Origin of the sequence: Pseudanabaena sp. BC1403, assembly GCF_002914585.1 — a bacterium.
Taxonomy (GTDB): Bacteria; Cyanobacteriota; Cyanobacteriia; order Pseudanabaenales; family Pseudanabaenaceae; genus Pseudanabaena.
Map to the genome: position 1 here is coordinate 115,343 of NZ_PDDM01000008.1, position 56,920 is coordinate 172,262.

The window sequence follows — 56,920 nt, forward strand, 5'->3', positions numbered from 1 at the left end:
GTTTCTAAGAAGGGAAAGTTACAAAATCCCACCGTTAGCTTGGATATTCTGTCCTGTTACCCAATGAGCATCATCACTGACCAAGAAAGCCACGACATTTGCCACATCATCGGGTTCTCCCAATCGTCCAAGGGGGGTTTGCTGAATCAGTTGATTTATTGCTTCTTGGGGCATAATCAATCCGTCTGTGTTTGTGACACCTGGGGAAACCACATTCACCGTTACCTGACGATGTCCAATTTCCTTAGATAAGGCAAAGGCGAAACGTTCGCCTGCTGCTTTACTCGCCGCATAAATGCCACCAGCAGGGATGGACATCATTGTACCGCCAGTAGAAAATTGCACGATACGCCCGCCATCTTTGACGCGATTGGCAGCAGCTTGCAACACGTACATTGCACCTTTGGCATTGACTGAAAACACTTTGTCAAAGTCTTCTTCGGTTAATTCGCTATGAGGCTTAAATAACGATGCTCCTGCCACATTTACAACAATATTGATCGCCCCGAATTTCTGCTCGGTTTCTTCAAATAAACGCAAAACATCTGCTTTGTTCGCCACACTGCCTTGAATTGCGATCGCCCGTCCGCCGTTCGATAAAATCTCTTGCACAACAGCCTCAGCTTTGTCTGGGGAGGAAACATAGTTCACTACTACTGCCGCGCCATCTTGACTTAGCCGTTTAGCAACAGCCCGTCCAATACCGCGAGATGCAGCGGTTACGATTGCCACTTTTCCAGTTAATGTTGCCATAGTCTTAATCCTCAGTAATTTTTATTATTCATTTACTTTAGATTGTTGTTCCCAAAAGATTAAGATGGTTTTGAGGAACAGACTGTTCCATAAAAGCAACAATCCTAGTGATTGTCCTCGTCAGCTAAAAGTGTTATGGAAAATCTTAATGACATCATGATTTTCACAAAGATTGTGGAGCAGGGCAGTCTCACGGCTGCTGCGGAGAGACTTGCACTCCCGAAATCTTCAGTTAGCAGGGCTCTATCGCGTTTAGAAGAACGGCTTAGTACTCGACTTTTACAACGTTCCACTCGTCGTATCCATCTCACAGAAATTGGTCGCCGCTATTATGACCATTGTTGTCGGATTGTTCAGGAATTAGAAGTTGCGAATAGTATGGTGGGAAATTATCAGTCTCAACCATCAGGTCTATTAAGGATTACGGCTCCCTATATTTTGGGACAAGCTTTCTTAGGGGCAATCGTGATCGAGTTCTTAAACTCCTATCCCAATGTACAATGCAAAGTTGAGCTATCAAATCGTCATATAGACCTAATAGAAGAGGGATTTGACTTAGGAATTAGGGTAGGGAAGTTACCCGACAGCTCATTGATGATGCAACATTTGGGACAAGCTACTGCTGCATTATTTGCAAGTCCAATTTATCTTGAAAAGTATGGTAATCCTCAAATCCCTGCGGATCTTCAAAATCACATTCTGCTAGATAATACTAAAACTCTCAAAAAAAGCTGGAAACTCTGTCAAGGTTCATTACAGACTGAAATTCCTGTTTTGCCTCGATTAGTTTGTAATGATATGGCAATTTTATTAGAAGCTGCGATCGCTCACCAAGGAATAGCTGTTTTACCTATGTTTGCCACGATCGATGCAGTAAAGAATCTTCAACTAAAGCGAGTCTTGCAAGATTGGTATATTAAGAAAGTTGAGATTAACGCGCTTTATCCATCTTATAAAGACCTATCACCAGTCGTTAGCGCTTTTATCGATTTAGCAAGACAATCCTTAAAGAAGGTCTTGATCGATGCGTAAATAATGTTGTTAGGTGATTGCTAAATTTTTGCGGGGAGAGGGGATCACCTTTAGAAGATAGATTGTTTGTGCGATCGCCTAAAAACCACGATTCACAGTTATAGCGATCGGCTTTAGAAGATAGATGTTGATGCGATCGCCTAGAAATCACGACTCACAGTATTAGCGATCACCTTTAGAAGATAGATGTCGTTTTTTTTCGAGTTCTCTTACTTTATCCAAGATTTCAAGGAACAGTAATCCAAACTGCGTAAACTTGTACTCTACTCTTGGCGGTACTTCTGGGAATGCTATGCGCTCTAGAATGTCAAAATCCACCATTTTGTGCAAACAAGCATTCAATACCTTAGTGGTGAGTCCATCCAATGATCGTGTAATTGCTCCTGGGCGATCAATACCTTCTTGAATTAAGCCTAAAATTCGCATTGACCACTTACAGCCAACAATATATTCGAGCATTTCCGAAACTGTAGTTTGAGTGGTTGGCATATCAATCGTAGTTGTGGTTAAGAATAATATTTAGTGACGTTGCTACTCAACTTGTACCAAAAAGTGCGTACCTTTCCCAAAAGTGCTTGCTTTTCAAACTCCTTGAATTATCTCTATTATGCTCTCATCAACTCAATCAAATTCAGAAATAGGAGAATATATTATGTATTCGGAATTTAAGAATCAGCAAGCATTAGTAATCGGTGGAAATAGCGGCATCGGTCTAGAAGTTGCCAAAACTCTTCTCAAGCAAGGGGCGATCGTAACCATTGTGGGTCGCAATGTTTCTAAGCTTGAAGAAGCATCATCTTTTCTCAGTCAATTCGGGGATATTAAAACTTGGCAATCCGATCTTAGCGATCGCCAACAAGTTACTCAACTTACAGAACGCATTGCCACCGAGTTATCTGAAGTTCGCTATCTCATCAATTCGGCTGGGGTGTTTTTACCAAAATCATTCTTAGAACATGATGGTGAAGATTACGATCGCTATCTAGATCTAAATCGCGGTACTTTTTTTGCAACGCAACAAGTGGCTCGAAACATGACTAGATCGGGGAGTGGCGCTATTGTCAACATTGGATCAATGTGGGCGCATCAAGCGATCGCCGCTACTCCATCTTCGGCTTATTCGATGGCGAAGGCAGGATTACATTCTCTTACGCAACATTTAGCTATGGAATTAGCGCAGTATAACATCCGCGTAAATGCTGTTGCCCCTGCCGTGGTGGAAACGTCTATCTATGGCGCATTTATTAAGCCTGATGAGATTCATACAACCTTACAAGGCTTCAATAGTTTTCATCCCATTGGTCGAGTGGGTCTACCAATTGATGTTGCCGAAACTGTGGTATTTCTTCTCTCTAATCAAACGTCTTGGGTCACAGGAGCGGTATGGGATGTTGATGGTGGCGTGATGGCAGGACGCAATTCTTAATATAAAGTTAGAGCGATCGCCTAGAAATCACGACTCACAGTATTAGCGATCGCGAGGAAGTTGAGCAATTAGTAATGGTAAGAACCGACTGAATCTTTTCCTAAACTAGAGTCCTAAAATCTTTGGCAAGTTAGAGATCGCCCTTTTGAATGGTTCGTTATTACCCAAACATCTAGATAAAATCAACGTCCCCTCAATCTGGGCAATCGCATCTTCAGCGTTACTACGAGCGACTTTCATATCCTGTCCAGCCTCAACCAAAACATCTGCCAAAGCCGAGATCCATGCAGATAGAGTCTGCTGAATGGGAGCCTGAAATAAGGTTTGCGCCTCCCCAAATGATAGAAGATCTAAGAAGCAAGACGAACAGCCGTTATTGTAAAACAGATTGAGGGTTTTACCCATAGCGCGAATCCGATCTAAGGGTTTGCCCTTTCCTTGTAGTGGTTTCAATAAATTTGCATCTAAATCTGTATAAAGGCGATCGATTACAGTTGCCGCCATCTCCTCTTTTCCTTTAGGGAAGTAATGGTACAAACTAGCCCTACCCAACCCAGTCGCTTCCGAAATTTTAGAAAGGGATGCGCCTTCATAACCGTGCTGGCGGAACACGTCACTTAATTTAGCAACTACAGTATCTTTAGACATTTAATTACCTCTGTGTAAGTGTTGCAAGGCAAGTTCTTTCGTTATTCAAATTAAGAAACAGCCCCGCAGGATAGGTTTTTACCTGATTTTAGTTACAAACTCAGAAACACTTTTTAAATATTATACCAAATGTTCGGTGTAAATATATCGATTCAAGCCCAAACAAAAAACTTAAAAAATGTGTTGACAATAAACCGATCGTTCGATACGATAAATGCATCGAACGTTCAGTACACAAAAGCAAATCAAAGGATGATAGCCATGACTACTTACAACAACATTTCCATTGACGGTTTGAATATCTTTTATCGTGAAGCAGGGGCAAAAGACAAGCCTACAATCGTTTTACTACATGGATATCCTGCCTCTTCACATATGTATCGGGATTTGATGAACGAATTGTCTGACCAATTTCATTTGGTTGCTCCCGACTACCCTGGATTTGGCAATAGCGAAACGCCAGCGATCGACAAGTTTGAATACAGCTTCGATCGCCTCGCCGAAATTACTGAGCATTTTCTTCAAGCATTGGGATTGAATCGCTTTAGCCTGTACGTACAAGATTACGGTGCGCCCGTCGGCTTTAGAATTGCATCTCAGCATCCCGACTGGATTCAAGCCTTGATCGTCCAGAATGGCAATGCCTATGAAGAAGGCTTGACTCCCGCTTGGCAAGCATTTCGAGATTTGTGGAGCGATCGCAGCGAAGCAACTGAAGCGCCAGTGCGGGGATTCCTGACAAGAGATACAACCATTTTCTTCTATACTGCGGGTACTAAATCTGCTCAGAATATTAATCCTGACAACTGGAATCTCGTTCAGTCCTTTTTAGATCGTCCAGAAAATGCGGCTGCTCAAATGGAATTGTTTTACAACTATCGCGCCAACTTGGATCGCTATCCTCAATGGCATGAATATTTCCGCAGCCATCAACCACCAACGCTGATTGTTTGGGGTAAGAACGATCCATTTTTTGGTCCAGAGGGAGCCAATGCTTTTAAACGGGATCTAAAAAATGCAGAAGTACATCTTCTCGATACAGGACATTTTGCCCTGGATGAAGAAGGAGAAGCGATCGCATCCCATATCCGCCGATTCCTTCCAGCCAATATCCCATTTCAAGTAAATAATTAGTCCGACACCCAAGGATTAAGCTTGAATTCATTTGTGAAATATTCGATAAAACAACGCACCTTTGCAGGGATGAAACGTCCTCGGCGATAGACAGCATAAATTGGGAAGGATATCGGCTGATAATCCTTGAGGATTACTTGCAATTCTTCAGAATGGATGAGATCGCCCAGCACCCAAACAGGGCAAACTGCAATTCCCAAACCTGATAAGATCGCCTCCCGAACGCCATTAGAACTATCCACTTGTAGATTACCCTTCACAGCGACTTGGATCGTGCCACCCGATGAAAGCTGAAAGTGCCAATTGCTGCCCGTTGTCAGATTGGAATAGACGATGCAGTTGTGATTGACCAAATCCGCAGGTGTTTTCGGTACTTCGCGATCACGAAAATAATCAACAGAAGCAACGGTCACTCGCCGCGTGACACCTAGTCGATGCACGATTAAGTTCGGATCGCGTACCTCTCCGATGCGAATGGCAAGATCAATCCCTTCTTCGAGAAAATCGACAAAGCGATCGCTCATTGACAGATCTAGTTGCAGATCGGGATAGCGACTGAGAAATCCCTTTAGATAGGGAATGATTTGATACTGTCCAAAGGCTAAAGAACAATTTACCCGCAACTTTCCAGTGAGGTTTTGGCGCTTACCGACACTAGCGATCGCTTCCGAAGCAGCATCCAACAGCAATTGGCAATGTTCCAAAAAACGTTCTCCCTCTTGCGTTAGCTGAAGCTTGCGCGTCGAACGGGTTAGGAGTTGCACGTCCAAATATTCTTCTAGGGCAGCAATTTGTTTACTAATCACGGGTTGAGTGGTGTCGAGTTCCTTTGCCACCGCCGAAAAGCTCCCCGTTTCCACCACGCGCACAAAGCTTTTAATGCAGTCGAGGCGATCCATAGGTCGATTTATTCCAAATAAGGATAAATCATATTCCATTTTGCCGTCTTATCAAACGTATTTGAATAAGTCAATATTAGACACATAGAAAGCAGGTGAGTCAAACGCCAGCTAAGAATCCCCAAGAATCAAGTTTCTTAATCCAAACAAAGCAAGCCCAAATCAAACAAGTCTACATTACCCAAAGCTGGAGATTATTATGAACATTCAAGGATCGATCGCATTTGTAACAGGCGCAAATCGTGGCATTGGTAAAGCTGATGTGGAAGCACTAGTCACAGCAGGCGCAAGCCGTATTTATGCGACAGCGCGTTCGATTGAATCGCTCAAGGATATCGTGGCGATCGCCCCAGATCGAATTATTCCCATTGCCTTAGACATTACCAATCCCGAACAAGTGATTGAAGCGGCGCAAAAGGCTCAAGATGTCACCCTCTTAATTAACAATGCTGGTGTATTGGGTGCTGGTGGGTTGTTTGTCGAGAGTAGCATTGCAACAGCGCAGTGGGAGATGAATACTAATTACTTCGGTACTCTCTCGATGGTTCGTGCCTTCGCTCCAATTTTGAAGAATAATGGTGGTGGCGCGATCGTTAACATTCTATCGGTAGTATCTGTTGCAAATGCACCCGTATTTAGTTCCTACAGCGCATCTAAAGCTGCCCTCAATTCTTTGACCCAAGGTATTCGCGCTGAACTTGCTTCACAAGGAACGCAGGTGATTGGCGTATTCCCTGGCCCAGTGGATACAGATATGGCAGAAGCAGTGCCAATGGATAAAGTTGCGCCGATCGAAGTTGCGAATTTGATTTTGCTAGCTATTGAGAAAGGTATTGAAGATGTTTATCCCGATCCTGTATCTCAAGGGGTGTTTTCTGAGATTCAGGCTCCTCTTAAAGCGATTGAGAAGCAGTTTTCAGGTTGGCTGCCTCAATAAAGTTTGCGATCGCGTTCTAGATTTTGAATTTACCAAAAGACAAAATGGCATAGCCATTTTGTCTTTTTAATAGCCTTGTTGGGCAGGTTCGCGATCGCCTTGAGGAGATAGATTGTTAATGCGATCGCCTAAAACTCAAAACTCACAGTAATTGCGATCGCCTTCAGCAAACCTCTAGAAAATATATCGTTAAAGCGATCACCTAAAACTCAAAACTCACAGTAATTGCGATAGCATTATTTCAGAAATGGGGTTTGATATGAGTGTTCCATACTTCACGCAAGTTATCAGCATCTTCTTGAGATAGCTGCCCTAATTTGGTAATTAGTGAAGATTTTTCTAAGCAATCAAGTCGTGATAAACGCACAGTTGAGGCAACTCGTAAACCACTGGTTGACCAGTCTTTCAGTAACACATCGGTTTGCGTTCTCGGTTGCGCGGATGTCACTGCTGCTAATACAACATCGGCTCCATCTAGCCAAAGAATTAATACGGGTCTCTTTTTTGAAGATATTCCATTTGTAAAAGGAATTGTTGCAACCCAGATTTCTCCTGCCTTAATAGTCGTCATATAATCCTTCGTCTTCTGGCGAATAACTTTTTAGAAAGGCATCATGGGCGCGATCGCCTGTTTCTGATTTTGGTTGAATAGTAATAAGCCATTTACCTTTGCCGATTTCTTCTATTATGGAACTAGGCATTGTAAATTTTTCTCCGTCTTGAAGCTCTATTTCAAAAGCTAATTGTAATAACTGGCTTTTCATATTGTGTAGATAATTAAATATTTAAAATCCTAACACAGAGTTCGGTTTCGGGTTTAGAGCGATCGCACCCTCAAAATGCAAAACATCACGATCACCTAAAAATCACGACTCACAGTATTAGCGATCGCCTTCATCAAACCTTTAGAAAATATATCGTTAAAGCGATCGCCTTTAGGAGATAGATTGTTGAGACGATCGCCTAGAAATCACGACTTACAGTAATAGCGATCGCCTTTAGAAAATTGATTGTTGAGGCGATCGCACTTGACTTAAAGTGGAAATCTGCGGTATTTTGTCCTCAGTAGAGTAATTAAGCCACAATTGCGTTAGAACTTTATATTAGGCAGAGTTAAAGGCTGACACAAAATCAGTGTTATCCTCATCATGCAAGTACCTGAATAGGTTAAGGAGTAATAGTTTGGCAGAGCCGTTATTCATAAACGAGTTGATTCATAAAGTTACAGATGGCAGTATCAGAATTCCAAGTTTTCAACGTGGATTTATTTGGGATGCAGACCGTGTTGCACATTTAATGGACTCGATGTACAAAGGTTTTCCATTTGGCTCTGTTTTATTTTGGCGAACTAAACAACCTTTAAAGACAGAAAGAACTTTGGGGCCCTTTGTTTTGCCAGAGAAGGATCCAGATTACCCCGTAGATTATGTATTAGATGGACAACAGAGGGTAACTTCTATCTTTGGGGTTTTTCAAACGGCATTGGAGCCGAAAGTGGACGAAGATCCATCAATGTTCAAAATATACTTCGACCTCTCACAAAGTAACTCTCTTCAAGACTCTTTATTCATTTTTGTTCCTGATAACGAAGTTGACCCAGAAAAACATTTTCCACTAAATCTACTATTTGATCCGCCAAGCTATCGTCGTTATTTGCGCACTATGAGTGAAGAGATAGCTGAGAAGATAGACGTACTTTTTCAAAAGTTTAATACTGCAAGGATACCAGTTCAAACTTTTTCTACTGATGATCGAACAGCCGTTGCAATCGTTTTTGAGCGAATTAATCGTCTTGGGGTAGAGTTGGATACATTGCAATTACTGTCAGCTTGGACTTGGAGCGAGGATTTTGATCTACAGGAAGAGTTCCAAGACCTTGCTGAAGATTTAGCACCTTACGGCTTCAAGAACGTTGGAGAAGACTCTGACTTACTTCTAAGGTGTTGTGCTGCCATTCTTAAGGGAAACGCTTCACCAAATACAATTATCAGCCTTAACGGTGAAGAAGTACGGCAGCGTTTTCAAGAGATTCGCAAAGGCATTAATGGAGCCGTTGATTTTCTCCGAACTTCGTTAAAAGTATATTCTGCAAAAGTTCTACCTTTTCCAACACTCCTGATTCCTCTCTCGGTGTTTTTTGCTACGTCTAATGATCAAGATACACACCCTACTCACGAACAACATGAGAAGCTAGTTCATTGGGCATGGAGAGTTTTTTTTACTCGGCGCTACTCAAAACGATTGGAGCAGTTAAATGCAGATATTGTTCAGATAACGACGCTAAAGAATGGTTTGCAGTCTCATTTGGGCGAATTCAGTGTGGATATTAGTCCAAATTTTTTCACTGAAAACATATTCAGCTTAAGTACTGTCAACACTAAAACGTTCATCTTGATGTTAGCTAATGAAGGTCCAATAAACTTTATATCTGGAAGCCCAATTCAACTAGAATCCGTCCTCAGAGACTCAAACAAAAAGGAGTTTCACCATATCTATCCAAAGGCTTTTCTAAGTCAGCAAGGAATTCATAATACTAAAATTAACTCATTGGTAAATTTTACAATTTTATCGAGAGCTGACAACAATAAGCTGGGAGGAAGTTCTCCATCAGATTACAGAAGAAGAATTACGCAAAATGAAGAGGCTCTACGTATTATCATGAAAAGATCTTTGTGTCCTGAGAATATTTTTCATGATGACTTCAACCGCTTTGTAAAAGAGAGAACTGCCATGCTGGTCGACCGTGCCAAGCGTTTGATGGGTGTACACTAGCAACTGATTACTTTTGGTGTTAAGTCATGGAAGCAGACGGGCAAGAGTGCGATCACCGATCTTGTAGGGTGTTAATGAATGTAACGCGCAATGTTTCTATTTTAACGAAAGCAATCTATTCAGAGCGTTTTCTGGTCAGCTATAATGCCAAATTAGGCACCCCTCTTGCAACCCTAAAGCTTGAAGAGTTGAAATGTTTATATGAACCCAGCTTTGCGATCGCCTAAAATTCCAGTTCTTGGTCCTTATGAAGCACAATGCTTCTCAAAATATTTCAAAGGTATTGATTCGCTTATAGCAAAGAGATTTTTATTTGGATTTTTACCAAACGAAGAACATATCACTTCAATTTTATGTGAGTTGCTTGATGAACGTGGATCACAATTACATCCGTTGCCATACAGCTTGCTAGATCTAAATAACGATCTCAAGAAAAACGGTGGTCTTCTTCAAGCTGATGTTTCCATATCAACAACTGATTATGACAAGTATCAAGAGCGCCATTTAACCCAATCAGATCTTGGAATTGTTATTGAATACCAAGATAATATAGAGCCTAATAATAGCTTCAGTAATGGTGTTCTACTTCAAGCTAAAAAGCTATTTCCAGTCAAACATACTAAATACGATTTAAATTCAGCTTATGAATCCTTTGATGTAGAACAACATGAACGTCTTAAAAAATTGAATGAGTTATATGTAGAAAAAGAGTGTGGGAACGAGTGCATAAAGTATTTAATGTACAACCCTTCTTTGGAAGGTATTCCAAAGTATGAACAACAGAAAATATTGCATCAGCAAATGAAACTAGAGGCAAATTCAATATTTGATTTTACTGTTGGATTACAAAGATATAGAGAACTTCTTGAAGGAGAGCAATCTTCAATCTTGCAATTAGGATGTCTCTTTGCCTCAATCGAAACAATTCATGATTTAGCTACGAAGGCAGCAAGATCCAGTAGAACAAAGCAAACGTTATATCAGTTTACGTTAGGTTCGCTTGTCGAATCTATAAATGTGTACGAGAGTTCTTTGTCTTCATTTTTTGTTTTTGATCTCATGATGAAGGGAGTGGGTTGCTCATGCCAAGAGTTTATTGAGTTAGTTCGTTATGGCAAAAAAACAAATATGGCAAACGAGCTAAGAGTTTTGCCGCCAAAATATTCTATCAGACTAAGTATTACTGCTGGTACTGAGGGTTAATAGTAGCTTTCAAGTATTACGCGGTCTAACACGTCACGGCAGCGGACGGTCGAAAGCCGCTGGTGCACACAACATTAGCGATCCCCTTGAGGAGATGGATTGTTGATGCGATCGCCTAAAAATCACGACTCACAGTAATAGCGATAAATGAATTTTATTCTTGCTAAAGCTGACTCGCCACTGTCTTGATCGTATTGCGTAACCATTGATGTTCCTCATCGCGATCGCTCAACACACTCCACAGCATCGAAACTGTCCAAGATGGCGTTTCGATTGGTAGTTCAAAAATCGTAAGATTACAGGACTTAGCCATATTCAGGGCAATGCGTTGAGGAACAGCCGCAACTAGATCGCTAGAAGCGATCGCAAAAGGCAGAACCAACATGTGCGGAGTGATTAAAGCAATTCGGCGTTGTAAATTTTGTGCTTGCAAGGCTCGATCGATTGCGCCAGTGCGATCACGCCTTACGGTCATCAGCCCATGAGATAGTTGAGAAAATGCTTCCAAACTCATAGTTCCATTTCTTAATGCAGGATGCCCCTGACGCACAATGCCCACAAATCGCTCTTGAAAAATTGGTTCCAATTGAGTTTGTCTCGGCGGATTTGGGAAAACTCCCAAGGCGATATCAATCATCCCATGTTCTAACAAATCACCCACACTATCTTTCTCAAACCCAATTGTATTGAAGTTAATGAACGGCGCATTTTGCTGACAATATTGTAACAGTGGTGGCATGAGTACAAAGCTGCTGTAGTCAGCACTGCCGACATTAAAAGTGCGATCGCTATTAGTCGCATTAAAGGATTGACTAGAGGTAATCGTCTGGCGAATCTGCTGTAAAGCAGCCAAAATACTGGGTGCGATCGCTTGAGCTTTCACGGTTGGGTGCATTTGTCTCCCCAATCGCACAAATAAATCATCATCAAATAACCCGCGCAACCGATTGAGAGATGCACTCATCGCTGGTTGTCCAATTTGGAGTTTTTCGGCGGCTTTCGTGACGCTGCGTTGCTCGATCAATGCCTCAAAAGCAACCAATAAGTTGAGATCGATCGCCGCCAGATTTATCGATTTCATTAATAGTATCTATCTAAAATATTGTCTTGTTTAATAGTTTAGAGGTTGCTACGGTAATTTCATAGCAGATTTAACTAGAGGATTTCGATGGCTATGACTAAGAAAGTTGCTGTAATTACTGGAAGTCACAAGGGATTGGGCTATGCGATCGCCCGTCAGTTAGCCCAGAAAGAAGATATTCAGGTGGTAATCACCAGTCGCAATCCTCAAGACAGTATTGCCGCCCAAAAGCGCCTTTCTGATGAAGGGCATCAAGTAGATGCACATCCTCTTGATGTAACTAGCGATGATAGCGTTAAGGAGTTTGCAACTTGGTTGCAGCAAACCTATGGCAGAGTCGATATTCTCGTTAATAATGCAGGTGTAAATCCCACGATGCAGCAGGATGAAGCAAGTCTGCTCACTGTAGATATAGAAACGATGCTGACGACTTTCAACACTAATGTATTGGCAGTAGTAAGAATTACCAAAGCATTGATTCCATTGATGAGAGCCAATAATTATGGGCGGATCGTGAATGTATCTACAGAAATGGCTTCTCTCAATTCGATGAGCAGCGACTATTATCCCTTGGCTCCTTCCTATCGTTTATCCAAGGTTGGCTTAAATGGATTGACTGCCATCTTTGCCAAGGAACTACAGGGCAGTAATATTTTGATCAATGCCTATTCTCCTGGTTGGATGAAAACGGATATGGGCGGCTCTGATGCGCCATTTACCGCCGATGAAGGTGCGGAAACTGCGGCGTATTTGGCTACCTTGCCAGAGGGTGGCGCTCAAGGTGGTTTCTTTGCGGAAATGCGGAAGTTTGGCGGTGCGATCGCTTTACCTTGGTAGGAAATCTCCCGATCTTTTGTCTCAATTGCTACGGCTCGCAAACCCGAACAGTTACCAGATTTAGTCAGCCGCTATACTGACTTTGAAACTAGTTAGCCTATAAAATAGGACAGACAAATGAAATTTGGATACACAATCATTTATGTTTCAGATGTGGCTAAATCGATCGCCTTTTTTGAAACTGCCTTTGGATTTAGCAAAAAGTTTGTAGATGATTCTGGAACATACGGCGAACTCGATACTGGCGAAACAACTTTATCTTTTGCCGCCCATTCCTTGGGAGAATCTAATCTTCCTCATGGTTACGTTGCCGCAGATTCCTCAGACAAACCTTTGGGCATGGAAATCGCATTTGTAACCGATGAAATCGAATCCGCTCATCAAAAAGCGATCGCCGCAGGTGCGATCGAAATAGCAGCACCCAAAACCAAGCCTTGGGGACAGATTGTTTCCTATGTAAGATGTCCCGATGGAACGCTTGTCGAGCTATGTACTCCTATTTCTTAAAAGGTGAAAAATCATGATAGAAACATTAATTGACCTAGTTCCCGCCCATGCGATCGCAGAATTTCCTGTCAATACATTTCTAGAAAGCATTGTTGTCGAAGCGGATAATACTTTGTTTATCACCAGTCATTACGAAGGCAAGGTCTTTCGTATCGGTGCTGATGGAGTTGTCGCAACCCATGCAGCGATCGCAGGTAAAGCAACTGGCTTAGCATTGACACCAAATGGAGAACTGCTGCTGTCAGGTTGGGATGAAAAGGACACTTCTGTAGTATGGAGTATTGCTAGCGATGGAACGGTCGAACTTGTGACGGAATTGCCAGAAGCAATATTTTTGAATGGATTGACTCGATTAGATAGCGATAATTACTTAATTGCTGATTCCTATCGTGGTGCAATCTGGGAATTGAATGCGCCAACAAAAACCGTTAGCATTTGGCTAGAACATGCCGATCTTGCGCGTACTTCTCCCGAAGAAGGCACTCCTGCGGTCAATGGTTTAAAAATTTACGACAATTTTCTCTATGCTTCCAATACTCAAAAGCAGCAGATTGTGAAGATTCCCATTCTCGCTGATGGTTTGGCAGGAGAAACAGAGATCTTTCTCACTGGAGTTAATATCGACGACTTTGCCTTTGACATCGAAGGAAATCTCTACGGTACGACTCACGTTTTTAATAGTGTGGTGAAGATCGCTCAAGATGGCACTGTCACGACTATCGCCCAACTAGAGCAGGGCATGGCAGGTAGCACGGCTCTAGCTTTCGGTAAATCTGAAGGCGATCGCACTAGCGTCTATGTCACAACCAACGGCGGCATGTCTTTCCCTCCTGCTACAGGGATTGAATCGGGAAAGGTGGTAAGACTTGAGGTTGGCGTTGCTGGACTGCCATTGGTTTAAATCTTGCTAATCACTAATGATGAAACAAATGAATCAGAGCGATCGCATGGAATCAGATGATACTCCCGTAACTGTTGATGTTGCTCTCAATGTTAAGCCTTCTTGTGAGCAGGAATTTGAGGGAATCTTAACAGAAATGATTTCTGCCGCCGAAATGTTTGATGGTCATCTGGGAGTGAATGTCTTTCGCCCAGATGACACATCGAATCTTCAGTATCGGATTGTATTCAAATTCGATCACCTTAGTAATTATCGGCTTTGGGAAAGTTCAGAAATTCGCAAAGGTTATCTCGCCAAGCTCAATCGATTGCTCGTAGATGAAAGCAAACTTCAGGTTCTCACTGGTTTGGAAACTTGGTTTACTCTATCCACGAATAAAGCGATTTTACCGCCGCCGCGCTATAAGATGTTCCTTCTCACTTGGGGAATTATCTTTATCTTAATTAATTTCATGAATAGATTGGTAATCCCAAACCTTTCTTTTTTGCCACCACCTCTAGCGACTTTGCTGGTTTCAGGGCTGATGGTGTTTGCGATGACTTATATCATCATGCCACGAATTACTAAGATCTTCGCTAAGTGGCTCTATCCAAAAGCTTCTTAACAAACTCAATCTTTAATATGGGGTTAAGATCTGCTAAAAGCACTCTACGAGGTTGAATTTTGCTAGATAAAACTCCATTAGGGTATGTTATCCTACAAAAATCTTGTTATTACACTCATTGATTGTTTTATCTGACAAGTTGTGTGATATTAGCCTTGCAAAGGTATTTATCCTAATAATCTGCAAGATAATATATAGTTAGGTTCCTTGATTTATTTGTTGGGATAGTGCTTGACACTTATTTTTTACAGACGTAATTTCAAAATAGCCAGAGTCGTTTACCCGAAATAGAGTTAAATTTGTGTTTTTAGTTCAAGATTCCAGTGAATCTCGTGAGGATCGCATTCGGCAGTTTCTAGATGAAGATCCAGCTTTGTCGGCTTTACTTTCAGTAATTCATTTTGAGTGGACACTTAGGCGGGCAATTATTGCTCTTGGACATTCACCTAATGTGGTAGTGCGATCAAAGTTAAAAGATTGTCATGGTTTGAAAAAATATAAAGAGGTTTGGAAAGATGAAGTTACTCCCAAGGTTGAACAGCGTCTTCCTGAAGTAGTCAGAAACTGGCAAGGGCTTGATAGAGCATTTAGTTTACGTCACAAGTTGGTTCACGGCGTGGGTTCTTGTGGGAGAGACCATGCAACGGAGCGAGTTCACTGGGCAATTGATGCAGCTAAGGATATAAGGTTGGCTTGTAGCAGGTATGATGTGAATTTGGATGTACGGTTGCCTGTTCGTAGAAATACCAGTCCTTAAGAATTCTCTCACGTAGTTAACATCAATTCATTGTTACTTATCAGAACCTAACAATTCCTCTACTGCGGGCTGGCGAAGATTGATCTATAACATGCATAGCATGGCTCGCAGCCGCAGAGCGGAAACGTTATACCAAACCGATAAGCCCGTTAAAATTATCTGTTTCGAGCCAAGATTAAGCACTCAAAAATGATTTGCTTCGTTGATGAGTTTCGAGAAGTTATTGGCGATCGCGAAATTAAGAAATTGATAGGCGATCGGGACATAAAAAATCTACTTGGTTGTTGAGTTTCGAGAGGTTATTCGCGATCGCAAAGTTAGGGAATTGATCGACGGACTCGTAGTGGATAGACACGCCTCAAATAGTGCATTAGAGATTCATTTAAAACAGGCTAAACATAGTTTTCAGAAATCTAATAGCATCACTTTAGCTGTGCCTCTTCAGTAGGATGCACTAATAAAATCTAGTTCATCTTATTTTGGATTGATGTAATTATGTTATGCGGAAACTCCACATCGGTATGATTTTAGAGTAAGTGTGAGTTTGGTATAATGGCGTGGCTGTAGCGATATAATCACATGCCAAAAGTTCAAACATCTGTGTTCCAGAGATTGATTGATTATGCATTAATTGTAAGTGCAGGTTTGCTGTACGCTACCGCATTAAAGTACTTTGTCTTACCGTCAGAGGTTATCCTCACAGGAACAGAAGGTATTGCCGCAGCATTGTCATACTACTTTGAGAATTATGCTTTGTTTATCATTCTATATTTAGTATTTCAGTCGGCACTGCTATTTTTTGCCTTTAAACGAGTCAGTAGAACATTTGCTTTGCGATCGCTGATTGTCGTTGTCACAGTCACTATATGGTTAACGCTTCTGCCAGAATTGCGCTTTGCTCAACCAGAACCGCAGAACGAGCGCATAATTTTAGTCATTTTTGGTGGACTTTTGACTGGCGTTGCCAAAGCAATAGCATTCCAGAACCGTGGCTCAACAGGTGATGAAGATATTCTTGGAGCTTATTTTGCGATGAAATATCTCAAGCCTGTCGGTTCAATCTCTATATTTGCTGCTGTGATATCTACAGTATTTGGTCTTGCCATGAGCATTCTCAAGAATGGCAAATTTGAGCCAGTAGTTAACACACTTATGTATACCTGCGTTTATATTTTTGCTTCTACTGAAACTCTTAATAATTTTTATCACAAATTCAAGATCACGATGTTGGCAATCATAACCCGTCTGCCTCAATCTGTTGGAGATTGCATCAAAATGACATCACCTCATCGCACCTACATCGTGCAGAATGGTATCGGTGGACATAGTGGTGATACCTTCTCCATGGTCAAAACAATTATCACCCACGAAGAACTTCCCGAATTGATTAAAGCTATTGAAAATGCCGATCCAGATAACTTCCACTACTATCACGAAATTGATGGTATTTCTCGTCATTATTATATTCCACCTATTGCTTAGCAATAGTAAGTACTATCATCAAGATAGATAATTATTTAGCGATCGCTATTTGGGAGTTCAGTCTGGGCTGGTGATCAGTCATAGTTCCTTCTTCGTCAAATCCACAGAGGTTATACCAATTCACAAAATTGTGACAACACTTTTGTGAATTAAAAACCAAACCCTGTAAGGGTATTAAAAACACTAAATAGCTGCGCTATTTAGTGTTTTGGTATTATTGGCGATCGCAAAGACAAATAATTGATAAGCTATCTTTAACTAACAGTATTATTCATCGCCTAAATTAAAATCATTAGCTAAAATCATTAGCCAACTATTAGCTCATCTTGTACAAAAATCTTGCACTTGATTTGGGCGGCGATATCTGGCTCGTGGGTGACGATGGCAATTGTGATTTCTTGAATACTTAATAATTGCTCAAACTACAACAGGGAAATTAAAATGACAGAAACACCTAACATCAAATTTATTGATTCGGAAATTACCTTAACAAATTGCGATCGCGAGCCGATTCATATTCCTGGAACAATTCAACCTCATGGAATATTAATGGTTTTATCTCCATCAGACTTTTTGATTAAACAGGTTAGTGCCAATACCATTGATATCCTCGGCATCGAGCCTAAGGCAATATTAGATAGTCCTTTAGTAGATTTGATCGGGATTGATAGCATCGCCGCTATTCAAGCTAGCCTAATGCGTGAATTTGAGCAGACAAATCCCCTAAAACTTATCTTAACTATCAAAGATACATCTCCTCAGAGCTTTAATGGCATCGTCCACCTTGCAAAAAGTGGAGAGATCGTCCTAGAACTCGAACCAATGGAATCGCCTACCAGCGATCGCACTTTTTCTCATTTTTATTACAGTTTCCATAAGATTTTGGCAAAGATTCAATGGACACAAACCCTTGAAGAACTTTGTACATTAGTGGTGAAAGAAGTAAAGCAACTAACAGGGTGCGATCGTGTGATGATCTACCGCTTTAAAGAAAACGGCGATGGTTGGATTGTCGCTGAGGCAAAGCAACCAGAAATGGAAAGCTTTTTGGGATTGCAATATCCGCATACAGATATTCCCATACAAGCAAGATATCTTTATACAATCAATTGGTTACGCTTTCTTGTTGATATTAATGCTCAACCAGTTGGCTTAGTTACTAGTGATCCTCAAGATTCAGAGATGCCTGTAAAGCTTTTAGACATGAGTCATTGCGTGTTACGAAGCATCTCGCCTATTCATATCGAATATTTAAAAAATATGGGAGTTGGCGCATCAATGTCAGTCTCATTGATCCAGCAAAAACACCTATGGGGACTGATTGTCTGCCACCATAACAGCGCCAAATATATTCCCTATGAAATTCGTACTGTTTGTGAATTCTTGGGGCATTTACTGTCTAGTGAGCTAGCCGCTAAGGAAGCCAATGAAAATCTTGACTATAAGCTGCAACTCAAAACTATCCAGAGCAAGTTTGTTGAGAGACTGATTGAAACAATGGATTTCTTAGCTGCTTCACAAACAATGCCAGATGGACTATTGCAGTTTACTGGTGCTCAGGGAGCAGCTATCTGTGATGGCGTAAATATTACGCTCATCGGCACAACTCCCAATAAAAGTCAAATATTCGGTTTATTAGAATGGCTACCTTCCCGAATTAAGAATGATCTATTTGTGACCGATGGGCTATCTTTACAATATCCAGATGCTGGAGTTTACAAAGATAGTGCTAGCGGACTACTAGCGATGGTAATCTCTCAGATCAGAAATCTCCATATACTCTGGTTTCGACCTGAAATCTTGCAAACAGTAACTTGGGCTGGTGAACCGAATAAGCAAAAGAAGATAGAAACAGATGGTTCGGTGACACTCACACCTCGTCAGTCCTTTGCTGCATGGGAAGAGTCAGTTAGATTTAAATCTACGCCTTGGTTGCCCAGTGAAATCAATGGGGCGATCAAGCTTAGAGAGGTTCTCCAAGATATTACAGGGCGTAACCAAGCGGAAGAACAGCTAAAGCAAGCTAACGAAGAACTATTGCGGGCTACCCGTCTCAAAGATGAATTTCTTGCTAATATGAGTCATGAACTACGGACACCACTCAATTCTATTTTAGGAATGAATGAATCTCTACAAGAAGGAATATTTGGGAGCATTAATCAACAACAACTTAAAGCATTACAAACTATTGAGAATAGCAGTAATCATCTTTTAGCTTTGATCAATGACATTCTCGATGTGGCAAAGATCGAGTCTGGACAAGTTGAACTGAATCTAACTTCCGTCAATATCAAAAAATTATGTCAATCAAGTTTAGTATTCATCAAGCAGCAAGCTCTAACAAGGCGAATTCAATTAATCGAAAAAATCCCTAGTCGTCTGCCAGAAACAATGCTTGATGAGAGGCGTATCCGTCAGGTCTTGATCAATCTTCTAAATAATGCTGTTAAATTCACTCCCGAAGGAGGGACAATCACACTAGAAGTATCACTCGTTAAGCTTGCTGAATACTCAGAGTCTTCAGTTTTTCTCAGAATATCTGTAATTGACACAGGAATAGGAATATCCCCAGAGAATATTCAAAAACTCTTTAAACCTTTTGTTCAAATCGATAGTGCCCTAAACCGTCAATATCAGGGGACTGGCTTAGGGTTAACATTAGTAAAACGCCTGGTCGAAATCCACGGAGGGCATGTCAGCCTAACCAGTAAGTTGGATGAAGGCAGTTGCTTTACGATAAATCTTCCATTTTGTTCAGATTTATCTGTCACTGAAGTATTACCTGAGTTCGACTCACAAGGAGAGTCTATCTTGGAGCAGAGTCAATCACAGCAAGTAAAATCACCCTTAATCTTGCTTGCAGAGGATAACGAAGCCAACATCATGACAATTTCCAGCTATCTCGCAGCCAAAGAATGTCAGATTATAGTGGCTAAAAATGGTGTTGACGCGATCGCCATTACTAAAAGCGAGCGTCCAGATTTGATTTTGATGGATATCCAAATGCCTGTGATGGATGGACTCGAAGCAATCACTCAAATTCGCCTCGATCCTAGTTTGGTTGACATTCCGATTATCGCCTTAACAGCTCTAGCGATGGAAGGCGATCGCGATCGCTGTTTGGCGGCTGGCGCTAATGAATACATGAGCAAACCGATCAAACTAAAACAATTAGATATTTTAGTGCAACAATTGCTCTAAATCTGTGAAACTGAAGCTACTCAAACCTCTAGAGTGCTTTCCATTGATTGTTGATGCGATCTCCTTCAGCAAACCATTAGCCCACAATCAAACCATCTTGCACAAAAATTTTCCGCTTAGTTTGAGCAGCGATATCTGGCTCGTGGGTAACGATGACAATTGTGATGTCTTGAGAATTGAGATCGCTAAACAAATTCATCACCTCCTGCGAAGTTTGCGAATCTAGCGCACCCGTTGGCTCATCAGCTAGAAGTAGCGCAGGTTGATTGACCAACGAACGGGCGATCGCCACTCGTTGTTGTTGTCCGCCAGAGAGTTGATTGGGGCGATTGGATAAGCGATCGCCTAAACCCACTTTTACTAAAGCATCTTCGGCACGCGATCGGCGTTCTTCTTTGGGAACTCCTGCATAGACCATTGGCAACATCACATTTTCTAAAGCCGTTGCTCGTGATAAGAGATTGAACTGCTGAAACACAAACCCAATGCGCTGATTGCGGATATAGGCTAAATCAGCTTTTGCTAGACTGGTTAGGTTTAGCTCTTCTAAATAATATTCGCCACCCGTAGGGCGATCGAGACAGCCAATGATATTCATTAATGTGGATTTACCAGATCCCGATGCGCCCATAATCGAGACATATTCGCCCGAGTCGATATGCAGATTAATCCCTTTGAGAATCGGGATATCAACCTCTCCGAGTCGATAACTTTTGGTGATATTTTCCATTGTAATCATCGTAAGCTCTCCCTATTCACTTCGCAAAGCTGTAATTGGATCGAGTCTGGCAGCATTTCTGGCGGGAATCACTCCAGCGACCAACCCGACGGAAGTTGACAAACCAAACCCCAATAAGATCGAACTGGTAGAAATAATAAATGGGAACTTAAACGCAGTTGCCGCCGCAAAGGTAATCCCGATCCCGATCGCAATGCCAACGGAACCACCAACTACGGAAATAACCACCGATTCAGTCAGAAATTGAATCAAAATAGCATTGTCCGTTGCGCCTAAAGCTTTACGAACACCGATTTCACGAGTACGCTCGACTACAGAAACTAGCATGATATTGGCAATGCCGATGCCGCCGACAATCAGCGATATCCCTGCGATCGCCACCATCATCAGCGTAAACAGACTCAAAATTGTATTGAAAGTTTTGAGGATATCCGCTTGATTAGTAATCCGAAAATCATCATTTTCAGGAACATCAATGTTGTGACGCAACCGCAAAATATTGGCAACTTGAAACTTTACTATGTCTAATTTTGTTTCGTCCTGACCCTTGACATAGATTCCATTAACAGAAACTCCCGTTAGCGAATTATTGCCAATGATCCGAGCGGACATTGAGGTTAAAGGAATATAAACCGCATCATCGCGATCCTGAGGGCCTTGAGAACCCTTGGCTTCCATTACCCCAATCACATCATAAATCTCGCCTTGAATTCTGATTTTTTGACCAATGGGATTGACATTACTGGGAAATATATTTTTCCTGACTGTGGGAGCGATCACGGCGACTGATGCAGAGGACTCTAGCTCCTCATTGTTAAAATACCTACCTTCCACAGGAAAAGTATTGCGGGCATTGGGATAACTTAAATCAGTTCCATATACTGTCGTGGAAGTATTTTTGTCACCAAATACTACTTGTGTATTGCGTTGTAAATATGCCGAGACAATAGTTGCTGATGGGGCTTGAGTCGCGATCGCTTGAGCATCTTCCCATGTTAGCGTCGTGACCGATCCCATCCCCTGACTAACGCCGCCACTTTGGACGGCTCCAGCCATTACTTGCAAAACATCAGTGCCTAAGCCGCGAATGGATTCTTCGGTAGATTTCTGCACGCCTTGCCCGATTGAAGAAATACCAATTACCGAAGAAATCCCGATAATTACGCCCAACATAGTCAAGCCGCTACGCAGTTTGCTGCCCCAGAGAGAGGCGATCGCCATTTCCGCAATTTCCCAATAGGAAATTTTGTGAGGGCGTAAAGTCATAGGATTCATACCTCGCTAATTTTAAATAAGTTGATCTTTAAATTGCTCTTTAGCGTGGAGCAGGCGGCAGAATCCCCCCTGAGGAACTAGATTCTTTCTTAGAAGGAGGACTGACGAGGACTTGTTCATTACCTTGGAGTCCAGATTTAACTTCCGTAAAACTGCCTGCGGTATTTCCCGTTTGGATCGCTTGGAATATTGGTTGGCGATTGTTGCCCAAAATATAAACCCCCGTTCCATCAGCTTGCTTAACTACGGCTGCATTGGGAACCAATATCGCATTATTTAAACTGCCGACCTCAAACTGAGCCTCAACATTCATGCCAGCTTTCAACTTGGCGACTTCCGTAGAAGTAATCCCCACACGCACCTCAAAACTGGTCACATTTTGGGAAACCGTTGCCTGTGGGGCGATTTGTTCGACTTTCCCTGTAAATATTTCGTTAGGGAAGGCATCAACTTTCACCTTCACTGATTGTCCTAATTTGACTTTGGCAATTTGAGCTTCCGATATATTGACGACCACTTGAAGGCGATCGTTGGCAAGGGTCAAAATTGACGAAGACGATGCCGAGTCGCTACTTCCAGACATAGAAGGACTAACAAATGCTCCGATGTCTGCATATTTTTTGATGACGAGACCATCAAAGGGCGCGACTATTTTGGTGTCGTCAAGGGAAGTTCGAGTAGTTTGTAAGCTTCCTAAGGCTGATTCTAACTTTGCGCGAGCTTCGTCAATATCTTCACTGCGCGATCCTGCTTGAGATAATCCTAACGATTGTTGTGCTTGTAATACTGAAGCCTGAGCGGTATCGCGGGATGTAACTGCTTTTTGGTAGGTTTGTCGAGAAACTGCTCCTGATTGATAAAGAGATTGATTGCTAAGGAGATCTTCTTCCGCCTGACGCAGTTCGACTTGAGCGCTGTTTAGCTGAGCCTTCGCCTTTGCGATCTCTTCAGGACGGTTACCTGCGATCAACCGCTGCAAATTTGCTTCCTGTTGCGAGACTTGTGCTTCCATTTGGATGCTTTGCCCACGCAGTCCCGAATCGTCCATTTCGGCTATTAATTGACCCTGACGTACGCGATCGCCTTCTTTTACCAGCAAAGTTTTAATTGTCCCCGTTGATTTGGGGCTGAGATTGATCGAACGCTCAACCTTGATCGTGCCATTGGCGGTAATGGTAATCGGCAGAGTTTTGCGTTCTACAGGCTGAGTGATAAGATCGCTTGGAGAATTATTTACCGATGCCGAGTTTAAAAATTGCCAGCCTACTCCGCCAACTCCTAAAAATAGCAAAAGCGCAGGTAACCCAAGTTTAAGCCATTTCCCTCTCGGCAAAGGTTTCTTATCTGGCTTCTGACTTGAAGCATTCGCAGGAACTGGATCGGATAACATGATTTTCCTCCAAAAAACAAAAGGAATACGTAGATATTCTTCAAAGCATTAAAAATGTAAGTACTTACTTATTAATTGATGTTACGTGGAAGGAATTTCTGTGATAGCGAAAGTCTAGGGCTGGCAAGGGGGATTGCCCTGCTTCGCTACCAGCAAGATATTCATCATCTACGTTCCACGTAACATCAGTTAATAAGTAATACCAATTCACGAAAGTGTGAAAACACTTTTGCGAATTGAAACCAAAACCCAGTAAGGTTTTTTAAATCAAGAAATGGCTACGCCATTTCTTGATTTGGTATAAAAACAGTTGGATTAATTAGGTGAATTAGATCTTCTAGTTAGTCGAGATGCTGACCAGAGGTTATTTCCCAATTTCGGCAAATTAGTGGTTCCATTCATGACATTGCCATTAATGACACCTTCAAATTTGCCAGCCCAACCCTCTCTCTTAGTAGACTCAATCGTAAAATTCACAATGCGATCGCGAGAAATATTTCCTTTAAGAGATAAATGCTCGCTAGAATTAGCGAAGGTTCCACCGATCGTGTCACCATCTTGAACTATTAGCAGCGTTACCGATAGTTCGCCTAAGAAAAGCATCCAGTTACCATCAATAGTTGTTGTTTCATCCATAAGAATGCCAGAAGAAATTACCCTCTCTGAGACTTAAGGGATTTAGGTGATGACGACCTAGAGATGTTATTCCAAAAGCCAATCGAGAAAACTTAGACATAGATTTACTCCTTTTTAGTGAGTTAATTTTGAGTCGGTTTTGGGGCCAGCCCTTCCCATAGGGTCTCAATTAAGTTGTGAATAAAAATGGATGGCTCGACTAAGGTATGCTTCATCAATGGAAGTGCATCGGGCATTTTCTGATCCATATTACTAGACACGATATAATTGATGATTGGACCAACAATCATGTGAGCTACGATCAGGGCATCGCACGATCGCAGATGTTTTAAAGCGATCGCTTTATCCAAAAAGCTAGCTAGTAAATAGGTATCTCTTAGGTGCGGAGGTGGCATTGGCGGTGGATGAGGTAAATCACCTTGATTCATGAGCATAAATACTCTAGGCATCACCTCCAGATAGAATGCCAACATTTGCTCACATATCACGATCAACTCTTCCTTAATTGCCGCAGTAGGTGTTTGACTGGATAAAGTTTTGACCCACTTTGGATTTTCTGTAATGCCGATAGCAGCCAGAAACAATGCTTGCTTAGTTGCAAAGCGCTTAAAGATAGAAGCTTCAGATATTCCAGCCTTTTCCGCGATCGCCAATGTTGATGCACCAAAACCCTCTTTTAAAAAGATTTCTCGCGCAGCAATCAGAATTTCTTCATTAGTGATTTTAGGAGGACGAGCCATAAATAAGTAAGTACTTACTTTTTAATAATAGGTCTAACTCTAAGTGCTTGTCAAGTCACCTAAAGAATATAACAAATAAACCTAAAGCCTTTTGCTCACAGCTTTTGGTGTTTCGTTTCAATCACGAAGGAAGTTTTTCACCTAATTGGGTGAGGTCGATCGCATGTCCTCCTGTAACCAGATAAACTGAATCAGCGATCGCACCAATTTTACGACTCAGACCACCGAGGCGATCGCGAAATATTCTCCCTAACTTATATTCTGGTACAAGTCCCCAGCCCACCTCTTCCGCGACAAAAGTGATATCGACCTTACAGACTTGAATTGCTTGTAAGAGTTCTGTTTCTATTTTGCTCCAAGCCAGTTCATCCTCTTCCAAAAGATTTGCTAACCAAGTACCAAGAGAATCTACCAGAATATAATTGGAATCGCTTTTAATTCCTAAAATCGCTTTAGCGAGTTCCATGGGAACTTCCAAGGTTTGCCAATTCTCAGGACGGCGATCGCTATGTTTTTGTAGTCGAGATTCCCATTCCGCATCATCGGGATAACAAGTTGCAGTGGCGATATAAATTACATTCTTTTGCGATCGCATTGCTAATTGCTCTGCCCATTCACTTTTGCCTGAACGAGTTGCGCCCGTCACGAGAGTAATCATCCTTGTTACCATCAATTGCCCCTTGCTATACTATTACGATATCGCTCATTGGTAGTGCTAACGCCTCAACTCTAACAAGACCGAGCCTTACTTTAAACAAATTTCATCAGGACGCGATCGGCGTTAAACCATCATGGTTACTCAACTTGCCCAAAAGACCTACACCGTTGAAGAATACCTAGAACTAGAGCTAGCTTCGGAAACTCGCAGTGAATATCGTAATGGAGAAATTATTCCGATGACTGGTGGAACCCCAAACCATAATGATATTTCTGGGAATGCCTACATATTATTGAAGGCACTTTTAAAAACAAAAGAATATCGTGTGTTTCATGTTGATCAGCGTCTCTGGATTCCATCTTTAAAACAATACGCATATCCTGATGTGATGGTTGCGCCTAAGCCTCTGGAAATGCAAACTGGACGCAAAGATACGATTACTAATCCTTGCTTTATCGCGGAGGTGTTATCTAGATCCACCCAAAACTATGATCGCAGTGAAAAATTTGCCAATTATCGCACCATCGATACTTTTCAGGAATATCTCTTAATCGATCAATACCATATCCATGTTGAGCATCATGTTAAAACCGCCGTCAATCAATGGTTATTCTCAGAATACGTCGATCCAAACGTTACGATTTCTTTGCAATTCTTGGATTTGCCAATCCAAATAGCCGATCTTTACGACAATATTGAGTTTATTTAATTCAAAACCCCAAAGATAAGTGGCGGCGCTTCTCGCCGCCACTTATCTTTGGGGTTTTGTGTCCTAAAAAAATTTGTATTGCTATACGATCCTAAATAGTTAATTTTTATAGTCCAGCTTATCTCTAGCTATAAGGACTAGCTTTACAATGCTATGATCTCAACACGCTAGGAGTGTCTAGAAATAACTAGACTGAGAGCAGATCCTTAGAACCTGAACCGATTGACATCGGCGTAGGAAAGCACATTATTTGAGGAAATTTACATGACAGTTGGTTTGAAACTCCCCTCTGCACCTACAAGGCGTGGAGAATATCGCGGTACGCAAATGCATTGTGCTCGTCAAGGCATCATCACTGAAGAGATGCAGTATGTGGCATGGCGTGAAAATCTACCCGTCGAGCTGGTACGCGCTGAAGTCGCCAGAGGTCGGGCAATCATTCCCGCCAACAAGAATCACACAAATCTTGAACCAATGGGAATTGGCATTGCCTTCCGATGCAAGGTCAACGCCAACATCGGTGCATCCCCAAACTCTTCTAACATTGACGAAGAAGTTGAGAAGTTACATTTATCAGTCAAATATGGCGCTGATACTGTCATGGACTTGTCCACTGGTGGTGGCGATCTCGATGTGATTCGGACAGCGATTATCAAAGCTTCACCTGTTCCCATCGGCACAGTTCCCATTTACCAAGCACTCGAAAGCGTGCATGGTAGAATGGAAAACCTCACACCTGATGACTTCTTACACATCATTGAGAAGCACGCTGAGCAAGGCGTAGACTATCAAACCATCCATGCAGGAATCTTGATCGAGCATCTACCGCTTGTCAAAAACCGTCTCACAGGGATTGTTTCCCGTGGTGGTGGGATTTTGGCGCGTTGGATGTTGCATCACCACAAGCAAAATCCTCTCTATACCCATTTCAACGACATCATCGAAATCTTTAAGAAGCATGATGTGTCCTTCAGTCTTGGGGACTCGCTGCGACCAGGTTGCTTGCATGATGCCTCTGATGAAGCTCAACTTGCAGAACTAAAAACCCTCGGTCAGCTAACTCGCCGTGCTTGGGAACATGATATTCAAGTCATGGTCGAAGGCCCTGGACATGTACCAATGGATCAGATCGAGTTCAATGTTCGCAAGCAAATGGAAGAATGCTCTGAAGCTCCTTTCTATGTACTTGGTCCTTTGGTAACGGATATTGCCCCAGGATATGACCACATCACTTCTGCGATCGGTGCAGCGATGGCTGGTTGGTATGGTACTGCAATGCTCTGCTATGTCACACCTAAGGAACACCTTGGCTTGCCAAATGCTGAAGATGTGCGTAATGGCTTGATTGCCTACAAGATCGCAGCCCATGCTGCGGATATTGCCCGTCATCGTCCTAACGCACGCGATCGCGATGATGAGCTATCCACTGCGCGTTACAACTTCGATTGGAACAAGCAGTTTGAATTGTCTCTCGATCCTGAACGTGCTAAGGAATATCACGACGAGACTTTACCTGCGGATATTTATAAAACCGCAGAGTTCTGCTCGATGTGTGGACCTAAGTTCTGTCCTATGCAAGAGAAAGTTGATGCTGAAGCAATTAGTGAACTTGAGAAGTTTCTTGCAAAGGAGCCTGTGACCTCAGTCTAAATTAAATATAAAACCCAAAAACTGTAGCGCACGCTGCGCGTGCGCTACAGTTTTTGATTCTGGGTTTTAATTATGACCAGCTACTTATGAGTGAATATTATGAGTGAATATACCGATCGCCTGTTAGCAACTAAGAAACGCTATCCTTTTGCTCGATGGATTGCAAATACCATTGAGGATTATAACGAACTATCCTGTCAACCTTACATTGTGGCTTTTGACACCCTACTCGATCATCTTGTGGCTTTGGGCGAGCAAGCTTCTACTGAAGCAAAACTAGAGGCATTTCAGGAAACCGTGGAAACCCTCAATGATCTTAATGATAATGATGGATTGATCGAAACGGGAGAGCGGGAAGACCTATGCGAGATTTGCAATATTATCGCCATCGCCGCAGGAATCGATCCAACGAAATATGGTGGTGGCGAGGGGCCAGCGAGTGAATGGCGTGACTGGTAAGATCTTGCGATTGCCATAACTTCCTGTTTGTGGCGCATACTTGTGAAACAAAAGCAACTTGCTGCTAGTCTAGTTAGACATGTTTGCTAGATATCTTGTTGGTGTCTCAATATGAATAAGTTTCCCTGTCCTAGTCTTATTAATGTAGCTTTTCTCTTGTCCCTCACTGTGCCCTCTGCTGCTTGGGCGCAGGCTGCTCAACAAAAGATTGTTTATGTATCCCCACAAGGTAATGATGCACAGACCTATCGTACAATCACGGCTGCGATCGCAGCTAATCCCCAAGAAGGGACGATTTTCCAATTAAGTAATGGCACATATAGCCAAACTACTGGCGAAAGTTTTCCAATTCGTCTTCCTAAAGGTGCGATCTTACGCGGTAATCCTAGCGCTAATGGAAATGGGGTAGTGATTAGCGGTGGTGGTCGCTTTGTCAGTCCCACTTTTGCGAGCCAAAATATTGCGATCGCAGCAGCAACTAACTCTCGCATTGAAGGGATCACAGTCACTAATAGTAACCCACGCGGCTATGGACTATGGTTAGAATCCAGCCGTAATGTCATTATTGCTAACAATAGTTTTGTGAGTAGTACCCACGATGGCATCTTCCTCACAGGCAGTGCTAATGCTTACATTGGCAATAATCTATTCACGAATAATAAAGGCAGTGGTATTTCGGCGCTTGGCACAAGCACAGGGGAAATTCGCGATAATAAGTTTGAGAATACAGGCTTTGGATTGTCGATTGGACAACAATCTCAGGTTGTTTTAGCGAATAATAATATCTCTCGGAATGTGGATGGAATTATTATTTCTAATACAGCACAACCAACGTTGAGAGGAAATGCGATCGCTGATAACCAGCGCAATGGTTTAGTCGTTCTTAGTAGTTCCAATGGTTCTCCCCGCCCTGACCTTGGCACAACGATTTCACTGGGAAATAATACTTTCCGAAACAATCGTGAATTCGATATTAATAATGCTACGACTATTCCTTTAGTAGCTGTAGGCAATCAAATCAATCAATCACGGGTGAAGGGGTTACTGGATCTGAGAGCATCGAGTTCTCCAATTACCAATGCGATCGCTACTTCTGTCACTCCTGCACCACTGCCATCGATTCCAGCAGTTCCAAGCAATACTGCGCCTTCTACTCCAATTCAATCTAATCCCAATCCTAACCCGACTACAGTATTTGTACCAGCCAAGCCTCCTAGCTCTGGTCAAGTATTACCGAGTCCTGTAGTTTCCACTAATCCTAATGCTGCACCAACAACGATTATCATTGAGCGTGACTATAGCGCTCCTGCGACTCCTCCTAGAGTTGCGGCTTTACCACCAGCTACCCTTGATCCCACCACAGGCAAGCCTTTTCAATATCGAGTAGTTGTACCAGTCACTTCCACTGCCGTAACTCAGCGGGTAAAAACGGTTGTTCCCGATGCATTTCGGTTATCGCGTAGTGGTAGAACTGTGATGCAAGTGGGAGCCTACAGTGAGAATACTACTGCCAATCAACTAGTGCAGAAACTCGCCCAATCTGGTTTAAAAGCGGAAATCATTCCCTTTCGGTAGAAAAACAAGGGATTTAATTAAGTCCCTTGTTTTTCGTTTATTCAGTGCGATCGCTTAAGTTTGCAGCTTATTATTAGCGATCGCTTATCGCTGAGATGATAAAATTCCGCCATGATCGATAACATCTGTAAGTTTTTAGCAGAAAGTTTCTCCGCAGACTTCGCCAGTTGGCTACTTGGCGAAGCAATTACCCTAACTAAACTCGAACCTTCTGAACTCTCAGTCGAGCCAATTCGCGCCGACTCCGTGATATTTCTCGAATCAACCAAAATCATCCTTCATATTGAATTTCAGACCGAGCCAAATAAAAACATCCCCTTCCGCATGGCAGATTATCGGCTGCGGCTATATCGCAAATTTCCCGACAAACAAATCCATCAAGTCGTCATCTATCTCACCCCCAGCCAATCACCCTTAGTCCATGAAAACAAATTTAATATTGGCACGCTCAACCATGAATTTAACGTCATTAGACTATGGGAGCAACCAACAGAAGTATTTCAGCAATACCAAGGACTCTTCCCCTTTGCCACACTATCTCAAACTAATGATCCCGCAGAAATCTTAAGACAAGTTGCCAATCAAATTGAAAATATTGAAGATAAACAGATACAAAGTAACGTAGCTGCATCGACCGCTATAATATCAGGTATAGCCCTGAATAAAGAAATCATCCAAAGATTACTAAGGAGTGAAATCATGAAAGAATCAGTGATTTATCAAGAAATACTACTAGAAGGCAAAGCTGAAGGCAAAGCTGAAGGTATGGTCGAAGGTGAGGCTAAGGGTTTAGCGAAAGCATCTAATCAAATTGCCCTAAATATGCTGCGTTCCAACATTGCTATAGACTTAGTCGCCCAATTTACAGGACTAACCCTAAAACAAGTTCAAAGACTACAAAAGCTTTCCGCGAAACCATCCAAGTTGCCGAAGTCATCAAAAACCAAGCGATTAGAAAAACCTTGATTTATAAATTGCTCAATCCCGAAACAAGAAATCCCTAAAAGTGTTACTTTGCAATACTTTTAGGGATTTCTTTAGGAGCCAAGAGTGCGTGACCAAGCTCATAGGACAATAACGATAAGGTATCTTGAACTGACATCAATTGGCGACAGGTATCTCATAGGTCATGAAGTCGTAAGCAGGAATAGTATTCGCAAAAATCATTCTTGCTTCATTAACTAAATCTTCTAATAGAATAGGATTGCCAGGGGAATAGCGAGGACTAAAATGGGTCATAATTAATTGCTTCGCATTAGCCAATAGAGCCACCTGTGCCGCCATCGTACTAGTGGAATGCAACCGCTGAAATGCCATATCGGAATCTTGATGGGCAAAGGTAGACTCATGGATGAGTACATCAGCATTCTGGGCAAGCTCTACTGAGCTATCACAAAAAATTGTATCCGTGCAATAGGCAATCTTTCGTCCAATTTGAGGAGCGCCACAAAAATCTTTCCCATTGATTTTACGACCATCGGGAAGCGTAACCGTTTTACCCTGTTTCAATTCACCAAAAATAGGGCCTGGAGGGATATTCATGGAGATCGCTTTATCGACATCAAACTTACCAGCGCGATCGCGTTCTACCAAACGATAACCATGCGCCGTCACCTTATGTTTGAGCGGAGCTGCCATCATATAAAATTCTGAATCCTCACAAACTAGCCCCGCTTTGACCTTATGCACCTTGATCGAATAGGAGAGACGTGTCTCGCTGTAGCGCAAACAAGCATCGAGATAGTCTCCTAAACCTGATGGGCCATAAATATCAATGTGGCTAACATTCCCCGCCATGCCACAACTTGCCAACAATCCTGGCAAACCAAAAATATGATCGCCATGCATATGCGTAACAAAAATTTTCGTGATTTGGCTGATTTTTACATCACTTCGCAGCAACTGGTGCTGGGTTGCCTCGCCACAATCGAGCAACCAAACTTCGGCACGTTGAGGTAGCCGTACCGCCACACTGGAGACATTGCGCCCGCGTGTAGGCACGCCTGAACTAGTACCGAGAAAGGTGATTTGCATATCTAGTCATCAACAAAAATCTCGATGCGGCGGTTACCTTTACTATTACTGTCACCAGCACTGCTAGCCAAAGGACGACTAGCACCATAGCCAACTACCATCCAATAATAGGTTTGTTCGCCACGCAGTCTTGCCAAATATTCCCTAACTGCTGAGGCTCGTAAATAGGATAGAGTTAGCGCGTCCCCAGCATTGCTTACATCCATATGCCCATTAATCCTTACCCTCTTGCCTGTTGCCAATGGCAATTGGGCTGCAACTTCATCTAGTAAGCGAAAACTTTCTGGACGAATACTGGCTTTATTTGCCTCAAACAAAGCATCAGCAGAGAGGGTAAATTGCTGCTTCTTGTAATTTAAAAAGTTAAATGAAGGTTGCCATACTAAATCTGGACGAACGAATGAGATCGCTAAACCAATACTCAGTCCAGCGATCGCACTCACGCCCAAAACAGCGCTACGAATCAAAAAGGTGACCGCAGAGCGCCCCGTTTGCCTTAAATTGCCAGACGGCTTACCCGAAGATTTACCTATTGACTTATCTGGAGTCGGTAAATTTTCCACAGTTATTTCTTCTTTGCCTTAGAACTAACAGTCGTATCGATCAGTTCTAACTCCGTTGCTCGAAACGATACAATCTTTTCCCAGTTACCGCCACCAAAAATCACGGCAACACGTTCGTCGGTCACCCGTTGTACCTGTCCTTGAAAACCATAATAGGTGTCACCTTCATTGACTACCCGCACCGCAGAACCCGGAAAAATGATTGGCTGCATACTCTTTTCAAAACTCCTTACTATGCGTTTAACTAGGTTCACTCTAGCAAAATTACTTGAATTTTAAAAAGGTAATCTTCAAAGACATGAAAATTGCCCCTTAATTTATCCCAGCAAATCGGCTAAATCTTTAAAATAACAGTTTACTCGCTTTAGCGATCGCAGTCATGCTGATTAGTCTAATAGGTCTACCTGTTTCCTTCATATCATCAACGATTTTACTGATTGCTTTACCTATATCGTTTTTGGGTCTTGCTGCCCTTACCTTAATCCTAGCAACAAGCCATTGCCAAAGAGCAACCCGACAAACAGCAGAATCGCTAACAATAAGTTTTAGTAGTGAAAGCGACAGGTCAGAATTCTGATTTGATCGTCTAGAACTTCATAAGCTAGATGATGTTCTTGATCAATACAGCGTGACCAAAAGCTAGACAGATCGTGTTTTAGAGCTTCAGGCTATCCTATACATTCAAATGGATTACGTTGGACTTCACGAATCAGTTTGATGGTTATCAAAGCTTTTTTACAATCATTTTCAATCCACTAAGCTAAATCCTCAAAAGCATCTGCATCAAATTCCAAGTTTTTCACAGGCTGATTCCAAAGAGATTCCATCTTGTCGTTTTCTGGCTGCAAGCAGTCTTTCTTTCATGGATGGACTATTGAGTAAATAGGCAGTTTCTCTTTCTGCCATTAGTTCTTGCCAAAAAGCAACGGGGACAACTACAGAAACTGTTTGCCCTTCTGAATCGCAAACGTATTGTAATGCGTTAGTCATAACAGCCAATATTAAGTTACTGGATTAATCATAATTTATAACTGATCGCCCCTCATCACCCATAAAACCCGATCACCTATTTCTCCAATCATCCAGCGATCACACCCTCACCACTCAACACCCGATCGCATATTCCCCCAAATCAAACAGCGATCGCCCCTCACCACCCACAAACCCCGATCGCCAATTTCTCCACATCAAACAGCGATCGCATATCTCTTTATCATTCACATAGATATCGTTGACGTTTTCGGCAATTGAGATTAAATGCGATTCTGAGGATTAGGACTTAAGACAAATTTTTGACTGTGATTGCTGAGAATAATACTAATGGTGGTGGTAATCATGTCTAATTTCTGTTAAAAGTAACGTACAGTTTTCACAAGTAAATTTGCCATATGCAACGCCGAAAATTGCTTGAAAAACGAGTACGATAACTATTATTTAGACAACAACATCTCATGAAACTGATATTAGCTATCGTTTTATGGCTGAGCAATAAAATTATTGTCATTCTTTCTCTTTTTGCGGTATTGACAATCTTATTTACTGCAAATGATACTCTCAGACCATTAGGTCAGAATCTTTGGGAGCAATTTTCAGGGAAGGATGGGCAGGAAGTTGTTGATAAACTAAATGATGATATCAACAAACTAAATGATGATATTAAGGAGATTGAACGCACTACAACACCACAACTGAAAATAGATCTTGATCGTGAAAAGAACAATATCAAACTCCGCATTAAAGAAGAATGTGAGACGGAGGTTCCATGGTATGAATTTTATCGTTTGGATAAGCATTGGCTAAAAGAGCAACAGGAGCCAGCTTGTAAAGCCCTGAAAGACAGTCAGGTATTTTCTGAGCGCCTAGACAGAGAATATCTTGAACGCGAGAAAAAACTAAAGGATCTCATGAGGCAACTGGAGCCAAAACGTCTACAACTTAAAAATGCGGAACAAAAACTGGGTGGAGTATGGAAATTATTGGAAATAAATTTTCAAGAGAATTGGATACATATTTCTTACATCATTTTTCTGGTCTTATTTGCTTCTCCTTTATGGAAGATCTGGTGCTTTTATGGAATTGCTCCTTTCGCAGAAAAGTCGCCACCTATCCAATTAACTGATCCAATGACCAATGGAAATATGGTCTATAAAGAAGCAAAAAAGACAGTTAGTATTACAGTTGATCGACCTAATCCTTTATGTATGCGGATGGATTATATGAATCAATATGATCGTAATTTGGTTAAGCGAACACGATTGTTTTGGAAATGGTCTGCACCATTCATCAGTTATGCATCGGGATTGTTTGAGCTAACAGAATTTACTACTAAAAATATAGTTGAAGATGGAACTGTTGTTTTATCTCCTAAAACCGTAAGCAATTATATTACTGAAATAGAATTACAACAACATCATGGACTTGTTATTCATCCTTATTGTATTGTTGGAATCTCTGGGGATATTCAAGTAAAGACTCAATGGGTATGGAGCTTTCATAGTTGGCTAACAGGTCAACATCGGTACATTATTTTTTATGGGACAGGAAAGCTTTATTTAGAAGGAAGTGGAGGGATATATGTCATGGAAGCATCTCCAGCAAAGACGAGTGTTGAAAGTCATTTATTGATAGGTTTTGATAGCCGATTAGGATATTCAACGATCCGTACAGAGACATTTTGGCCGTATTTTCGTAACAAAGTTTCGTTAATTGATAATCAATTTTCTGGAAAAGGAGTATTTTTACGACAAGCAGTTGCTCCTGTAAAAGCACTTACTCCAATAGAAAAGAATTTTCAGTTTATTAGTAATCTTACTAGCATCGTCGGAAAATTTTTTGGTTTCTAGAATTAGGCTGTAAGCGATCAAACCCTCACCACCCAAACCCCGATCGTCTAAATCTCAACATCAAACGGCGATCATCAAACACTATTTCTGATTATAATGAATATAAAAATTGTGGGCAAAATGTATGATTTCTGCTACTTTATCGCCTAGCCTATCACCTACAGAATATCTAGAGTGGGAAGTAACACAAGAAGGTAGATATGAGTATGAGTATGGAGAGGTTATCGAGGTGACAGGTGGAAAGCTTGAAAATAATGAAATTGCTCTTAATTTAATTGTATTGCTCCGAAGTCATTTACGTGGTAAAGGTTGTCGTATCCTTGGTGGTGATGCGAAACTCATGACCATTCCGAGCAATGTTTATTACTTTCCTGATGTGGTTGTTAGTTGTGATTCTCGCGATCGCTATGCTAGGGAGTTCCTACAATATCCTTGTTTAATTGCGGAAGTCTTGTCCCCTGCTACAGAAAATCGTGATCGCGGGATTAAGTTACGCAACTATCTCAAGATCGACTCATTGCAAGAATATATGCTCATCAATTCAGATTTTCCGAGTATTGAGTTCTATCGTCGTAGAACTTGTACAGAGGTTTGGGAATATCTAACAATTAATAGTTCTGATTTAACCGTTAACGATCCCGAAGTTCAACTAACTAGCATAGATCTTAATCTTCCGCTATCACTCATTTATGAAAATGTTGATTTTAAGCAATCCTAAGCGCCTATTTCCTAAATAATGAATAGCCTATAATACTTGTTAAATCACATTAATTTTTATATTTGGAGATTGCCGATGGTGCAGGTTAGTACTCGTCTTTACTGGTTGTTCCAATCACTCATTGCTTTCACTCCCTATCTGCTGGCAGGTTTGCTAGCAGGCACACTCGTTTTAGCGCTAGGTGTTTTCATTGCTCGTTTCCTTCTCTGGGATTGGTTACTACCTTTTGAAGAGTTGTGCTTGTTGACTCTCAAAGAATGGACTAATCCAACCCTAGACCGATATATGCTGACTCTAACTTGGATGGCACAAGGCGAAATTACCATTCCTATACTCATAGCGATCGCAGGAATTCTTATTTATCGTGACGAGGCAGTTCCAGCTCTGATTTTAGCGATCGGGCTAAGCGGTTCATGGTTGCTTAATGGGATTTTCAAGTCTTTCTTTCGACGTAAAAGACCTGATCTATGGGCTTCTTCTAAACGTCCGATGGATTACAGTTATCCCAGCGGTCATTCCATGAGTGCAGTTTCCTTTTACGGTTTATTAGCGGCGATCTTAACGCAGTCTCTAAGTATTCCTTTAGGACTTACTGTTCCCTTAGCTGCGTTTTTAACCTTGGGGGTGGGCTTTAGTCGAGTGTATTTTGGGGTGCATTGGCCAACAGATGTCCTGAGTGGATGGGTTGCAGGCGGCATATGGCTTGCATCCTGCTTATACGGACTAGTTCAAATTAGTGGAATTTAAACTGAGATTGATGGGCGATCAGTGGAAATGCTGCCAGCTTGCTCTGTCAAACCATAGCTATTGTTTTCGTCAGCGAACTTTAATAGCAACTCAGGCGTAGGAACACAAATCAAAAGAGCATCTGGAACCACTTCCACAGTGATGGGAGTAACGCCTAGATACTGTCCATCGGCATGAACTTCTAAGGGTGGATAACTCTTAATCTCAATTTTAGCAGCGCGATGAGTCTTGAGCCGCTCATGGGGAAGACGTTCACCCTGCATAGCTTTAAAGAAATGACGCATATGATCCCATTTGGAGGGGTTATCAATATACACTACGTCCAGCTTGCCATCATTCATTTTTGCGTCAGGCGCTAAGGCAAACTGCACCCCATAGCGAGGACTGTTGCAAATATTGACTTGCAAGATGCGTAAACGACGCATCCGTCTGCCATCGAGGCGCAAGACCAAGCGGTGTTGTTTAAACTGCAAAAAAGTTTGGATGCCTGAAAAGACACTTTTAAAAGCAGCCCAATAATTTTTCTTGATTCCTTCTTTGACTTCATCTCCACAAGGAAAGAGGGTCGCTTCTAGCCCCACGCCTACCACTTCCACAAAGTATTGATTGTTTGCCTTGCCCATATCAAACCGACCACGCACTCCCTCTACCAGAGTCTGGATAGCTTGAGATAAATCGTTGGGAATGTTTAAGCTTGCGGCAATGTTATTACGTGTTCCCATCGGAATAATACCTAGCACCGTTTGAGTATGCATTAATCCTCGCGCTACGGCTTCAATCGTGCCATCACCTCCCGCTACAATCACAAGTTCAGCACCTGCTTTAGCAGCCTCAGCCGCAAGTCCCTCACCATCCTCATCGGGAGAAGTCGTACAGAGTTCAACTTCAATGCCTTGATTGTGCAAAGCATCGACAATTTCAGTTGACAGATCAGGTTTGTCAGCAGGGCCAGAAGTGGGATTGATGATGAGTCGGGTATGCATCTCTGTCGTTTTCCTATTGGTTTGAAGTTGGAAATATTAGGATAAAAGCCTGCTCATGCACACTTACTTAACAAAAAGTCTACAGTTCATTGTTTTAGATACGTCCAAAAAATGAGCCAATAGATCTAAAGTCTACGGACTATAGCAGTTTGTTGAGACTTTCCCTTCCCTCTATAAGCTGATATACCGAACTGACTACCCTACCGCCCCATAAAGGAATTTCCCAATTAAACTTATCAGCGATCGCCCCCTACACCCACAACACCAATCACCTAAATCTCAACGTCAAACAGCGATCGCCCCTCACAACCCAACACCCGATCGCCTATTCCTTCAAATCAAACTGCGATCGCCCCTCAACACCCATAAAATCCAAACGCCTTTTCCCTCAAATCAAACAGCGATCTCCCCTCAATATCCATAAAACCCGATCGCCTACTCCCACATCAAACAGCGATCGCCCCTCACAACCCAACACCCGATCGCTTTTTTCCCACATCAAACAGCGATCGCCCACTCATCACCCAAAAAACCGATTGTCTATTCCCTAAAACCAAACAGCGATCGCACTCTCCTCACCCCAAACCCGATCGCATATTCCCTCATCAAACAGCGAGCATACAAAAAATATGTAACGGATATTTTTCCCTATTCACACTAATTGTAGGTTTGATGTAGTATTAGGAAATGAAATATATTGATTTATTCTCTGGATGTGGCGGTCTCTCACTGGGGCTTGAGAAAGCAGGTTTTAAACTGTTGTTGGCAGTTGAAAAGTCACCTATGGCTGCCGAGACATTTTATCATAATTTCATAAATCGAATAAAGTCACAAGATGAGTGGATCGCATACAACAACCTAACGATTGAAGAACAATTTCGTCGTAAGTTAATTGTTAATGAAGTGAGCGCGGTTCTTGAGAATATAAACATAATGGAGAACCTTGAAAGCGAAGGTATTGACCTAATTGCAGGTGGTCCACCTTGTCAAGGGTTCTCAATGGCAGGAAAAAGAAATCCAAGAGATTTACGCAATCAGTTGCCTTGGCAATTTTTAGAAATGGTTGAGAGGTTACACCCTAAAGCTGTACTGATTGAAAATGTTTTGGGTATAAAACAGAATTTTAATAAGCATGGTGAAAAAGCTCCAATTGACGAGATCAATTCGGCTTTACATGAATTATGGCCAGGTTACGTGACTCAACTTGTTGAAGTAAATGCTATGCATTTTGGTGTTCCGCAGTATAGACCTCGTGTCATGATTTTGGGTATTCGTTCTGATATTGCAGACAAACTTAACCTCGAAATATGGGAGGGATTTTGGAAGTCGGCTTTTGATATTGAGCCACCAGTGATTGGATATAAACGACCAACTTTAGCTCCAGTTACTACTTGCGAAAAACCACTTACTGTTCGTGATGCATTGTGGGATTTAAAAGGTAGTAAATATGCTTTGTCAGCTAAAGATAATCGTTACAATTCTCCCAGTGCTTCTTATGCAAGGCTAATGCGTGAGGATTTTAGTTGGATGTCACCGCAAATCGTTAAATCTATACAACTAAACACACTAGAAAATAGTGGTTTGCGTAACCATTCAGAAAATATAGCTGATAGGTTTAGGTTGTACCAGATATTTCAAAAATATGGTGTGCCAGTAAAAATCTTTAATGTAGCAGCAAACTCCTCTTTATCTGCTCTTGAGAGAAAACAACTAATTCAAGGTGAAATAGTTAAGATAAAATTGCCAGCAAAAGCCCCTGACGGGAAAATTTTGGGAAAAGATATAGAGGAATTATTTGAACGGGTGATGAGTCTTTCGACGAAAAAGCATAGTCAGCGCCCATTAAAATGGGATTCTCCTTCACCAACTGTTCTATCTCTTCCAGATGATTTTGTTCATCCTAACGAAGCTCGAACTATGTCTGTACGAGAAATGGCGAGGCTACAGTCATTTCCTGATAGTTTTGTTTTTAGGGCAAAAGAAACAACTGGCAGCTTACGTCGGAGATTTGAAATTCCTCAATATACGCAAGTGGGAAACGCAGTACCACCATTAATGGCTGAAGCAGTCGGAAAAAAAATATTTGAACTTCTTAAAAAAGCGCTCAAATTCACTATGAAACCTTGTCAGGTGTCACAAAATCTAGAGAAACAAGCTAGTTAACTTGATGAGACCATTTAATCTTTTAGAAGAAAAAAACATCAAAATCTTAACTAGTGAAAACATCGAGATGTGTTTCTTGATGCCTACAGCTACAGGCTTACAAAAATCTATTATGGATGCAACGACTCTATTCAGGCTTTTTCTATATGAGCGTGGTATTCATGATTATGGTACGCAGGGACAAGGACCACAACACAAACAAATTATACGTTCCCATATTGCATCAGAAAATGGATTTATTTCTAGTCAGGCTTCTTTGTATCGTCCTATTACCAAAAATGGCGATCCACGTATCTGGTTCACTGGATTGAAGAAATATGCTGATACCAACGATATACTTGGTATTTTTGTGTTTGAGATGGAACTATATGTTCTTAATCTAACAAAACTTGATATTGAGCAAATTCTGAATGGAATAATTGTTACGCCAGTTGCAGATCTGATCCGTAGTATTAGTCAAAGTGCAAACAAAGTTGCTCAAGAGTTACTTTTTAAAATTAGAACAATTGCTGCACGCGGACAAATTCAGGCTATTGGAACAGGTGATACAGCAATTGGGCGGACATTGGAAACTTTGTTAGGTATTGCGATGAACTCTCGCCAAGAACCAGATTATAAAGGTATTGAGTTGAAATCATTTCGTGACAAACGAGGAAACCGTAAAACATTGTTTGCAAAAGTTCCAGATTGGAATCTTAGTAAATTCAAAAGTTCAGCAGAAATTCTTAATCAATTTGGGTATAAACGTGGAGATGATTTCAAGCTTTACTGTACAGTCAGTACTTTGAAGCCTAATTCCCAAGGGCTATTTTTAAGAATTGATGCAAAGTTGGATCAACTTATTGAAACTAGTCAAGAATTAAAAATTGGTGATTTTGCCATTTGGCAATTAGCGACACTTCATGCTGAACTCAAAAAGAAGCATAAGGAGACCTTTTGGATTGCCGCTGATTCCGTTACTATTAATGAAGTTGAGTATTTCTGTTTTACAAAAATAGAACATACACGTAGTCCCATTGTGTCCCAATTCGATTTATTGCTAGAACAGGGAATAATTACTCTTGATCATCTTATTAAGAGGACGAGTAATGGAAAAACGATTAAAGAACGTGTAAGTGAGAAAGGTCCTTTATTTAAAATTAAACCAGATAAACTTGAACTGCTTTTCCCTCCAAGCGTGAAGTATAGCCTCAGGTAAATTTACGATCATCATCGCTTTTAACAGAACCATCGAAGGATGGGCAAAAGCGATCGCCGAAACTAGCAGCCGATGGACAGATAAAAAGCATGAATTACTGGATTTGATAACGAGTTTGGGATTTACCGTTGTGAAAGAGCAAACAGGCAATCGATTCCTTTACATCAATGCCACTAAGCCACTGATCTCACTCATCTAAAAGGAATTAGCTACTCCCTCCACCTTTCCAACACAGCGGTCGCATATCAAACCTTAAACCTACAAATTCTCGTACAAATCAGCAATGACGATATCAGAAAACAACCAACCATTGGGCGAAACTAACATAATACAAACATCCTCAGACTGTTCCACAAACCTGACCCAATCCTTCTCACGATAGCGATCGAGAATCCGCAAGGCGCGATCGCATAATTCTTTCCCATAGGATTCTTGCAACGCATTCAAACTCAAACCTTCCGCCAATCGTAAACCCTGCATGAGTGAGTCCATTAGCTCCTCCTTAGGCTCGATCATCGGAGCCGTAAATCCAATTCCTGTACTTTGCCAGAGCGCGATCGCATCGAGATATTGGCGCATCTTTTGAGGGCGATCGATTCTTTGGCGATCGATGTAACTGGTTGCACCCATGCCCATGCCATAAAAAGGCTGATTGTGCCAATAGGTCAAATTATGTTTTGACTGATAACCAGATTGAGCATAATTCGAGATTTCATAATGTTCATAACCCGCAGATGGAAGTAACTCATGGGCTGATATATACATCTCAACCGTATGGGATTCCGTTGGCAATGGATTGTCACCTGCTTGATATCGTTTTCCAAAGGCAGTTCCTTCTTCGATAGTGAGATCGTAAATGGATAAGTGTTTAGGCTCTAATGCGATCGCCTTCTGAAGCGAATCTTGCCAATCTGCCATCGATTGATGGGGTAGCCCTGAAATTAGATCCAAACTGAAGTTCTCAAAGCCAGCATTCTTAATTGCATCCACGGCTTCATAGATATCCGCAACACTATGACCACGCCCACAGACATCTAATAACTCTTGCTGAAAAGCCTGTGCACCCAGACTGATTCGATTCACACCCAAACTACGATAACCTTGCAAACTCTCCAGACTCACTGTTCCCGCATTCGCTTCGAGAGAGATATCAACATTAGGAGCGATCGCAAAATATTTTGCGATCGCTCCTAGAATTTGCTCAAGCTGCTTTACCGATAGCAAAGATGGCGTTCCACCACCAAAAAAGATCGTTTGCAAAGCTTCCAATGGTGGAATCTCCGCGACAGTGAGCGCAATTTCTTGACATAGCACATCAACATATTGCTGTTTAAGATTCTCACCGCCAGTAGTAATCGCGAAGTCACAATAAAAACAGCGTCGCTTGCAAAAGGGAATATGTATATATAGCGATTTAGGAAAGGTTTGGCTCAAGATATCGATACGCTAATTAATCAAAGGTTAGCGCGAAGTGCCAACCTTTGATTATTGGATAAAGAGATTATATAATTAGATTTAGCTACTTGGCGATCGCGAATTTATCAACCCCAAATACCGATCAAAAACTATGACCAACACAATCTCCAAATTAGAAATCATCTATCCTAGTAGCGATGGGCAACCGATGGCAGAAAGTACCGAGCATTATCAATGGATCGTCACGATTGAAGGCGGATTAGAGGCTCTTTTTAAAGACAACAATGATGTATTCATCGCGGGAGATTTGCTTTGGTATCCTGTGGAGGGGCAGTCAGAAATTCGTCGCGCTCCTGATGTGATGGTCGCGTTTGGTAGACCCAAGGGCGCAAGAGGTTCCTACATTCAACACCTCGAAGAAGGAATTGCACCTCAGGTAGTATTTGAGGTGTTATCTAGGGGAAATCGAATTTCAGAGATGGCAAGAAAGTTTGAGTTCTATCAAACCTATGGTGTTGAGGAATACTATGTTTACGATCATCTTGCCAATGATTTAGTAGGTTGGTTAAGAAATCATGATGATCACCATCTCGAACCAATTGCCGATATCCAAAATTGGACAAGTCCTCGCTTAGGAATTCGTTTTGAACTCACCGATGAAACTCTCAAGATTTTTCAGCCTGATGGCACAAGGTTTTTAACTTATCTCGAACAAGCTGAACAAGCTGAGACTGAAAAAATCGCCAAAGAACAAGCTCTAGATACGATCGCAAAATTTGCTGCTAAGCTCCGAGAAATTGGTGTTGATCCAGAAAATCTTTAACAAAAAATGAGATAAAACGCAAAGTGTCTCATCTCATTTTTTCATTTGAGTAATTCTACTCATTGAAAAATCTAGTTGAAAATTTTGCAAAACAACTGAAAAGAGTTGGCTTGCATCGGCTTTAATTAAAGGAGCGATCGCAAAAAAACAAAGGAAATCACGGCAGAAATATGGGAATTGCGCGGCGACAATTCTTACAAGCAGGACTGACTAGTCTGATCGGATGGCAATTTCTCACCCGCGATCGCGTGGCATTTGCTGCCGATCAATATGTTCGTCAAATGACTGCCTCAACGCCACGTAAACGAGCGCTATTGATAGGGATTAATCAATATGACGCTAAAGAGGAACCGCAAAATTTATTGTCAGCAACAGCGAATGGATGGTTGCCTTTGCATGGTTGCGTCAATGACGTGGAGTTACAAAAGGAATTACTAATTCATCGCTTTGGCTTTGCGCCCCAAGATATTGTGACGCTGACCGATCTTGATGCCACCCGCAGTAACATTGCCGATGCGATCGCGACTCATTTAGTTGCCCAGACTTTGCCCGATGATTTAGTAATCGTTCACTTTAGCGGACATGGTTCACGTCTCGGTAATTACAATACGCTTGTGCCTGTGGATAGTAGCTTGCCTCAAAATCTGGAAAACCTGCGGGACATTACGGAACAGGAATGGCAGGGGTGGCTGCAAGCGATCGCCACGGATCGGATTTTGAATATTATTGATGCAGGCTTTTACTACCCGAATGTATCGGCAATTGGCAATTTCCGTTTGCGATCGCGAGTTGGGCTAAAAAACTGGCAACCACCGACGGTCACAGAGCCGAGCGAGCAACCCATTGATCAGAAACTAATCGGCACAACCCTACGCGCAGCCTCAGGCGATATGCTCTGTGCCGATGCTCAATGGTCAGGCTTTAGTAGTGGCGCATTTACCTACGCTTTAGTGCAGCAACTATGGCAGATCGTTCCTGCGACGAAGATCAATGTGGTGATGAGTGATCTTGCCACCACCCTCGATCGCCGTGCTTTGCACAATGACAATCTCACCATCGAGAAACAAGTTACGAATATGTGGGAAGTTGAAGCGGCGAAGCAAAAGGCGATCTCTACTAGCACCTTTGCTGAGATGTTACCAATTCCTGACTTTGGTTCTGATGGCGTGATTATTAATAGCAGCGATCGCCATACAGCAGATGTCTATTTGGCAGGTTTACCGATCGCCGTTTTGAGTAACTATGCGGTTGGGGCAATTTTGAATGTGGTGGGAGCGACAAGTGCCCAGATAGCTAATCAAGCAGAAACAGCGTCTATTCTAAAATCGATTCCATCTAATCCACAAGCAACAGTTCAACTCAAATCGCGCAATGGATTTAACGGCAAAATTGAAGTTTTAAATGATTACAGCATCAATCCCAAATTGGAAACAGGGCAATTACTTCAGGAAGTAATGCGCGCAATTTCGCACAATGTCCAATTAGCGATCGCCCTTGATGTGGGCTTGAGCAAAATTGAGCGTGTTGATGCCACCAGTGCCTTCTCGACCATGCCAAATATGTTTGGCGTAAATGCCAATGAACAATGCGCGGATTGCCTATTTGGGGTGCAGTCAGCAAGCTATGGTTTATTTACAGTCGGACATACACCGATTCTTGGCTCCTTTGGTTCTGTGGGAGAGTCGGTAGGTGTGGCGATTAAGCGCTTACAACCTTTTCTTGAAAGCCTCCTTGCTGCCAAACTGATCCATACTACTGAAAATCAAGCCGCAACCCATCTCGATGTACGTGTCACGCTCAAAGCCATGATCGGTGTCGATGAAAGAGCCGTCACTGTGGCTAGCAAATCTGCGGCGCGTGCTGCGCTAATTCCTGTAAATACAGTCAGCAATATCGTAAGGACTAAACCAATTAATATCGGCGATCGACTCGAATGTGAGATCGAAAACTTTAGCGATCAGCCGCTATATATGCGAATTTTCTGCCTCGATCCGCGCAGCAAGATTCTCACACCCAACTTCATCGCCACTCCCTACGCCAACGATGGCATCATTCCACCATCGGAAACTTTAACTATTCCCTATCCCAAAGCGCCAATGAATTGGGCTGTCTCTGCTCCTAAAGGCATGGTCGATGTTTATATTGTGATTAGCCGATCGCCACTTTTACAGGTTGCCAAAATTTTAGAAGCCTCGCAACGTCAAGCTTCATCTCTAAATGGATTAATTTCTATTCCCAATCCGTTACAAGTCGCACAATGTCTACTAGATGATCTCGATCGCGCAGGCAAGCCTTCAGATTTTGGCAATGCCGCTAATATAAATGACACATGGATGTTAGATGTCCAACAATGGGCAACCTTCAATTTCAATTATCAAGTTGCGTGAAACAAAAAGTGGCGCGATGCGGTGCTTTTTAATCTTTATCTTCCTAGCGATACAGGCGGCTATCCCTACGTTTTCAGTCTAGCGTCCGTAAACCATCATTTCTATAATGACTTTAGCAACAAATCTTAAAGTATAAAAAAATGGCTGTAAAAAAAGAAGACCCCAAGCGATCGCGTGCTCGTCTGATTGGCAATGTCCTATTGCTGATCGGTGCAGGATTGCTAATTATAAATATATTTTTACCAAACTTATTTGCGCCTCCCGTAGCGCGTGTACCCTATAGCCTCTTCGTGCATGAAATCGAAGAAGGACATGTAGCACGCGTATATATCGGACAAGACCAAATCACCTATCAATTAAAAGGTGTCACTCCTGATATCCCTGGTGATGTGATTTCCACCACCCCAATTTTTGACTTAAATCTCCCCGAAAGACTCGAAAAGAGTGGCGTAGAATTTGCCGCCGCACCTGTGCAAAAGTCTGGCTGGTTCGGCACATTACTTAGCTGGGTAATTCCTCCATTAATCTTTGTGGGTATTTTCCAACTCTTTAGTCGTAACGGTGGCGGCGGCGGTGCACCTGGTGGCTTGCAAATTGGTAAGAGTAAAGCCAAGGTCTATGTCGAAGGCGAAGCGACTAAAACCATGTTTAGCGATGTTGCAGGTGTCGATGAAGCTAAGCAAGAACTTCAAGAAATTGTGCAGTTCCTGAAAACTCCTGAGAAGTACACCAAGATCGGCGCAAGGATTCCTAAAGGCGTATTGCTCGTTGGCCCTCCAGGTACTGGTAAAACTTTGCTTGCCAAAGCAGTTGCTGGTGAAGCAGGTGTTCCTTTCTTCAGCATCTCTGGTTCTGAATTTGTAGAACTCTTTGTCGGTGTTGGTTCTTCACGAGTACGTGACTTATTCGAGCAAGCCAAAAAACAATCGCCTTGTATCATCTTTATCGATGAACTTGATGCGATCGGTAAGGCTCGTTCTAGCGGTGGTATGTACGGCGGTAACGATGAGCGCGAACAAACTCTCAATCAGTTGCTCACGGAAATGGATGGCTTTGGTGTTGATGGAACGACAGTGATCGTTCTCGCCGCAACCAACCGTCCTGAAACCCTTGACCAAGCATTGTTACGTCCAGGTCGTTTCGATCGCCAAGTCTTAGTCGATCGCCCTGATAAGAGTGGACGCTTAGCAATTCTCAAAATCCATGCTGCGAAAGTCACCCTCGACAAGAGTGTTGACCTAGAAACGATCGCTACTCGTACTTCTGGCTTTGCGGGTGCTGACCTTGCCAACCTCGTTAACGAAGCGGCGCTGCTTGCGGCTCGTGCTGGACGTGAAACTGTCTTGCTTGAGGACTTTGCTGAAGCCGTCGAACGAGTTGTTGCTGGTCTAGAAAAGAAGAGTCGCGTTCTCAATGAGAACGAGAAGCGGATTGTTGCCTATCACGAAGTTGGTCATGCTCTAGTAGGAGCGCTTAACTCTAGTAGCGGCAAAGTTGAGAAAATCTCAATCGTGCCTCGCGGTATGGCGGCTCTCGGCTACACCTTGCAACTGCCAACAGAAGATCGCTTCCTGTTAAGCAAAGAAGAAATCGAAGCCCAAATTGCGACTCTTCTCGGTGGGCGATCGGCCGAAGAAATCATTTTTGGTAGCATCACCACTGGTGCATCGAATGATCTCCAACGTGCTACAGACCTTGCTGACAAGATGGTAACTAGCTACGGCATGAGCGAAGTTTTGGGACCACTTGCCTATCAGAAGCAACAAAATCAATTCCTTGGTGGTATGGAGATGGCACGCAATGTCAGCCCTGCAACTTCGGAAGCGATCGACAAGGAAATCAAAACTATCGTCGAAAATGCTCATGCAAAGGCGCTCGCGATTCTCAATGCCAATCGTGATTTGCTAGAGTCAATCTCTGAGAAGCTTTTAGAAACAGAAGTAATCGAGGGTGAATTCCTGACTGGTTTGCTAGCTCAAGTTAAACCTGCTGAAGTTAACGTATAACTTTCTCAATTCATTACAAAAAAGCCGTGCAAAGCACGGCTTTTTTGTTTTTACAGCGCTTTGCGCTCAAACACAAACCGCTATAGTTAGCCCGAATACTGATCGGAAACGTTTGTATTGACATTGTATATACAAAGTCGTTAATATAGAGCTAACCAAGGTATATAAACAATTTTTAATTATGCCTAAGCCATCTCAATCTCAGACGACAAAGATCAAAGATAAAGTTCTCAATCAAACCCGTGACTTGTCCATTAATATTCGGATTAGTCAAAATCAGAGAGACTTAATTGATCGGGCGGCGACATTACAAGGTAAAAGTCGCTCAGAATTCATGCTGGAATCTGCCCACCAAAAAGCACAAGATGTTTTACTCGATCGCTGTTTGTTTGATGTCGATGCAGAGCGATTTCAGCAGTTCATGGATCGCTTAGATGCTCCTATCATACCTAACGATAATCTGCGCCAACTATTAACGACAAAGGCTCCTTGGGATTAATGGCTAATCAAGGTATTAACCGACCCGAAAAACTTAATCCTTCTCATCAAGTCGATCAATTTGATTGTGGAAATCTTCAACTAAATAATTGGTTAAAGTATCGTGCCTTCAAGAATGAAATACAAGGTGCTTCGCGAACCTATGTAGTTACTGTTGAGAATGTGGTTGTGGCTTATTACTGTTTAGCAAATGGTGCGATCGCACAGACGCTCTCCACAGGCAAAGTCAAGCGAAATATGCCTGATCCCATTCCTGTGATGATTATTGGGCGTTTAGCAGTCGATCAAAATTGGCAGGGTAAGAGAATTGGCAAAGCCTTGCTAAGGGATGCGATACTTCGCACTTTGCAAGCTTCTGAAATTGCGGGAATTAGAGCGATTTTAGTGGAAGCAATTTCTGATGAGGCAAAGCAATTTTATGAGAAGTGTGGTTTTACGGTTGCGCCCATTGCGCCGATGACTTTGATGATTACGATCAACGATGCAATTTTATCTTTAACATGATTTTTTAGTTTTCTTGCTATCATGTTATTCTGGAAATTCCATGTAAATCGTTTAGTACAGTATATAAACCACAAGGTATTTAGATGATTAGGAATAATAACAGTAGTGGATCAAGGATTGATGAGGCACGTTCTACTGTAAGAGAGCTACTTAACGAAATGGAAAGTCAAAATTTACCAGTAGAAAAATATTTGATGAAGGCTAAAAAGCTTGCTCGTTTGCTTCGTGACTCAGACGCACAAAAATGGTTAGATTGTGAGCTAAAAGGCTATCCTGACAATTATTTTAATCTTGGGACATGCAAAAAATATGCAGAATCGGCAGGACGTTTAACAGATGATAAATATTACAAGGAAAGTCTGCCTGTATTAGAAGCTAAGTATAAGGCAGATGAGGCGACTCTGTTAAATACTAATGCAAATCAGCCATCTCCTATAGCAGAAAATTTTCTTGCTGCACGTGCTACAGAACAACTGATGGCAACTCAAGCGAAGCTTCTTAATAACATGAAAACTTCATATCAGCAAAACGCATCACTATTTTCTGCTCTCAAAAGCTCTATCCACAGCTATGCTACAGATTGTTTAATATCAATTGAGTTTGGCGATGTTGTACAAGATATATTTGAGCAATCTCGTAAAGAAGTAGATACCTTTATACGAGCAAGATGTCCAGAAGTTGCTGAAAAAATAGTCGCAATAAATGAAAGAACTAGAGATAATGATACCGAATCAAGAACCGCTGCATTAACTTCTTGTCGTCGTCTTTTAATGTCTTTAGCTGATGCGGTATTCCCTTCGTCTAATATTGATTATATCGATGGAAGAGGTAAGCCTAGAAAAGTTGGGCAGGAACAATATAAAAATAGAATAACTGCATTTTTGGAACAAAAATTACAGAGTGAAAGCACAGCAGTAATTCTAAATTCAGAGATTGAACATTTAGCGGCAAGATTAGATGCTGTTTATGAGAAGGCTTGTAAGGGTGTTCATGATAATGTAACTATAGAAGAAACACGTCTAGCAGTCATTCAAACCTATTTAATGATTGCTGAAGTTGCAAGGTTAGATGCTGATGTAAAAAAATAAAAAGAAATTGATTTGGGTATGTTGTTGACCTCAATTAATTTTTAGATTTGAGAAAAATGATCGCTGTCTTAAATTATCAATTCATCTAATCATAAATTTCTCGGCGATGTCCAATCTGATGGATAGTGACACTTTTTTGTGATTGCGCGATCGCGTAAATAACTCGATAATCTCCAACGCGAAGCTTAAAAAAGCTTGATAAATTACCAGTAAGTGATAGAGGCGTAATTTGTTCAAAATTTTCGCCTAACCACTTGATTTTACGAGCTATCCGTATTTGATTAGTGCGATCAATTTTTGCAAGATCGGCGATCGCATCAGATGTAAAATCAACACTATAACTCGTCCCAATTAAGCCCCAATGATTGCATAGCTTGACTAGCAGGAATAACAGTTGATTGCAGTTGTTGCCGTAATAAACGATCCACAACTGCAGTTTTTAACTTCTTACCTTCATCTAGATCTATATATTCTTCTAGCACTTCAATTACAACTTCACGAACTAGTAAACGAAACTGTTCGGTAGTGAGTTCTTTTATTTGCATAGCATTACGGCTGTACTACTTGTTTTGAATTAATTCTAACGTAATCGTCAATATAAACCAGCAAGACGATCGCTATTTTGATTAGCTTGAGGATTTTGGCGATCGCAATTAATTGATAATGAGAGAAAATGCGATCGCTTATTCCTTTCTTTATTCAGCAAACATCTCAGCCAAAATACCAAGGACTTCTCTTTGTTCATCTTGACTGATTGAACCAATCTTCTTAACCAAACGAGACTTATCTACTGTACGGATTTGATCGAGAACTATTTGACCATCTTTACCCTGAAACTGGCAAATCACACGAGTGGGATATATCCGACCTTTTGTGGTCATTGGCGCAATAATCACCGTAGAGATATTGCAATTCATCTCATCTGGTGAAATGATCACGCAAGGTCGAGTCTTTTGAATTTCGCTCCCAATAGTTGGATCGAGATTAACCAGAAAAACATCAAATCGTTTAGCTACCACTCCCATTCAACCCGTTCCCAATCTGTTGGATTCACATCATCTAAAAGAACATCATCTTTTTGTAATACCATCGCTGCAAAAGCTTCATCCCAACCGACCCTTAATTGTGGCAGAGGACGAATAGTAAGGCGATCGCCATCGATTCCAATTTCAACTTCTGTCTGAATTCCACTTTGCTCTAATAAGGTTTTAGGAATACGGATGCCCTGAGAGTTGCCAATTTTAATGATTCGAGTTCTTATTGCTGTACTCATAGTTAGAGCCCTTTGAAATCAGGAGTAATTACATTGTAGTTACCCCTGATTGGGTTGTCAAATAGTTAGCCTTCAAACTTGTGGCAAAGGCGATCGCAATCGGAACAAAAATAAACCTTTGCTAGTCATATCTAGTTAGAACTTATGGGCATCCCCTGAGGCATTTATGAGTGCTAAACATATTTCAAAATTAGCCGCTATTTCATCGGTAAGTATGGCAATTAGCATAGCTGCCACTTCTTTGCTAATAGCGAGTCCAAGTGTCGCATCTTCAAGGCGATCGCAGTCTAGATATCAAGCGCAGGTATCTCAAACTAAATTTGCTAATCCTCAATCTACACAAACTCAAGCTCCTCCAAAACAAGTTGCTCAATTGTTTCGTTCGACTTTGAGTTTACCTGCTGGTCAAGCGATCGCTACCAAAATTAATCGCCAAGATACCCTTTACATCGCTAAGGGCGAAACAGTCGCGGCAAGTCTTTTAGTTGCCCAAGATATCGCGGCAAACAATGGCACGGTGTTGATTCCTGCTGGGGCTGTGATCGAGGGACAATTTGTACCTGCGGAAGGTGGCTCTAGGTTTGTCGCCCAAAAGTTTACCAGTCGTGGTGCGACCGTTAGGCTTCAAGCTGAATCGGCTTTGATTAATGACATCAAAGATCCTCGTGAAACTAATACAGGGGCAATTTTGACTGATGCTGGCATCGGTGGAGCCGCAGGAGCTGTCCTCGGTGGGGTACTGCGTGGCAATGTCCAGATTATCGATATTCTTGGTGGGGCGGCGGCTTCAGTGCTAGTTGGTAATGTGACAGCTCCACAGGTGACAGTGATTGAACCAAATACCGTGATTAATGTCGTGACGAAGCAAACGATCACGTTTGCTGTTCGAGACGACTACTAATAACTATGGCTATCAGTACCTTTAAATAAACTAACACCAAAAAACTTTTGCCTCCCGCACAGCGGGAGGCAAAAGTTTTTTGGTGTTAGTTTATTTAAACTGTGTCTTGTGATCTTACTTTTCCCGTTAAGTATGAATTTGAGCAAGAAGCCAACCTTGGCAAAGTTCACGTAGATTAGACCAACCACGCCAGAGGACTTGAATGCCAATGGGAGATTTACGACGATGTTCAAGATAGCCACCAAGGAAAGCAATCGACTCGATAGCCCAAGCAACAGTTAAGACAGGAGGAGATTTAGGGAATCTAGCCTTTAAAACCTGAATTTGGACAGGAGAAAGAATCTCAACGGCAGGAGCATCAGGTTGATTGCGATGGAGATAAGTAACCTGTAAAAGTTCAACGGCACAGACACTTAAAAAGCCTAACAAGGTCTTCATCCCTTCAGCAGCAAGTCGATAGCGCTCACACTGACAGCCAGACTTAAAGATTTTATGGAAATCTTCCACACGCCAACGGTAAGTATACCAACGCAAAATCTTCATTGCCGTTTCTAAGTCTTCCACGACTTCAGTGGTCAAAAGCATCCACTCCAAAGGAGTTTCACCTTCAGGACAATCGATTTCCGTTGCATAGACAGCATAGACTTGTAATGGGTCACGATTGTCAAAACGATAGGGAACCCGTAGATGAACCTTAGAAAATCGTACTGCTAATTTCGCGATACGGGCTTTACGTTTACCAGTCTCTGGTACTTTGATTTCCTGTTCAAATCTTACGGGTTGCGACTCCAGTTTTTGCCATAGTCGTTCGCTATTTTGGTCTAAGCTACGGTCATGGGCTGCTCTTACTAATACCCCTGTATGTTTCAGTTGTCGTACTTGGTCGAAGACTTCGGTGATATCTCCTTCACGGTCGAAAATATGAATTACATGGGTGCTGCTACTGACTTGATGCTCGACTTCGCTCATTGCTTCTACCCATCGATAAGATTCTTTATCTTTGAATAACCTTTGTCGGGCTGCTTTTCGGGCAAGCGCCTGTCGTTGCTTTTTCGCTTCTGCGGTTTCATCTTGCGGTGGCTTTGCTTTTGGTTCTCGGTTCCACAATTTTTGCCATAACAACCCGATTACTTGTCCTTGTTCGGGGGCGATCGCTAAGGCACTATGCAGAATTAATCCGTTCCCACCGTTTCCTGTTGGTCCATACCCTTCCCGTTTGGCTTTAATTTTGCCATAATCTAGATAGGTGGTATCTCCTATGCATAAGACCAATTCTTGTTCTTCCACGGCTTCACTGGTCATTTGACAGTGTGGTTTTATGATCTTGCTAAATTCTGTTTTCCGATTGGCGAAAACTCATAAGCTCTTTTTAACTCAGAGCCACTTTTGAATATCTCGGACAACGCTTTCCCAAATCCTTCACTTAGTTTTTTGCCGATTGTGTAGGCTCTGTCGCTTAGTCTCTCATCCCCTAATTCACAACTCGCAAAGTTTTTGTCCCACCAGTTCATCATTTTTCTTGCCTACTTTTACTTCATTTTTTATACTTTAACCTCATCTGTGCCCTTTCCCTGAAAGACCCTTCTGTTATGCCTTTCAAAGATCCCGTGAAAAGTAAGGTCTTGTGATGACCTTTGAAGGGTTACGGGTTACATAATTTTTGTTGAGCTTTATAGCAAGAGAGCTATTTTATCTGTTCGCATGGATAAAAATTGAATGCGATCGCCACCAGAATAATTAGGCGCGATCGCTTAAATATTATTTGTCTTTGAGATCGGGACGAATCCTGAAAGCGATCGCCTATAACTTCTTTGAACTCAACAGCGAAATTAATCCATTTTTGCTTGCTAGATCTTGGCTAGAAATAGACAGCCTTGCCCATGCTCCTATTCATTGATATTAAGATGGTGATTATTATATTTAGAAGAAAGGGATAAAAAGAACTTGCCCTTCATATTCTTCAGGTTCACTACAACAAATAAATAGTTCTAAATCATCAATAATTTTACCAATTGGGGCTGTCGCAATCACTTCAACAACTCCAGTCATAGGTAATCCTTGATTGACACGCTCGTATGCATACATCGTAATAGTGGCTACGTCATGGGTAAGCAAGATACGTCCCTCGTTCGCAGCCCATTCCAAAATAACTGGATCATCAGTATGCATCAGCCCTACGTCTTGCACTCGAACTAAATCCAGTTCAGGCAAGCGTCTCATTAGACCACGCAATATAGCTCCGTTAAAATTTTCGTCACTTAGAAGGCGCATTTTGCCCTGCTTCTTTTTGTGACTGACGAGTAAGCAATCGCTGCCTCAGTTCCACTAGATTGTGCTTTTGAGTAAGTTGCTGTCTGAGTTGTTGCGCTTTTTGATTGCGTTGCTCTAAATAATTGTCAATTTCCTGACGATGGCTTAGATAATAAGCGATCGCACTATATATGTCTTCTAAATGAAGAACTGGATACTGAATAGCGATTTCTTCTGGAGTAGAGCCATTGTGGTATGTAGCAAGTAGACTATCTAAAGTCACTCGACTGGAACCTATACGGATACCTCCTACTTCATCCCAACGTAGAGGGGGAGAGGTTGCTTGGAATTTAGCTGTGGCGCTCATTAGGGACATGTTGCACCTGATTTGAACTGTATAAAAATATTGTAGCAAGAAGCATAATGCGATCACATGTCCAAAAGTTGAATGCGATCGCCTCCAGTGTATTTAAGTGCGATCGCTTAATAATTATTTGTCTTTGCAGCAGAACGCATCCTGAAAGAGAGCGCCAACAACCTCTCTTAGCTCAACAACGAAACAAACAATTTTTGATTGCTTAATCTTGTCTGGGAACAGAGACGAGTTTCACTTTACAAACGTGCCAAGTGAAAAAGCAATACAAAAACCCACCCTGTAACAAATATAAACGGCAAGGCTCTCCAAGGTCGGAGGAACCACAGTACACCTGACTTTGCTGAGCGAAATCCAACTATGTCGGGACCATCGTAGTCACTTGGTCTGTAGCTATCCCACCAAGCTATTAAATTCTTTAAAGCTTGGCTGTAGAACGGAAAAGACGAATAAGCAGATAATGCTACAACAATACCAAGGAATGTAAAAGAAAATACTAATCCACTCGCATCTTTTTTATCCCATGAAAAGCTTAGTCCAGCGAAAAGCAATCCTTGAATAGAGACTAACCAGTTTATGCGATCATTAAGCAGCTTATTTTCCTGCTCTATCATACTGCGAATTGTCTTAGCCGTCTCGCTAACCTTTTGATGATCTTCCATAATATTGCCGACCTAATCGATATATTACCTGTTTGAATAAATGCTTCTAATTTTAACGACAAACAGATAGCCTAGAATTACTACCTCTACCAGAATTTAGCAGTTAGACAACTAATTAGACTGAAAACTTTTACATAATCACCCTGATTACGATGACTATACAGAAACTTTCTGGGTAACACAACTATCTTTGCATGTTATACAGAATTTTTCTGGCTAACATCGCATATAAGTGAGTTATGCCGAAAAATGCTGGTTAACACTACAGAGCAAAAGCCGAAAAAACTTCTAGCCCGATCGCAAAACATCGCATTAAACTCAAAACGAATCTAAACATTCCTGCATTGCTTGCGCCATAGTTTCGCGATCGCAGTGATAGCGGCGACCATGCCCAGGCAAAACCCACTCAAACTGATAGGTTGCTAACCGTTCCATCGATCGCTCTAATTCATCCCATGAATACCAACAAGCATTCCGAAACGCGATTAAACGCTGAAGTTGCTCAGACCATGCAAAATGATCGCCCGAAAACAGAAACTTCTGCCCATATAGCAAAACCGTATGTCCCTTGGTATGTCCAGCCACAGGAATGATTAGTAGATCATCCGCGATCGCGATCGCATCGGTTCCCGTCAATTGCATCTCCACACTGCAAGTACTAGTCGTAATATCATCTTGATGCAGAATGCGATCGCAGCCAAAATGGTCATGGAACTTCTGATGATCGGCAACATCATCACGATGGGTCAGATACAAATAACGAATCCCTCCCATCGCTTCCAATTGTTTCACCAATGGAGCCGCAAAACGTGGTGAATCGACCAAGATATTGCCTTCAGGATGCTGGATCAAGTAACTAGCCGCACCATAAGAAGACTCCGCATGATAACCGCAATGGAAGACATTTTGGTCAATGAGAATAGGAAAGCTTTGCTGCACCATCTGAATATCGGTGGGCTTCTCAACTGTGGCAATAGAAGCAGTGGGACAAGATAAAACTGCTTGCAAGGCTCTAAGACGTTCGATTTCATTAGTGGGCTGATGATAAACAGCAGACTGCTCGGCTACTTGATGAAATATCTCTGGAGCCATCCATCGACAGGTATCGCAATCAATGCAGGTGCTATCAACATAAAAATCACCACTCACATTATGAGGAAGTCGTCGTTCAATTTTTGCCATAATATTTCTTACCCAAAGAATAAGCGTTATAAAGTGAATGATTAGTAGTGCGCGGCGGAGCCGCGCACTACTAATCATTCACTGGGAAAGGAGTAACTACTTGGAAGGTGCAGGTTTGTCATAAAATTGCTTTGAAAAATCTGGAATTGACTTAGGATCGAAACCCAGTCTGATAAAGCTGATCGACTTTAATTCCCTATCCACGTAATGAATAAATTTAGCTGGGGCTAAACTCTCGTTAGAGATCGTTTCACCTGTTGCTAAATAACTCAAAACCTCATTTCTCAAGCCCAAATAATTGAC

At 41.9% G+C, this 56,920-nt stretch carries 60 protein-coding genes, 2 pseudogenes and 1 riboswitch (1 of these 63 only partly in view); of the genes and pseudogenes, 31 read left to right on the plus strand and 31 right to left on the minus strand.

What is annotated here, in order from left to right; translation table 11 throughout:
• Positions 1–18: 18 nt before the first annotated feature.
• Positions 19–753, minus strand: coding sequence for an SDR family oxidoreductase (locus tag CQ839_RS09510; protein WP_103668042.1), 735 nt, complete (start codon positions 751–753; stop codon positions 19–21).
• Between the two features lie 135 nt (positions 754–888).
• Between CQ839_RS09510 and CQ839_RS09515 the strand changes: the two genes are divergently transcribed.
• Positions 889–1,785: a LysR substrate-binding domain-containing protein gene (locus CQ839_RS09515; RefSeq protein ID WP_103668043.1), complete on the plus strand. Its 897-nt coding sequence runs from the start codon at positions 889–891 to the stop codon at positions 1,783–1,785.
• A 162-nt stretch (positions 1,786–1,947) separates the two neighbouring features.
• Here the strand turns inward: CQ839_RS09515 and CQ839_RS09520 are convergent, their stop codons facing one another.
• On the minus strand, positions 1,948–2,274 hold the full coding sequence (locus tag CQ839_RS09520) for a helix-turn-helix domain-containing protein (RefSeq protein WP_219817758.1): 327 nt from the start codon (positions 2,272–2,274) through the stop codon (positions 1,948–1,950).
• A 163-nt stretch (positions 2,275–2,437) separates the two neighbouring features.
• Between CQ839_RS09520 and CQ839_RS09525 the strand changes: the two genes are divergently transcribed.
• The gene (locus CQ839_RS09525) at positions 2,438–3,211 is read left to right on the plus strand and encodes an SDR family NAD(P)-dependent oxidoreductase (RefSeq protein ID WP_103668045.1); all 774 of its coding nucleotides are present in this window, start codon (positions 2,438–2,440) and stop codon (positions 3,209–3,211) included.
• A 105-nt stretch (positions 3,212–3,316) separates the two neighbouring features.
• Here CQ839_RS09525 and CQ839_RS09530 read toward each other — a convergent pair whose 3' ends face one another.
• Complete coding sequence (locus CQ839_RS09530) at positions 3,317–3,859, minus strand: TetR/AcrR family transcriptional regulator (RefSeq protein WP_103668046.1); 543 nt, start codon at positions 3,857–3,859, stop codon at positions 3,317–3,319.
• 261 nt (positions 3,860–4,120) lie between these two features.
• Between CQ839_RS09530 and CQ839_RS09535 the strand changes: the two genes are divergently transcribed.
• Positions 4,121–4,993, plus strand: coding sequence for an alpha/beta fold hydrolase (locus CQ839_RS09535; RefSeq protein ID WP_103668112.1), 873 nt, complete (start codon positions 4,121–4,123; stop codon positions 4,991–4,993).
• On the opposite strand, the gene CQ839_RS09540 is transcribed toward CQ839_RS09535, so the two are convergent.
• Complete coding sequence (locus CQ839_RS09540; RefSeq protein ID WP_103668047.1) at positions 4,990–5,892, minus strand: LysR family transcriptional regulator; 903 nt, start codon at positions 5,890–5,892, stop codon at positions 4,990–4,992. The genes CQ839_RS09535 and CQ839_RS09540 overlap by 4 nt on opposite strands.
• 199 nt (positions 5,893–6,091) lie before the next feature.
• Here CQ839_RS09540 and CQ839_RS09545 point away from each other — a divergent pair, with 199 nt between their 5' ends.
• The gene (locus CQ839_RS09545; RefSeq protein WP_103668048.1) at positions 6,092–6,829 is read left to right on the plus strand and encodes an SDR family oxidoreductase; all 738 of its coding nucleotides are present in this window, start codon (positions 6,092–6,094) and stop codon (positions 6,827–6,829) included.
• A gap of 241 nt (positions 6,830–7,070) precedes the next feature.
• Here the strand turns inward: CQ839_RS09545 and CQ839_RS09550 are convergent, their stop codons facing one another.
• Both CQ839_RS09550 and CQ839_RS09555 read right to left on the minus strand, forming a co-directional pair.
• The gene (locus CQ839_RS09550) at positions 7,071–7,400 is read right to left on the minus strand and encodes a type II toxin-antitoxin system PemK/MazF family toxin (protein ID WP_103668049.1); all 330 of its coding nucleotides are present in this window, start codon (positions 7,398–7,400) and stop codon (positions 7,071–7,073) included.
• Positions 7,387–7,593 carry a hypothetical protein gene (locus CQ839_RS09555; RefSeq protein WP_103668050.1) on the minus strand — a complete coding sequence of 69 codons (207 nt, stop codon included), beginning with the start codon at positions 7,591–7,593 and terminating at the stop codon, positions 7,387–7,389. Before CQ839_RS09555 ends, CQ839_RS09550 begins: the two co-directional genes overlap by 14 nt.
• A gap of 418 nt (positions 7,594–8,011) precedes the next feature.
• Here CQ839_RS09555 and CQ839_RS09560 point away from each other — a divergent pair, with 418 nt between their 5' ends.
• Together CQ839_RS09560 and CQ839_RS09570 are read left to right on the plus strand one after the other, a co-directional pair.
• On the plus strand, positions 8,012–9,601 hold the full coding sequence (locus CQ839_RS09560) for a DUF262 domain-containing protein (RefSeq protein ID WP_219817759.1): 1,590 nt from the start codon (positions 8,012–8,014) through the stop codon (positions 9,599–9,601).
• 201 nt (positions 9,602–9,802) lie between these two features.
• Positions 9,803–10,804 carry a hypothetical protein gene (locus CQ839_RS09570; protein WP_103668052.1) on the plus strand — a complete coding sequence of 334 codons (1,002 nt, stop codon included), beginning with the start codon at positions 9,803–9,805 and terminating at the stop codon, positions 10,802–10,804.
• 163 nt (positions 10,805–10,967) lie between these two features.
• On the opposite strand, the gene CQ839_RS09575 is transcribed toward CQ839_RS09570, so the two are convergent.
• Positions 10,968–11,885: a LysR family transcriptional regulator gene (locus tag CQ839_RS09575; RefSeq protein WP_103668053.1), complete on the minus strand. Its 918-nt coding sequence runs from the start codon at positions 11,883–11,885 to the stop codon at positions 10,968–10,970.
• Positions 11,886–11,972: 87 nt separating this feature from the next.
• On the opposite strand from CQ839_RS09575, the gene CQ839_RS09580 reads away from it, so the two are divergent.
• From CQ839_RS09580 to CQ839_RS09605, 6 genes are all read left to right on the plus strand, one after another.
• The gene (locus CQ839_RS09580) at positions 11,973–12,722 is read left to right on the plus strand and encodes an SDR family oxidoreductase (RefSeq protein WP_103668054.1); all 750 of its coding nucleotides are present in this window, start codon (positions 11,973–11,975) and stop codon (positions 12,720–12,722) included.
• A 117-nt stretch (positions 12,723–12,839) separates the two neighbouring features.
• The gene (locus CQ839_RS09585; RefSeq protein ID WP_103668055.1) at positions 12,840–13,229 is read left to right on the plus strand and encodes a VOC family protein; all 390 of its coding nucleotides are present in this window, start codon (positions 12,840–12,842) and stop codon (positions 13,227–13,229) included.
• 13 nt (positions 13,230–13,242) lie between these two features.
• Entirely contained in the window at positions 13,243–14,130 is an 888-nt protein-coding gene (locus CQ839_RS09590) for an SMP-30/gluconolactonase/LRE family protein (RefSeq protein WP_103668056.1), read from the plus strand.
• Positions 14,131–14,146: 16 nt separating this feature from the next.
• Positions 14,147–14,734, plus strand: coding sequence for an antibiotic biosynthesis monooxygenase (locus CQ839_RS09595; RefSeq protein ID WP_103668057.1), 588 nt, complete (start codon positions 14,147–14,149; stop codon positions 14,732–14,734).
• 301 nt (positions 14,735–15,035) lie between these two features.
• The gene (locus CQ839_RS09600; RefSeq protein ID WP_103668058.1) at positions 15,036–15,491 is read left to right on the plus strand and encodes a hypothetical protein; all 456 of its coding nucleotides are present in this window, start codon (positions 15,036–15,038) and stop codon (positions 15,489–15,491) included.
• 579 nt (positions 15,492–16,070) lie between these two features.
• Positions 16,071–16,973 (plus strand): YitT family protein, encoded by a 903-nt coding sequence (locus CQ839_RS09605; protein ID WP_103668059.1) that lies wholly within the window; start codon positions 16,071–16,073, stop codon positions 16,971–16,973.
• A 305-nt stretch (positions 16,974–17,278) separates the two neighbouring features.
• Here CQ839_RS09605 and CQ839_RS25995 read toward each other — a convergent pair.
• Positions 17,279–17,383 (minus strand): annotated as a pseudogene (locus CQ839_RS25995) (macrolide ABC transporter ATP-binding protein); the annotation flags it as partial.
• Between the two features lie 31 nt (positions 17,384–17,414).
• On the opposite strand from CQ839_RS25995, the gene CQ839_RS09615 reads away from it, so the two are divergent.
• On the plus strand, positions 17,415–20,174 hold the full coding sequence (locus CQ839_RS09615) for an ATP-binding protein (protein WP_103668060.1): 2,760 nt from the start codon (positions 17,415–17,417) through the stop codon (positions 20,172–20,174).
• A 76-nt stretch (positions 20,175–20,250) separates the two neighbouring features.
• On the opposite strand, the gene CQ839_RS09620 is transcribed toward CQ839_RS09615, so the two are convergent.
• From CQ839_RS09620 to cobU, 6 genes are all read right to left on the minus strand, one after another.
• A complete protein-coding gene (locus CQ839_RS09620; RefSeq protein ID WP_103668061.1) occupies positions 20,251–20,913 on the minus strand; it encodes an ABC transporter ATP-binding protein in 663 nt (220 codons plus the stop codon).
• Positions 20,914–20,925: 12 nt separating this feature from the next.
• Complete coding sequence (locus tag CQ839_RS09625; RefSeq protein WP_103668114.1) at positions 20,926–22,179, minus strand: ABC transporter permease; 1,254 nt, start codon at positions 22,177–22,179, stop codon at positions 20,926–20,928.
• Positions 22,180–22,228: 49 nt separating this feature from the next.
• Positions 22,229–23,578, minus strand: coding sequence for an efflux RND transporter periplasmic adaptor subunit (locus CQ839_RS09630; RefSeq protein ID WP_103668062.1), 1,350 nt, complete (start codon positions 23,576–23,578; stop codon positions 22,229–22,231).
• Positions 23,579–23,893: 315 nt separating this feature from the next.
• Positions 23,894–24,214, minus strand: coding sequence for a hypothetical protein (locus tag CQ839_RS09635; RefSeq protein WP_103668063.1), 321 nt, complete (start codon positions 24,212–24,214; stop codon positions 23,894–23,896).
• A gap of 122 nt (positions 24,215–24,336) precedes the next feature.
• Entirely contained in the window at positions 24,337–24,954 is a 618-nt protein-coding gene (locus tag CQ839_RS09640; protein WP_103668064.1) for a TetR/AcrR family transcriptional regulator, read from the minus strand.
• 121 nt (positions 24,955–25,075) lie between these two features.
• Positions 25,076–25,612: a bifunctional adenosylcobinamide kinase/adenosylcobinamide-phosphate guanylyltransferase gene (gene cobU, locus CQ839_RS09645; RefSeq protein WP_103668065.1), complete on the minus strand. Its 537-nt coding sequence runs from the start codon at positions 25,610–25,612 to the stop codon at positions 25,076–25,078.
• 133 nt (positions 25,613–25,745) lie between these two features.
• Between cobU and CQ839_RS09650 the strand changes: the two genes are divergently transcribed.
• From CQ839_RS09650 to CQ839_RS09670, 5 genes are all read left to right on the plus strand, one after another.
• Complete coding sequence (locus tag CQ839_RS09650) at positions 25,746–26,321, plus strand: Uma2 family endonuclease (RefSeq protein ID WP_103668066.1); 576 nt, start codon at positions 25,746–25,748, stop codon at positions 26,319–26,321.
• Between the two features lie 159 nt (positions 26,322–26,480).
• A riboswitch (TPP riboswitch) is annotated at positions 26,481–26,578 on the plus strand.
• 7 nt (positions 26,579–26,585) lie between these two features.
• Positions 26,586–27,971 carry a phosphomethylpyrimidine synthase ThiC gene (gene thiC / locus CQ839_RS09655; protein ID WP_103668067.1) on the plus strand — a complete coding sequence of 462 codons (1,386 nt, stop codon included), beginning with the start codon at positions 26,586–26,588 and terminating at the stop codon, positions 27,969–27,971.
• A gap of 99 nt (positions 27,972–28,070) precedes the next feature.
• Positions 28,071–28,430, plus strand: coding sequence for a hypothetical protein (locus CQ839_RS09660; protein WP_103668068.1), 360 nt, complete (start codon positions 28,071–28,073; stop codon positions 28,428–28,430).
• Positions 28,431–28,541: 111 nt separating this feature from the next.
• Positions 28,542–30,005, plus strand: coding sequence for a DUF1565 domain-containing protein (locus CQ839_RS09665; protein WP_103668069.1), 1,464 nt, complete (start codon positions 28,542–28,544; stop codon positions 30,003–30,005).
• A 111-nt stretch (positions 30,006–30,116) separates the two neighbouring features.
• The gene (locus CQ839_RS09670) at positions 30,117–30,971 is read left to right on the plus strand and encodes an Rpn family recombination-promoting nuclease/putative transposase (protein ID WP_103668070.1); all 855 of its coding nucleotides are present in this window, start codon (positions 30,117–30,119) and stop codon (positions 30,969–30,971) included.
• A 135-nt stretch (positions 30,972–31,106) separates the two neighbouring features.
• Here CQ839_RS09670 and CQ839_RS09675 read toward each other — a convergent pair whose 3' ends face one another.
• The 5 genes and pseudogenes from CQ839_RS09675 to CQ839_RS09695 all read right to left on the minus strand — a co-directional run bounded on the left by CQ839_RS09675 (position 31,107) and on the right by CQ839_RS09695 (position 33,592).
• Positions 31,107–32,039 carry a ribonuclease Z gene (locus CQ839_RS09675; RefSeq protein ID WP_103668071.1) on the minus strand — a complete coding sequence of 311 codons (933 nt, stop codon included), beginning with the start codon at positions 32,037–32,039 and terminating at the stop codon, positions 31,107–31,109.
• A gap of 2 nt (positions 32,040–32,041) precedes the next feature.
• Complete coding sequence (locus CQ839_RS09680) at positions 32,042–32,602, minus strand: OmpA family protein (protein WP_103668072.1); 561 nt, start codon at positions 32,600–32,602, stop codon at positions 32,042–32,044.
• Positions 32,603–32,604: 2 nt separating this feature from the next.
• Complete coding sequence (locus tag CQ839_RS09685) at positions 32,605–32,805, minus strand: NAD(P)H dehydrogenase subunit NdhS (RefSeq protein ID WP_103668115.1); 201 nt, start codon at positions 32,803–32,805, stop codon at positions 32,605–32,607.
• 342 nt (positions 32,806–33,147) lie between these two features.
• A pseudogene (locus tag CQ839_RS25890) lies at positions 33,148–33,258 on the minus strand (type II toxin-antitoxin system YoeB family toxin); the annotation flags it as partial.
• A 127-nt stretch (positions 33,259–33,385) separates the two neighbouring features.
• Positions 33,386–33,592, minus strand: coding sequence for a prevent-host-death protein (locus tag CQ839_RS09695; protein WP_103668073.1), 207 nt, complete (start codon positions 33,590–33,592; stop codon positions 33,386–33,388).
• 461 nt (positions 33,593–34,053) lie between these two features.
• Between CQ839_RS09695 and CQ839_RS09700 the strand changes: the two genes are divergently transcribed.
• The 3 genes from CQ839_RS09700 to CQ839_RS09710 all read left to right on the plus strand — a co-directional run bounded on the left by CQ839_RS09700 (position 34,054) and on the right by CQ839_RS09710 (position 36,910).
• A complete protein-coding gene (locus CQ839_RS09700) occupies positions 34,054–35,445 on the plus strand; it encodes an AIM24 family protein (protein WP_103668074.1) in 1,392 nt (463 codons plus the stop codon).
• Positions 35,446–35,569: 124 nt separating this feature from the next.
• Positions 35,570–36,163: a Uma2 family endonuclease gene (locus tag CQ839_RS09705; RefSeq protein WP_103668075.1), complete on the plus strand. Its 594-nt coding sequence runs from the start codon at positions 35,570–35,572 to the stop codon at positions 36,161–36,163.
• Between the two features lie 75 nt (positions 36,164–36,238).
• A complete protein-coding gene (locus CQ839_RS09710; protein ID WP_103668076.1) occupies positions 36,239–36,910 on the plus strand; it encodes a phosphatase PAP2 family protein in 672 nt (223 codons plus the stop codon).
• Here the strand turns inward: CQ839_RS09710 and CQ839_RS09715 are convergent.
• The gene (locus tag CQ839_RS09715; protein ID WP_103668077.1) at positions 36,907–37,893 is read right to left on the minus strand and encodes a diacylglycerol kinase family protein; all 987 of its coding nucleotides are present in this window, start codon (positions 37,891–37,893) and stop codon (positions 36,907–36,909) included. The two genes, CQ839_RS09710 and CQ839_RS09715, sit on opposite strands and share 4 nt — an antisense overlap.
• Before the next feature lie 687 nt (positions 37,894–38,580).
• Between CQ839_RS09715 and CQ839_RS09720 the strand changes: the two genes are divergently transcribed.
• A complete protein-coding gene (locus CQ839_RS09720; RefSeq protein ID WP_103668078.1) occupies positions 38,581–40,056 on the plus strand; it encodes a DNA cytosine methyltransferase in 1,476 nt (491 codons plus the stop codon).
• 4 nt (positions 40,057–40,060) lie between these two features.
• On the plus strand, positions 40,061–41,254 hold the full coding sequence (locus CQ839_RS09725; protein ID WP_103668079.1) for an MvaI/BcnI family restriction endonuclease: 1,194 nt from the start codon (positions 40,061–40,063) through the stop codon (positions 41,252–41,254).
• Positions 41,255–41,512: 258 nt separating this feature from the next.
• On the opposite strand, the gene hemW is transcribed toward CQ839_RS09725, so the two are convergent.
• Positions 41,513–42,688, minus strand: coding sequence for a radical SAM family heme chaperone HemW (gene hemW, locus CQ839_RS09730; RefSeq protein WP_103668080.1), 1,176 nt, complete (start codon positions 42,686–42,688; stop codon positions 41,513–41,515).
• A gap of 133 nt (positions 42,689–42,821) precedes the next feature.
• On the opposite strand from hemW, the gene CQ839_RS09735 reads away from it, so the two are divergent.
• From CQ839_RS09735 to CQ839_RS09760, 6 genes are all read left to right on the plus strand, one after another.
• Positions 42,822–43,493 carry a Uma2 family endonuclease gene (locus tag CQ839_RS09735; RefSeq protein ID WP_103668081.1) on the plus strand — a complete coding sequence of 224 codons (672 nt, stop codon included), beginning with the start codon at positions 42,822–42,824 and terminating at the stop codon, positions 43,491–43,493.
• A 170-nt stretch (positions 43,494–43,663) separates the two neighbouring features.
• Positions 43,664–45,880 (plus strand): caspase family protein, encoded by a 2,217-nt coding sequence (locus CQ839_RS09740; protein ID WP_103668082.1) that lies wholly within the window; start codon positions 43,664–43,666, stop codon positions 45,878–45,880.
• Positions 45,881–46,020: 140 nt separating this feature from the next.
• Complete coding sequence (gene ftsH, locus CQ839_RS09745; protein ID WP_103668083.1) at positions 46,021–47,886, plus strand: ATP-dependent zinc metalloprotease FtsH; 1,866 nt, start codon at positions 46,021–46,023, stop codon at positions 47,884–47,886.
• A 181-nt stretch (positions 47,887–48,067) separates the two neighbouring features.
• Complete coding sequence (locus CQ839_RS09750) at positions 48,068–48,385, plus strand: DUF1778 domain-containing protein (protein WP_103668084.1); 318 nt, start codon at positions 48,068–48,070, stop codon at positions 48,383–48,385.
• Positions 48,385–48,888 (plus strand): GNAT family N-acetyltransferase, encoded by a 504-nt coding sequence (locus CQ839_RS09755; RefSeq protein ID WP_103668085.1) that lies wholly within the window; start codon positions 48,385–48,387, stop codon positions 48,886–48,888. The genes CQ839_RS09750 and CQ839_RS09755 overlap by 1 nt, the downstream gene beginning before the upstream one ends.
• Before the next feature lie 83 nt (positions 48,889–48,971).
• Positions 48,972–49,976, plus strand: a complete 1,005-nt coding sequence (locus CQ839_RS09760) for a hypothetical protein (RefSeq protein WP_103668086.1) — start codon at positions 48,972–48,974, stop codon at positions 49,974–49,976.
• Positions 49,977–50,061: 85 nt separating this feature from the next.
• On the opposite strand, the gene CQ839_RS09765 is transcribed toward CQ839_RS09760, so the two are convergent.
• The 3 genes from CQ839_RS09765 to CQ839_RS09780 all read right to left on the minus strand — a co-directional run bounded on the left by CQ839_RS09765 (position 50,062) and on the right by CQ839_RS09780 (position 51,249).
• Complete coding sequence (locus CQ839_RS09765; RefSeq protein ID WP_258040681.1) at positions 50,062–50,406, minus strand: type II toxin-antitoxin system RelE/ParE family toxin; 345 nt, start codon at positions 50,404–50,406, stop codon at positions 50,062–50,064.
• A gap of 265 nt (positions 50,407–50,671) precedes the next feature.
• On the minus strand, positions 50,672–51,001 hold the full coding sequence (locus tag CQ839_RS09775; protein ID WP_103668088.1) for a type II toxin-antitoxin system PemK/MazF family toxin: 330 nt from the start codon (positions 50,999–51,001) through the stop codon (positions 50,672–50,674).
• On the minus strand, positions 50,989–51,249 hold the full coding sequence (locus tag CQ839_RS09780; protein ID WP_103668089.1) for an AbrB/MazE/SpoVT family DNA-binding domain-containing protein: 261 nt from the start codon (positions 51,247–51,249) through the stop codon (positions 50,989–50,991). The genes CQ839_RS09775 and CQ839_RS09780 overlap by 13 nt, the downstream gene beginning before the upstream one ends.
• Before the next feature lie 166 nt (positions 51,250–51,415).
• Between CQ839_RS09780 and CQ839_RS09785 the strand changes: the two genes are divergently transcribed.
• Complete coding sequence (locus tag CQ839_RS09785; protein ID WP_103668090.1) at positions 51,416–52,150, plus strand: hypothetical protein; 735 nt, start codon at positions 51,416–51,418, stop codon at positions 52,148–52,150.
• Between the two features lie 126 nt (positions 52,151–52,276).
• On the opposite strand, the gene CQ839_RS09790 is transcribed toward CQ839_RS09785, so the two are convergent.
• Both CQ839_RS09790 and CQ839_RS24785 read right to left on the minus strand, forming a co-directional pair.
• Positions 52,277–53,452, minus strand: a complete 1,176-nt coding sequence (locus tag CQ839_RS09790; RefSeq protein ID WP_258040683.1) for an IS4 family transposase — start codon at positions 53,450–53,452, stop codon at positions 52,277–52,279.
• Positions 53,453–53,466: 14 nt separating this feature from the next.
• Positions 53,467–53,664, minus strand: a complete 198-nt coding sequence (locus CQ839_RS24785) for a transposase DNA-binding-containing protein (protein WP_146048718.1) — start codon at positions 53,662–53,664, stop codon at positions 53,467–53,469.
• A gap of 248 nt (positions 53,665–53,912) precedes the next feature.
• Between CQ839_RS24785 and CQ839_RS25675 the strand changes: the two genes are divergently transcribed.
• Positions 53,913–54,047 carry a hypothetical protein gene (locus tag CQ839_RS25675; protein ID WP_258040684.1) on the plus strand — a complete coding sequence of 45 codons (135 nt, stop codon included), beginning with the start codon at positions 53,913–53,915 and terminating at the stop codon, positions 54,045–54,047.
• 23 nt (positions 54,048–54,070) lie between these two features.
• Here CQ839_RS25675 and CQ839_RS09795 read toward each other — a convergent pair whose 3' ends face one another.
• The 5 genes from CQ839_RS09795 to CQ839_RS09815 form a co-directional block, all read right to left on the minus strand.
• Positions 54,071–54,421, minus strand: a complete 351-nt coding sequence (locus tag CQ839_RS09795; protein ID WP_103668091.1) for a DUF5615 family PIN-like protein — start codon at positions 54,419–54,421, stop codon at positions 54,071–54,073.
• On the minus strand, positions 54,405–54,776 hold the full coding sequence (locus CQ839_RS09800; protein ID WP_103668092.1) for a DUF433 domain-containing protein: 372 nt from the start codon (positions 54,774–54,776) through the stop codon (positions 54,405–54,407). Before CQ839_RS09800 ends, CQ839_RS09795 begins: the two co-directional genes overlap by 17 nt.
• A gap of 236 nt (positions 54,777–55,012) precedes the next feature.
• Complete coding sequence (locus tag CQ839_RS09805) at positions 55,013–55,435, minus strand: hypothetical protein (protein ID WP_103668093.1); 423 nt, start codon at positions 55,433–55,435, stop codon at positions 55,013–55,015.
• A 318-nt stretch (positions 55,436–55,753) separates the two neighbouring features.
• Positions 55,754–56,617, minus strand: coding sequence for an MBL fold metallo-hydrolase (locus CQ839_RS09810; RefSeq protein ID WP_103668094.1), 864 nt, complete (start codon positions 56,615–56,617; stop codon positions 55,754–55,756).
• A 96-nt stretch (positions 56,618–56,713) separates the two neighbouring features.
• Positions 56,714–56,920: the final stretch of a hypothetical protein gene (locus tag CQ839_RS09815; protein ID WP_103668095.1), read on the minus strand. 558 nt of this gene lie beyond the right edge of the window; the window shows 207 of its 765 coding nt (coding positions 559–765); its start codon lies beyond the right edge, outside the window — the gene reads right to left on this strand; its stop codon occupies positions 56,714–56,716.

Coding starts and splice junctions, on each gene's coding strand:
- CQ839_RS09510 (WP_103668042.1), bottom strand. CDS start 753: ATGGCAACATTAACTGGAAAAGTGGCAATCGTAACCGCTGCATCTCGC.
- CQ839_RS09515 (WP_103668043.1), top strand. CDS start 889: ATGGAAAATCTTAATGACATCATGATTTTCACAAAGATTGTGGAGCAG.
- CQ839_RS09520 (WP_219817758.1), bottom strand. CDS start 2,274: ATGCCAACCACTCAAACTACAGTTTCGGAAATGCTCGAATATATTGTT.
- CQ839_RS09525 (WP_103668045.1), top strand. CDS start 2,438: ATGTATTCGGAATTTAAGAATCAGCAAGCATTAGTAATCGGTGGAAAT.
- CQ839_RS09530 (WP_103668046.1), bottom strand. CDS start 3,859: ATGTCTAAAGATACTGTAGTTGCTAAATTAAGTGACGTGTTCCGCCAG.
- CQ839_RS09535 (WP_103668112.1), top strand. CDS start 4,121: ATGACTACTTACAACAACATTTCCATTGACGGTTTGAATATCTTTTAT.
- CQ839_RS09540 (WP_103668047.1), bottom strand. CDS start 5,892: ATGGATCGCCTCGACTGCATTAAAAGCTTTGTGCGCGTGGTGGAAACG.
- CQ839_RS09545 (WP_103668048.1), top strand. CDS start 6,092: ATGAACATTCAAGGATCGATCGCATTTGTAACAGGCGCAAATCGTGGC.
- CQ839_RS09550 (WP_103668049.1), bottom strand. CDS start 7,400: ATGACGACTATTAAGGCAGGAGAAATCTGGGTTGCAACAATTCCTTTT.
- CQ839_RS09555 (WP_103668050.1), bottom strand. CDS start 7,593: ATGAAAAGCCAGTTATTACAATTAGCTTTTGAAATAGAGCTTCAAGAC.
- CQ839_RS09570 (WP_103668052.1), top strand. CDS start 9,803: ATGAACCCAGCTTTGCGATCGCCTAAAATTCCAGTTCTTGGTCCTTAT.
- CQ839_RS09575 (WP_103668053.1), bottom strand. CDS start 11,885: ATGAAATCGATAAATCTGGCGGCGATCGATCTCAACTTATTGGTTGCT.
- CQ839_RS09580 (WP_103668054.1), top strand. CDS start 11,973: ATGGCTATGACTAAGAAAGTTGCTGTAATTACTGGAAGTCACAAGGGA.
- CQ839_RS09585 (WP_103668055.1), top strand. CDS start 12,840: ATGAAATTTGGATACACAATCATTTATGTTTCAGATGTGGCTAAATCG.
- CQ839_RS09590 (WP_103668056.1), top strand. CDS start 13,243: ATGATAGAAACATTAATTGACCTAGTTCCCGCCCATGCGATCGCAGAA.
- CQ839_RS09595 (WP_103668057.1), top strand. CDS start 14,147: ATGATGAAACAAATGAATCAGAGCGATCGCATGGAATCAGATGATACT.
- CQ839_RS09605 (WP_103668059.1), top strand. CDS start 16,071: ATGCCAAAAGTTCAAACATCTGTGTTCCAGAGATTGATTGATTATGCA.
- CQ839_RS09615 (WP_103668060.1), top strand. CDS start 17,415: ATGACAGAAACACCTAACATCAAATTTATTGATTCGGAAATTACCTTA.
- CQ839_RS09620 (WP_103668061.1), bottom strand. CDS start 20,913: ATGATTACAATGGAAAATATCACCAAAAGTTATCGACTCGGAGAGGTT.
- CQ839_RS09625 (WP_103668114.1), bottom strand. CDS start 22,179: ATGACTTTACGCCCTCACAAAATTTCCTATTGGGAAATTGCGGAAATG.
- CQ839_RS09630 (WP_103668062.1), bottom strand. CDS start 23,578: ATGTTATCCGATCCAGTTCCTGCGAATGCTTCAAGTCAGAAGCCAGAT.
- CQ839_RS09635 (WP_103668063.1), bottom strand. CDS start 24,214: ATGGATGAAACAACAACTATTGATGGTAACTGGATGCTTTTCTTAGGC.
- CQ839_RS09640 (WP_103668064.1), bottom strand. CDS start 24,954: ATGGCTCGTCCTCCTAAAATCACTAATGAAGAAATTCTGATTGCTGCG.
- cobU (WP_103668065.1), bottom strand. CDS start 25,612: ATGATTACTCTCGTGACGGGCGCAACTCGTTCAGGCAAAAGTGAATGG.
- CQ839_RS09650 (WP_103668066.1), top strand. CDS start 25,746: ATGGTTACTCAACTTGCCCAAAAGACCTACACCGTTGAAGAATACCTA.
- thiC (WP_103668067.1), top strand. CDS start 26,586: ATGACAGTTGGTTTGAAACTCCCCTCTGCACCTACAAGGCGTGGAGAA.
- CQ839_RS09660 (WP_103668068.1), top strand. CDS start 28,071: ATGAGTGAATATACCGATCGCCTGTTAGCAACTAAGAAACGCTATCCT.
- CQ839_RS09665 (WP_103668069.1), top strand. CDS start 28,542: ATGAATAAGTTTCCCTGTCCTAGTCTTATTAATGTAGCTTTTCTCTTG.
- CQ839_RS09670 (WP_103668070.1), top strand. CDS start 30,117: ATGATCGATAACATCTGTAAGTTTTTAGCAGAAAGTTTCTCCGCAGAC.
- CQ839_RS09675 (WP_103668071.1), bottom strand. CDS start 32,039: ATGCAAATCACCTTTCTCGGTACTAGTTCAGGCGTGCCTACACGCGGG.
- CQ839_RS09695 (WP_103668073.1), bottom strand. CDS start 33,592: ATGACTAACGCATTACAATACGTTTGCGATTCAGAAGGGCAAACAGTT.
- CQ839_RS09700 (WP_103668074.1), top strand. CDS start 34,054: ATGAAACTGATATTAGCTATCGTTTTATGGCTGAGCAATAAAATTATT.
- CQ839_RS09705 (WP_103668075.1), top strand. CDS start 35,570: ATGATTTCTGCTACTTTATCGCCTAGCCTATCACCTACAGAATATCTA.
- CQ839_RS09710 (WP_103668076.1), top strand. CDS start 36,239: ATGGTGCAGGTTAGTACTCGTCTTTACTGGTTGTTCCAATCACTCATT.
- CQ839_RS09715 (WP_103668077.1), bottom strand. CDS start 37,893: ATGCATACCCGACTCATCATCAATCCCACTTCTGGCCCTGCTGACAAA.
- CQ839_RS09720 (WP_103668078.1), top strand. CDS start 38,581: ATGAAATATATTGATTTATTCTCTGGATGTGGCGGTCTCTCACTGGGG.
- CQ839_RS09725 (WP_103668079.1), top strand. CDS start 40,061: ATGAGACCATTTAATCTTTTAGAAGAAAAAAACATCAAAATCTTAACT.
- CQ839_RS09735 (WP_103668081.1), top strand. CDS start 42,822: ATGACCAACACAATCTCCAAATTAGAAATCATCTATCCTAGTAGCGAT.
- CQ839_RS09740 (WP_103668082.1), top strand. CDS start 43,664: ATGGGAATTGCGCGGCGACAATTCTTACAAGCAGGACTGACTAGTCTG.
- ftsH (WP_103668083.1), top strand. CDS start 46,021: ATGGCTGTAAAAAAAGAAGACCCCAAGCGATCGCGTGCTCGTCTGATT.
- CQ839_RS09750 (WP_103668084.1), top strand. CDS start 48,068: ATGCCTAAGCCATCTCAATCTCAGACGACAAAGATCAAAGATAAAGTT.
- CQ839_RS09755 (WP_103668085.1), top strand. CDS start 48,385: ATGGCTAATCAAGGTATTAACCGACCCGAAAAACTTAATCCTTCTCAT.
- CQ839_RS09760 (WP_103668086.1), top strand. CDS start 48,972: ATGATTAGGAATAATAACAGTAGTGGATCAAGGATTGATGAGGCACGT.
- CQ839_RS09775 (WP_103668088.1), bottom strand. CDS start 51,001: ATGGGAGTGGTAGCTAAACGATTTGATGTTTTTCTGGTTAATCTCGAT.
- CQ839_RS09780 (WP_103668089.1), bottom strand. CDS start 51,249: ATGAGTACAGCAATAAGAACTCGAATCATTAAAATTGGCAACTCTCAG.
- CQ839_RS09785 (WP_103668090.1), top strand. CDS start 51,416: ATGAGTGCTAAACATATTTCAAAATTAGCCGCTATTTCATCGGTAAGT.
- CQ839_RS09790 (WP_258040683.1), bottom strand. CDS start 53,452: ATGACCAGTGAAGCCGTGGAAGAACAAGAATTGGTCTTATGCATAGGA.
- CQ839_RS24785 (WP_146048718.1), bottom strand. CDS start 53,664: ATGATGAACTGGTGGGACAAAAACTTTGCGAGTTGTGAATTAGGGGAT.
- CQ839_RS09795 (WP_103668091.1), bottom strand. CDS start 54,421: ATGCGCCTTCTAAGTGACGAAAATTTTAACGGAGCTATATTGCGTGGT.
- CQ839_RS09800 (WP_103668092.1), bottom strand. CDS start 54,776: ATGTCCCTAATGAGCGCCACAGCTAAATTCCAAGCAACCTCTCCCCCT.
- CQ839_RS09805 (WP_103668093.1), bottom strand. CDS start 55,435: ATGGAAGATCATCAAAAGGTTAGCGAGACGGCTAAGACAATTCGCAGT.
- CQ839_RS09810 (WP_103668094.1), bottom strand. CDS start 56,617: ATGGCAAAAATTGAACGACGACTTCCTCATAATGTGAGTGGTGATTTT.